The following is a 41,686-nucleotide window of genomic DNA, read 5'->3' as shown; positions in this document are numbered from 1 at the left end:
TGTGGCCCTGTGTGGCCCTGTGTGGCCCTGTGCGGCCGGAATTGGCTTCTACGGGTCTACGCGTCTATGCGGGACCGCGCAGCGCGGGCACTTCGTCGAGCCCGATCCCGAACCGCTCCCGGTAGACCCCGAGCACCTCCTCGTCCGTCTCCAGCTCCCGCACCTCGCGCGTTCCGTCGGCCGCCGTCGCCGTGAGCGTGCACCCGCTGAGCGTGATCCTTCCTCCGTCCTGCGTCACCCGCGAACAGACCAGCGAGCGCGTGAAATGCGACACCGGTGACGTGCTGTGCCACCACGCGCCGGCCACGAAGTCGCCCAGCGCCCGCGGCCGCACCTCCAGCCGGTACTGCGGTGTGCCATCCCGGAACACGTCCAGGTCCGCCGCCTCCACCGTGTCGTGCCCGCCACGCACCCCGGCCGCGTCCGGCTCCGCCTCGACGATCCGGAACGTGCCACCCGGATCCTCCTGTTCTCCCCGGTCCCCGAACGCCAGCGGAAGGTGGCTGTGCGCTCCGAACCCCACATCGGCCAGCCAGTCGCCCCCGTCCACCGTCCGCACCCGCAGCGCGAGATGGTCGTAGGGGATCCCGAGCCGCCCCTCGTCCCCGTACACCCGCGCCGCCAGCAGCGCCACGTCGTACCCCAGCGCGGCGAGCAACGCCCCGAAGGAGCCGTTGAGTTCGTAACAGAACCCGCCCCGCCGCGCACCCACCACCTTGTCCAGCAGCCGCTTCTCCTCCAGCACGATCTCCTCGCCCAGGTGGATCGAAAGGTTCTCGAACGGCACGGTCTGCAGATGACGCAGGTGCAGCTCGCGCAACGCGTCGACCGTGGGCCACGCCGGGTGCTCGACACCCAGTCGGTGAAGGTAGGCATCAACCTGTGCTGAGTTCATGCCTTCAGTCTCGCGCCACGCTCAGCCTCCCGTCCCCTCCCACGACCGCGAGCGCGCCGTCCCGGTCCGTCCGCAGCACCGCCGCGCCCCCGTCACGCAGCGCCGCGACCGTGCCGGGCGCCGGGTGCCCGTAGGAGTTGTCCGCACCGCAGGAGATGAGGGCCAGCCTCGGGGCCACCCGGCCCATCAGACCCGGGTCCTGGTAGGCCGAGCCGTGATGGGCGACTTTCAGCACGTCCACGCCCTCCAGCGCCTCGGCCGCCGGCGACCGGGCCAGTGCCCGCTGCGCCGGGGGCTCCAGGTCCCCGAGGAGGAGCAGGCGCAGTCCGCCGGAGCGGACCAGCATGGCGACACTGGCGTCGTTCGGCCCTTCCGGCACCGGATGAGCCGGAAGCAGCCCCGGGCCCACCCCAGGGAGCGAGACGGGCGGCGAGCCCGGCGGCGGGCTCGGAGGCGGGCCCCGGGGCGGGCTCGGAGGCGGCCACACCACCTCCCAGGCCAACTGCCCCGTACGCCGCTGCTCCCCGGCCGCTGCCCGCGTCAGGGGGATCCGCCGTGCCGCCGCCAGTCTCCGTACGAACGCGGCCTGGTCCGCGGGCTCTTCGAACCCCGTCGTCTCGATCGCGCCCACCTCCCGCCCGCGCAGCACCCCGGGCAGGCCCGCCACGTGATCGGCGTGGAAGTGGGTGAGTACGACCAGCGGGATCCTGCTGATGCCCAGTGAGCGCAGGCAGTGGTCGACGAGCTGCGGGTCGGGCCCCGCGTCCACCACCACGCCGCTCCCCTCGCCCGCCGCGAGCACCAGGGCGTCGCCCTGCCCCACGTCACACATCACCAGCCGCCAGCCGGGCGGCGGCCAGCCCGTGACCACCCGGGTCAGCGGCGGCGGCTGCACCACCGCCAGCACCAGCAGCGCTCCGCAGACCCCGCACCACCAGGGGTGTCCGAGCAGCCGCCGTCCGACAAGCACCACCACGACGGTCACGGCCAGGAGCAGCGCTGCGCCCGTCCACCGGCCCGGCCAGTCCACGCCCGCACCCGGCAGCGCCGACCCGGTCCGGGCGATCTGCGCGATCCACTCGGCGGGCCAGTGCGCGCACCAGGCCAGCGCCTCGGCCACCGGCATCGCCACCGGCGCCGTGGCCAGCGCCGCGAACCCCAGCACCGTCGCCGGCGCGATCGCGAACTCCGCGAGCAGATTGCAGGGCACCGCCACCAGACTCACCCGCGCCGACAGCACGGCGACGATCGGCGCGCACAGGGCCTGCGCGGCCGCGGCGGCACCCAGGGCCTCGGCCGGCCTCGGGGGCACCCCGCGCCGCCGCAGCCCGGCGCTCCAGCGCGGCGCGAGCGTGAGCAGGGCACCGGTCGCCACGACGGACAGCAGGAACCCGTAACTGCGCGCGAGCCAGGGGTCGTACAGCACCAGCAGCAGAACCGCCGTCGCCAGTGCGGGGATCATCGATCTGCGGCGGCCGGTCGCCAGGGCGAGCAGCGCCACGGCCCCGCAGGCCGCGGCCCGCACCACGCTCGGGTCCGGTCTGCACACGACGACGAACCCGAGCGAGAGGGCACCCCCGAGCACCGCCGTCCCACGCAGGGAGATACCGAGCCGGGGAGCGAGCCCCCGCCGCTCGACGTGCTGCGCCAGTCCCGGCGGCCCGAGCAGCAGCGCGAGGAGGATCGTGAAGTTCGCCCCGGACACGGCCAAAGTGTGGGTGAGGTCCGTCTCCTTGAACGCCTCCTCCAGCTCCGGAGTGATCCGCGAGGTGTCCCCCACGACCAGCCCCGGCAGCAGCGCCCGGGCGTCCGCGGGCAGACCGTCGGTCGCCTCGCGCAGCCCGGCACGCAGCCGCCCGGCGAGCCGCTGCGGCCCCGAGGGCTCTCCCACCACGTCCGGTCCGCCCAGGTCACGCACGCGCAGCACTGCCGCGATCCGGTCGCCGCCCGTCATCGCGGGCGCCGACCGCGCACTGACCCGCAGCCGCGTCGACGGCAGCAGGCCGAGCCACGCCGACCGCCCCTGCCCGCCGGCCGCCCGGCCGGGAGGTGCCGCGTCCACGTCGACGATCAGCAGCACCGGCGCCCGCGTCGTCACCTCCGTGCCTCCCGCCTCCTGGACACGCCGCACGTCGGCGTCGATCAGCACCGCCGTCGGAGCCACGTGATCGCCCCGGACCCTCGGCCGGGTGAGCCGCGGGTCCGACGTGAGCTCGACCTCGGCGGTCACCGTCGCGTACTCCCGCGCCAGGCCGGGCACGGGTCCCCGGCGCAGATCCGCCCCGTGCAGCCCGGCCGAGGCGGCAGCCGCGGCCACGCACAGCAACAGGGCCGCGGCCGAGGCTCGAGGCCATGACGCCGTGCGGCGCCGCCGGATCAGCGGCAGCAGCCCGACGGCCACCAGACAGCCGATCACGATGCCGAGGACCCGTTCCGGAGCCGCGTCGAGCATGAGCGCGGCCGTGGCCCAGGCCGCGAGGGCGGGCGGCACGAGCCGCAGGTCCGTCGGGCCCTCCTGGCGTGGACGGGCGGTGCCGAGGCGTGTGCCGGAGGAAGCGTGCACGGACGAGCGGGCGGGCCGGAGCCCGGAGGCGGCCTCGCCCCGCCGGGACGGCGGGGAGGGGAGGCTCCTCATGGCCGCACGAGGTTCCGCAGGTCGGCGAAGCGGCGGTCGCCGATGCCGGTCACCTCACGCAGTTCGTCCACGGAACGGAAACCACCGTGCTGCGTGCGGTAGTCGATGATGTGCTGGGCCAGCACCGGGCCGACACCCGGCAAGGTGTCGAGCTGGTCCGCGGTGGCCGTGTTGAGCGGGACGGGAGCCGACGGGGCAGCCGCGCCGCCCGCAGCCGCACCTGTCGTGCCGGCCGGGCCGCCAGGGGCCGTACCGCCCGTCCCGGGTCCCGTGACGGGAGCAGGCCCCCCGACGATCACCTGCTCGCCGTCCACGAGGAATCGGGCGCGGTTGAGCCCGTCGGTGTTCGTGCCCGGTTTCACCCCACCCGCCGCGTGCAGCGCGTCCGCCACCCGCGATCCGGCCGGCAGCCGGTGGATCCCCGGTTCACGGACCTTGCCGCTGACGTCCACGACGATCGCTGCCGCCCCCGCCTTCGCGGGCCCCGGGGAAGCTCCGGAAGGAGCACCGGCAGTACCCGGGCCCCGCTCTGCCGCGGCCTGCCCGCTCTCCTGCCGCTCCCCGAACGGCACCGCCGCCCGTACCACCTCCGGCGGCCGCACGGTCTGCGAGCGGCCTGCCCAGAAGTGCTGCACGGCGAACGCCGCCGCGACGACGAGCACCACCGCCAGAGCCAGCACACTCCGCCGCTCCAGACCGCACCTGGCCTGGAGCCACAGCGGCATCCGCTCCCGCAGCGCGAGCCCGGCCCGCTCCCGCCAGGCTCCCTCCGCCACGCCACCGTCCACGACCTCCGGCTCGGCGAAAGCACCCACGGCAGCCGGCCCTCGCCGGGTCTCTTCGACACCGACGGAACCCGATGGCCCCGATGGCCCCGATGGCCCCGATGGCCCCGATGGCCATGGTGACTCAGGTGAACCAGGTGGCCCAGATGGCCCCGATGGCCAAGGTGGCCCCGGCGGCCCTTGCCCCGACTCCCGCCGCTCCCCTGCCCGTTCGACCGGTTCCGCCCGCCCCGGAGGCCCAGCGGACCGGGCGGACCCGGCAGACCCCGCAAGCTCGACCGAGCCGGCAAGGCCGGCATACGCGACCGGCCCCGCAAGCCCGGCCGGCCCCGCGCGGTCGGCAGGTGCGGCCGGCACCGCAAGCTCACCCGACCCGGCAGACACCGCCGACTCAACGGACTCAACGGACTCAACGGACTCAACGGACTCAACTACCGCCTCAGCCGTCTCACCGAACAAAACCCCCGCCCGCCGCCGGAGTTCCTCCCCCGACGCATGGTCCCGGCGGGCCCGCCCGCGTGCGACAGGCCTGGGCCGGCGATGACGAACGCGCCCGTCGGACGCCGGCCCACGGCCCGGCCCACTCGTCGCGGTCGCTGTACGTGAACGTGATCGAAGTGCCATGCGACGAGGATCGGCCACCTCGGCCCGCTCGCGATGATCCTGCTCAATTCCCGGGGACAACGCCCCGGTTGTGGAAAACTCCGTCCCTCACACGGGCGACCCGAGCCCCGACCCGAGCCTCACAGCAACGTTCACCGGGGCGAAACCACAACTCCCAGCAGTCCGGGCCCGGTGTGCGCCCCGATCACCGCCCCGACCTCGCTGACATGCAGATCGGCCAGCCCTGACACCCGCGTCCGCAGCCGGTCGGCGAGGGCCGACGCCCGGTCCGGGGCGGCGAGATGGTGTACGGCGACATCCACCTGGGCGCTGCCCGCACGGTCGGCCGCGATCTCCTCAAGGCGGGCGATCGCCTTGGACGCGGTCCGCACCTTCTCCAGCGGTTCGATACGGCCGTCGGCCAGTTGCAGCAGCGGCTTCACCGCGAGCGCCGACCCCAGCAGGGCCTGCGCGGCACCGATACGGCCGCCGCGCCGCAGGTAGTCGAGGGTGTCGACGTAGAAGTAGGCAGAGGTGCCCGCGGCCTTCTTCTCCGCGGCCGCGACGGCCTCGTCCACCGTCCCGCCCGACTCCGCGACCTCCGCGGCGGCGAGCGCACAGAACCCGAGCGCCATCGCGATCACACCGGTGTCCACCACACGCACCGGCACCGGCGACTGCCGTGCGGCCACGACGGCGGCGTCGTACGTACCGGAGAGTTCGGCGGAGAGGTGGAGGGAGACGATGCCGGTGGCGCCGGACTCGGCGACCTTGCGGTACGTCTCCTCGAAGACCGCGGGAGCGGGCCGCGAGGTGGTCACGGGGCGCCGCTTCTGCAAAGCCTGGGCGAGGGCGCGGGTCGAGATCTCGGTGCCCTCTTCCAGCGCCCGGTCGCCGAGGACCACGGTCAGAGGTACCGCCGTGATGCCGTGACGCTCCATCGTCCGGGTCGGCAGGTAGGCCGTTGAATCGGTGACGATCGCGACATGGCGGGACATGAGCTGGAGGTTACCTGCCGTAGCGCCCGTGCGGCAGTCCGGCCCCTGCGCCCCGCGGCACGCGTGGCCGGATCAAGTGGTGCTCTCGGGGCGGGGCTTCTTCTGCCAGGGGTAGGCCGGGCGCGCTGCCGGCGGCGTGATGGCGGGCCGTGCCGGCTCCTGCGCCGCGCCGGACTGCGCGGTGTCCGGCCAGGTCTGCCCGGCCGTGGCGGCATCTGCGGCGGGCGCCTCCGGCCACGGCGGCGGCGCGGACTGCGACGGCGAGGTCTGCTGCCGGGCGGACGCGGGCTTCGCCGAGGACGGGGGCTGCTGCCTGGTGGAAGAGGACTGCGCCGAGGACGCGGGGTGCGGCTCCGGAGCCGTCCAGTGCCGCAGCGCCCCGGACTCCAGGTCGATCTGGGCGCTGAGCGAGTCCAGGTCGTCGTCCGCGAAGCGGCCGGCCCGGTCGCGGGCTGCCCAGCGCAGTGAGTCGGCCGAGTGCGTGATGCGTTCGGTGCGCTCGCGCAGACCGGGCAGCCGCTCGGTGAGCGTGGCGCGGTCCGGCTCGGACTCCAGGCGCTTGAGCTCTTCGTCCAGCTCGTAGCCGTGCGCGCTGAGCCGTTCGAAGAGGCCGACGGACTCCTTGAGGGACTCGTCCTCGGCGACGGCCGCGTGCAGGGCGTCCTGCGTGGCACGCATCGAGGTGCGCAGCTTCAGCCGGAGCTGGGCGAGTTCGCCCGCGGCGCCGGGCTGGACGAAGGACTTGGCACGCAGTGTGTGGTCCTCGACCGTGCGACGGGCCTGGGTGATGCCGCGGTCCACGCCGCGCTTGGCGGCGCCGACCGCTTTCACGGTGGCGTACGCCCCGAGCCCGAACAGGAGCACGAAGAGCAGGGCGAAAACGACGATCACTGCTTCCACAAGGGCTCCTCCTCGGACGTCACGGCGCTTCGCGTCGCTCTTCAACGGTAAACGCAACAGGCAGGCCCGGAGTTCCAGAAAAACCCCGAACCTGCCCGTAGGGGACCACCCCGAGAGGGGTCCGCACACTCCGGCGGCTACGCCGGAACGATGTTCACCAGCTTCGGCGCGCGCACGATCACCTTCCGGATCCCGGCACCGCCCAGCGCGGCGACGACCTTCTCGTCCGCCAGCGCGGCCTTCTCCAGCTCCTCGTCGGAGATCGACGGCGCGACCTCCAGCCGCGCCTTGACCTTGCCCTTGATCTGCACGACGCAGGTCACGGTCTCGTCGACGACGTACGCCGGGTCGGCCACCGGGAAGTCCTGGTGCACCACCGAGTCGGCGTGTCCCAGCCGGCGCCACAGCTCCTCGGCGATGTGCGGGGCCAGCGGCGCGACCATCAGCACCAGGGCCTCGGCGACCGGGCGGGACACCGCCCCGCCCACCTTGGTCAGGTGGTTGTTCAGCTCGGTGACCTTGGCGATGGCGGTGTTGAACCGCATGCCCTCCAGGTCACCGCCGACGCCGTCGATCGCCTTGTGCAGGGCGCGCAGCGTGTCCTCGTCGGGCTCGGCGTCCACCACCGTCAGCTCGCCGGTCGCCTCGTCGACGATGTTGCGCCACAGCCGCTGCAGCAGCCGGAACTGGCCGACCACCGCGCGCGTGTCCCACGGCCGGGAGACGTCCAGCGGGCCCATGGCCATCTCGTACAGGCGCAGCGTGTCGGCTCCGTACTCGGCGCAGATCTCGTCCGGAGTGACCGCGTTCTTCAGGGACTTGCCCATCTTGCCCAGCAGCCGGGAGACCTTTTCGCCCTGGTACCAGTAAGCGCCGTCGCGCTCCTCCACCTCGGCGGCCGGCACCGCGATGCCGCGGCTGTCGCGGTACACGTAGGCCTGGATCATGCCCTGGTTGAACAGCTTGTGGAACGGCTCGGCGGAGGAGACGTGACCCAGGTCGTACAGGACCTTGGACCAGAAGCGCGCGTACAGCAGGTGCAGCACGGCGTGCTCGGCGCCGCCGACGTACAGGTCGACACCGCCGTGCGGCCGGCCCTCGCGCGGGCCCATCCAGTACTGCTCGATCTCGGGGTCGACCAGCTGGTCGGAGTTGTGCGGGTCCAGGTAGCGCAGCTCGTACCAGCAGGAACCGGCCCAGTTGGGCATGGTGTTGGTCTCACGCCGGTACGGGCGCGGGCCACGTCCGTCACCCAGGTCCAGCGTGACGTTCACCCAGTCCTCGTTGCGGGACAGCGGCGTCTCGGGCTGGGTGTCGGCGTCGTCCGGGTCGAAGGTGCGCGGAGAGTAGTCCTCGACCTCCGGCAGCTCCAGGGGCAGCATCGACTCGGGCAGCGGGTGGGCGATGCCGTCCTCGTCGTAGACGATCGGGAAGGGCTCGCCCCAGTAGCGCTGGCGGCTGAACAGCCAGTCGCGCAGCCGGAAGTTGACGGTGCCCTCGCCGACGCCCCGGGCCTCCAGCCACTCGGTGATGCGCGCCTTGGCCTCGACCACACCCAGGCCGTCCAGGGAGACGCCGGTACCGGAGGAGTTCACGATCTTCGCGTCGTAGGAGGCGAAGGCGTCGTCCCACGTGGACGGGTCGGTGCCGCGGCCGTCGGCCGGCTCGACCACGCAGCGGATGGGCAGATCGAAGGCACGGGCGAAGGCGAAGTCGCGCGTGTCGTGGGCGGGGACGGCCATGATCGCGCCGGTGCCGTAGCCCATCAGGACGTAGTCGGCGATGAAGACCGGGACCTGCTCGCCGTTGACCGGGTTGGTGGCGTACGCGCCGATGAAGACGCCGGTCTTGTCCTTGGCCTCGGCCTGGCGCTCCACGTCGGACTTCGAGGCGGCCTGGGCGCGGTAGGCGGCGACGGCCTCGCCCGGGGTCGCGTGACCGCCGGTCCAGACGTCGTGTGTGCCCTCGGGCCAGGCGGCCGGGGTGAACTTCTCCACCAGCGGGTGCTCGGGCGCCAGCACCATGTAGGTGGCGCCGAACAGGGTGTCGGGGCGCGTGGTGAAGACGGTGATGCGCTCGCCGTCGATGGGGAAGTCGACGCGGGCACCCTCGCTGCGGCCGATCCAGTTGCGCTGCTGCAGCTTGATGGCCTCGGGCCAGTCCAGCTCCTCCAGGTCCTCCAGCAGCCGGTCGGCGTAGGCCGTGATGCGCATGTTCCACTGACGCAGCTTGGCCTTGAAGACCGGGTAGTTGCCGCGCTCGGAGCGGCCCTCGGCGGTGACCTCCTCGTTGGCCAGCACGGTGCCCAGCCCGGGGCACCAGTTGACCGGCGCGTCGGAGGCGTAGGCCAGCCGGAACTCGCCCAGGACGTCGGCCTTCTCGGCAGGGCTCAGCTCGCCCCACGCGCGCGCGTGCCCCGGTACGGGCCGCTCACCGGACTCGAACTGCGCGACCAGTTCGGCGATCGGACGGGCCCGGCGGGCGTCCTGGTCGTACCAGGAGTTGAAGATCTGCAGGAAGATCCACTGGGTCCACTTGTAGTAGTCCGGGTCGATCGTGGCGAACGACCGGCGCTTGTCGTGGCCCAGGCCCAGCCGGCGCAGCTGGGACTTCATGTTCTCCATGTTGGCTTCGGTGGACACGCGCGGGTGCGTGCCGGTCTGCACCGCGTACTGCTCGGCGGGCAGGCCGAAGGCGTCGAAGCCCAGGGTGTGCAGGACGTTGTGGCCGGTCATCCGCTGGAAGCGGGCGAAGACGTCCGTGGCGATGTAGCCCAGGGGGTGGCCGACGTGCAGGCCCGCACCGGAGGGATACGGGAACATGTCCATGATGAACTTCTTGGGGCGGGCGACGTCCTCCGGGGCGCCGGCCAGGTCACCCTTGGGGTTGGGTGCGGCGTAGGTGCCGTCGGCGTCCCAGAAGTCCTGCCAGCGTGCCTCGATCTCGGCAGCCATGGCGGCCGTGTAGCGGTGCGGCGCCGCCACCTCGGAGGTGGCGGCGGGGTTCGTCTCGCTCATGATCCTCAAAGCTCCATCGATCGTCTCTGCCTGCGGCTGTCTGGTTCGAGAAACGAAAAATCCCCTCGCACAGGAGGGGACGCCGCGCCGATGCCGGCCACTCGGTTCGTCCGGTGGCCGGGACTGATCAGCGCGGCCCGCTAAGCAGAAGGCGTACGGCACGCATGGCGCTAGGGTACCGCAGGCCCCCAGCGCGTCGCGACGCGCTTCCGAGGGCCGTCCCGGTGCCCCAACAAGCTGAACCAAGGTCAATAGTTACTTCGCGTAACAGCCGCTAAAGGACATCACAGCAGCCAGATCGTCCTTTGATAACAACGCAATAACTCAAACCTCGTACCCACCGGTATCACTCCGCTTAGAGTTCGGCAGCGGGACCGCTGCTTTCCCGAACCGCTCGGAGTTGCCCCCATGAACCCTCATCGCAGTAACACCTCCCTACACCCGGCCGCCGGGACGTGGGGAGGCCTGTCGTGAACCCCCACGACTCCACGGCAGACGACTCGTTCGCCGAGTTCCTCAACTTCGGTGCGGGCGTGCTGTCCCTCGTGTGCCTGACGTGCTCGGTCATCTGGGGCCTGGTCGCCCAGGACCGGATCCTCCTGGACGCGCGCCGCCGCATCCTGGCGCAGGCCGTGCACCGGACCACGGCCGTCGCCTCGATCGTCTTCCTGCTGGTGCACATCGGGGTGAAGCTGGCGCTGTCCCACACCTCATGGGTCGCCGCGGTGATCCCCTTCGGACTGGTGTTCACCGACGAGGAGCTGGTCGGGGGCAGGTCGTTCCTGATCGGGCTGGGCACCCTGGCGGGCATGCTCATGATCTTCGTGGGCGTCACCGGCGTGCTGCGCAACCGCTTCGCGTCCCCCGCGCCCGTCGCGGCCCGCTGGCGGGCCATGCACATGCTGGCCTATCCGGCCTGGTGCGCCGCCCTGGTCCACGGCCTCTACGCGGGTCGCTCGGCCAAACCGATCTTCGTCATCCTGTACTGCCTGTCCCTGGCCGGAGTGGCCGGCGCCCTCGCCCTGCGCGCGGCCCCGCGCCAGGTCAAGCGCCGGGTCGCCGACAAGGTCGCCTCGCTGATCGGGCCCGGTGAGGGCCTGGGCCGCAGGGATCTGGAGGAGAGCCGGGCCCGGGCCGGCGGCGGTTCCGCGCTGCCCGGCTACGGCGGCCGTGAGGCACCCGCACGCCCCGCGGCGTCCCCGTCGGGGCCGCTGTACGAGAGGGCCGAACGCCCCGCGGCCAGGGAGCCGGCGAACGGCTTCGCCGCCGCCTACCGGGCCGTCTCGGGCCCGCCCCAGGGCCAGCAACCCTTCGCGCCCGGGCCGACCACCAGCATGCAGCTGCCGCTCGACCTTCAGGCCACCGAGACCATCCCGACCGTGGACGGCCCCTCCAGCACCTCGGGCAACTGGCCGATCCCGTCCCCGCCGCCGGTCGGCGAGGCCCCGCCGTCGGCCTACGACCCGCTCCAGGACACGGGCTTCAACATCCCGCCCTACGACCCCCTCCAGGACACGGGACAAAGCATCCCGGCCTACGGCAATCCAGGCGCCTCCGGCACGGGATCGAGTGACGTGTACGACACGGGTGAGACGAATGCCGTCTACGACACGTACTACCCGAACGACACGTACAACAGCGGTCCCGCCACTGAAACAACGCCCGGTGCGTCCTACGACTTCGACGCTCCGGGATCGGGCGAACCTTGGAACACGCCTTCCGGAGGCTTTAAGTGAACGAGGCCCTGCCCGACGTACCCGAAGTCCGCGTCGTCGGCCTTCCTCAGCTCACGTCGGGCTTCGACCTTGTCGATCGGCTCGATCTGCCCATGCACCTCAAGGTGCACGGGCCGCTCGAACCGATGGGCGGCGAGCAGCTCGCTCAACTCGCCGAACGCATCAACCTGAAGGGCCGCGGCGGCGCGGGCTTCCCCTTCCACAAGAAGCTGCGCTCGGTCGCCGAGGCGGCGATCAAGCGCGGCGTCCGGCCGGTCGTCGTCGTGAACGGCAGCGAGGACGAGCCGGCCTGCCGCAAGGACACGGTGCTGATCAACCGCGCTCCTCATCTGATCCTGGACGGCGCGCTGCTGTGCGCCGAAGCCCTGGGTGCCCGCACGCTCGTGGTGGGGGTCACCCGTGAGTCGACCCAGCGCTCCATGGAGGCCGCGCTCGCCGAACGCGGCCTCAACAACGGCCGCCGCTCGGCGCTGCGCGCGCGGGTCCAGCGCAATCCGGTCCGCATGGTCACCGGCGCCGCCGCGTCGCTGATCCGCTCGATCGACGGCGGGCCGGCCATCCCGCCCGGCCGCAAGGTCAGCGCCTCGCAGAACGGCGTCGGCGGCGCACCCACCCTGCTGTCCAACGCCGAGACCTTCGCCCAGCTGGCGATCGCCGCCCGCATCGGCCCGGAGCGCTACGGCAACACCGGCCTGTACGACGAGCCGGGCACCGTCATGCTCACGGTCTCCGGCGCGGTCGCCCGCCCCATGGTGATCGAGGTCCCGACGGGCGTGCCCCTGCGGTACGTCCTGCAACTCGCCGGCGCGCCGCCGGTGCCGCAGGGCGTGCTCACCGGCGGCTACCACGGCAAGTGGATCGACGCGGCGACGGTCAACGAGGCGATCGTCTCCCGCAACTCCCTGGACGCCGTGGGCGGCGCGCTCGGCGCCGGCGCGATTCTGCCGATCACTCAGGACACCTGCCCGCTGGGCGAGTCGCTGCGGGTGGCGCAGTGGCTGGCCGAGGAGAGCGCGGGCCAGTGCGGGCCCTGCTACCTCGGCCTGCCCGCCGCCGCGCGCGGCCTGGAGGACATCCTCAACGGCGGCGGTCCGGCCGCCCTGGAGGCGCTCAAGCAGGTCGCCAAGAACGTGAAGCGGCGCGGCGCGTGCTCGCACCCGGACGGCTCCGCGATGTTCCTGGAGTCGACCATCAAGGCGTTCACGGACGACCTGGCGGCCCACGTCCTCGGCAACGGCTGCGGACGGCCCGTGGAGGGCGTTCTGCCGCTCTTCGAGGGCGGCAGGGCCCCGACGGGCATCCCGGGCGGCGGCGAGTCCGAGGAGAACGGCCCCAGCCGCCAGAAGATCTACGTCGACTGGACGCTGTGCCGGGGCCACGGGCTGTGCGCGGACATCCTCCCGGAGGTGTTCCAGCTGGGCGCCGACGGCTTCCCGACCGTGGCGCAGGCGCAGGTGCCGCGCTACGCCGAGGCGAAGGCTCTACGCGCGGTGCGCCGCTGCCCGGCGCTGGCGCTGCGGATCGAGGAGTCGGGCGCATCGGGCGCGCCGTCCCGCAACCTCCCGGTCCTCTCCCAGGGCCGCGGCCGCCGCGCTCTCGGCCGCTGAGCACACGTACGGCGGGCTCCCTCCCCGGGGGCCCGCCGTACGCATACCCACGACAAGAAGGCGGGTCATCCGATCGGATGACCCGCCTTCTCAACTTCTGTGGAGCTAAGGAGAATTGAACTCCTGACCTCCTGCATGCCATGCAGGCGCTCTACCAACTGAGCTATAGCCCCTTGCCAGTGCTCCTCCGGGTTTCCCCGGCGGCGAAGCCAACATTACTGGCCCACCAGCCCCAACACCAAATCGGTTTCGCTTCGCCCGAAATGCCCGTTATGCCGTGACGAACGAGTAGAACCGCTTGAGCGTGCAGTGCTCCTCCAGAAGCCGTCCGTAGATCGGCTCGCCCTCCAACTCGCGGTACGTCTCGATCGGGTCGCCTTTTATGATCAGCGCCCGCGCGCATTCCTCGCACCAGTACTGGTAGTCGGGATTGATCGGTTCCATGTCGCGGACGATCGGAGTCCCGCTGCCGCACCAGTCGCACTTCCGCCTGTGTGCACCCATCGATCAGCTCCAGCTGTGGCCGCAGGCCGTGCACACGTAGGAAACCCCGCCGTTGTCGCCGAGCATCTGGGCCACGTGCGCGGAACCGCAGGAAGGGCAGCTGAGGCGGGTGGACATGTCCCGTGTGAACGCTGCTTCGAGGAGGTGGTCGACCTCCTCGCGGATGCTCGCAGGCATCGCTACTCCTCCCGTCGGGCCGCGCCCCCTTCCGGCCGTTTGATTCTGCCACGGCCGGACCAATACGGTCAGCGACGCCTCAGTACCAGTCCGGACACGGCACCCGGCGGGGCCGTAGAGGTATACGCCTCAGCCATGCTGAGTGACTCAAGCCGGAGCACGAAAAATCCCGCCCCCTGAGCGGGAACGGGATCTTGACGTGGAGCTAAGGAGAATTGAACTCCTGACCTCCTGCATGCCATGCAGGCGCTCTACCAACTGAGCTATAGCCCCTCTGCTCGTCCCCGCCGGGCGGGGCGAACAAGAAGAACTTTAGCCTGCGACCTGCCGGAAAGTGAAATCCGGGGTCAGTCGTCGTCGCCGAGTACCGGTTCCGGGAGGGTGCCGGCGTTGTGCTCCAGCAGGCGCCAGCCGCGGGCACCTTCGCCGAGCACGGACCAGCAGCAGTTGGAGAGTCCGCCGAGGCTCTCCCAGTTGCGGGGATCGAGTCCCAGCAGGCGGCCGATCGTGGTGCGGATCGTGCCGCCGTGGCTGACCACGACGAGCGTGCCGTTCTCGGGGAGCTTCTCGGCGTGCCGGAGCACCACGGGGGCTGCGCGGTCGGCGACCTCGGTCTCCAGTTCGCCACCACCGCGGCGTACGGGCTCGCCGCGCTTCCACGCGGCGTACTCGTCGCCGTACCGGGCGATGATCTCCTCGTGCGTCAGGCCCTGCCAGACGCCCGCGTAGGTCTCGCGCAGCGCCTCGTCGTGGGTGACGTGGAGGCCGGTGAGCGTGGCGAGCTCGGCGGCCGTGGCCGCGGCGCGCCGGAGGTCGGAGGCGACCATCGCGTCCGGCTTCAGGGAGGTGAGCAGCCGGGCGGCGCGGCGGGCCTGGGCGAGACCGGTCTCGGTCAGCTCCACGTCCGTGCTGCCCTGGAAGCGGCGCTCCACGTTCCACGAGGTCTGGCCGTGCCGCCACAGGATGATGCGGCGGCCCCGGCCCTTTCCGGCGGACGCCTCACTGAAGGAGGTCACCGCCAGTCACCGTCCAGCTCCGCCGCCTCCTCGGCCGCGCGCAGCTTGGCGTGCTCCTCGGCCTTGCCGCGGGTGGCCTTGGCCTCCTCGGGCAGGTCGAGCTCGGGGCAGTCCTTCCACAGCCGCTCCAGGGCGTAGAAGACGCGCTCCTCGCTGTGCTGCACGTGGACGACGATGTCGACGTAGTCCAGGAGCACCCAGCGGGCCTCGCGGTCGCCCTCGCGGCGCACCGGCTTCGCGCCGAGGTCCTTCGAGAGGCGCTCCTCGATCTCGTCGACGATCGCCTTGACCTGGCGGTCGTTGGGCGCGGAGGCCAGCAGGAAGGCGTCCGTGATGGACAGCACGTCACTGACGTCGTAGGCGACGATGTCGTGGGCCAGCTTGTCGGCGGCCGCCTGGGCGGCGGTGTTGATCAGCTCGTGAGAGCGGTCGGTCACGGTCACTGCATGGCTTTCGGTCGGCGGACACTTGCCACCAAGGGTCTCACGGACCGCCGTGCGCCCCCTACGCGATAACGGGGATCACGTGGGGGCGCTCCTTACGCCCTCTAGCCGGACGACGGCTTGTAGTCCTGGCCGAGGACGACGGAGACGTCGGCGCTCCCGGAGACCTTCCCCTTGGTCACGGAGCCCGCGGGCAGGCCCAGGGTCTTGGCGACCTCGGTGGCGTTCGCCTTGGCGGCGGCGTCGGCGTAGACGACCTCGGAGGTGGCCCGGGCGGCGCCGGTGCCGCCCTCCAGGAAGGTGAAGCCGCCGTTGAGGAGCACGACGCGGGCCTTCTCGGTGTTGTCCTTGACGCCGGTGGCGTTCTGGACGGAGACGCTGACGGCGGCGTCCTTGTCGGGGCTCTTGGCGGTGCCGCCGAGGACGTTCTTGACGATCCCCGCGCCGGTCCGGGCGCTGAGGGTGCCGTCGCTGCGGACGGGCAGCAGGTCCGTCTTGTAGTCGCCTCCCTTGGCGAGGTCGGAGAGCCCGGCGAGGAAGGTCCCGAGGTCCTTGTCGGTGAGGGACGGATCGAGGATCTGCTGGAGCGTCTGGATCGTGGTCGTCGCGGCCTGCGGGTCGGAGGACAGCTTGCGCAGGACGCTCTGGAGGACCTGCCCGAAGCGCTTCAGCTGGGCGTCCTGGGCCTCGCCGGGGGCGCGGTAGGTGGCGTAGGCGACAGCCATCTTGCCGCTGAGGGTCTGGTTCCGGCCCTTGTTGACCAGGGGGGCGGTGCCCTTCTTCTTGGCGGCGGGGTCGGGGACGTCGGTGTCGGTGTCGACGTCGATGTTGCCGACGAGGTCGACGAGGTTCTGCAGGTAGGGGGTGTCCAGGCGCCAGGTGCCCTCGATGTCGGTGCCGAGGACCGTGTCGAGCGCGTCGCGGGTGCCGTCGGAGCCGTCGTCCTCGACCGACTTGGCCAGGGTCGTCGTGGTGCCGTCGTCGCTGGTCAGTGCGAGCGAGTTGGGCAGCAGGACGGTGGTGCCCCGCTGGGTGGTGGTGTTGTCGACCAGGAGGGCCGTGGCGGTGCCGTCGCCCTTGATGTCGTGCAGGTGGACGACGATCACGTCCCGCTTCTGGGCGCCCGCGGCCGTCGCGGTGCCGGTCGCGGAGCCGTCGGAGGAGAGGCCGGGCAGCTTGCCCGCGTACCAGAGATAGCCGACGCCGCCGGCCGCGACGAGCGCGAACACGACCGCCAGGGCGACGATCCGGCTGCGGGACCGGCGCCGGGCCTCCTCGCGGCGCTCGGTGCGGTTCTCGGTGAACTTCAGCCAGTCGATGACGTCTTCGGAGTTGGCGTCCGGTTCCTCGACGAAGGCGAACTGCTCGGTGTGGTACTCCCGCGGTTCGGCGGGGGTGTCCTCGTCGTGCGCCGGGCCGGCCTGCTGCGGGATGTGGGCGGTCTGCTGCGCGGTCTGTTCGGCGCGGGGCTGCCGGCCGGTGGCTGCGGTGGCCTGGCCGTAGGGGTCGTGCGCGGTGCCCGGTGCGGGGCCACCGCCCTGCGCGCCGGTGGCGTACGGGTCGTAGGCGCCGTAGTCGTAGGCGGGCGGTTGCGTGCCCTGCTGCGCGTACGGGTCGTAGCCGTAGCCCTGGCCGTACTGCTGGGTCTGCTGGGCGTACGGGTCGTAGGTCTGCTGCTGGGTCTGCTGGGGCGGGACCTGCCGGTAGACAGGCCGGCCATACTCGTCGTAGCCGACGAGCTCGTACTGGTCGGCGCCGTGGCCCGCGGCCCCCGCGTCGTATCGGTCGTTCACCGGTGCCCCTCTCGGCTCACTCGCCGCGGTACAGCTCGCGCTTGTCGATATAGCGCACGACTCCGTCCGGCACCAGGTACCAGATGGGATCGCCCTTGGCGACTCTCGCCCGGCAGTCGGTGGAGGAGATGGCCAGAGCGGGAACCTCCACCAGCGAGACACCGCCCTCGGGGAGCCCGGAGTCGTCCAGGTGGTGGCCGGGCCGGGTGGCTCCGATGAAGTGCGCCAGGGAGAACAGTTCCTCGCTGTCCCGCCAGGTGAGGATCTGGGCGAGCGCGTCGGCGCCGGTGATGAAGAACAGGTCCGTGTCCGGGTTGAGCGCCCGGAGGTCGCGCAGGGTGTCCACGGTGTAGGTGGGGCCGCCGCGGTCGATGTCGATGCGGCTCACGGAGAACTGCGGGTTCTCGGCGGTCGCGATGACCGTCATCAGGTAGCGGTCCTCGGCCGGCGAGACGCTGCGGTGGCTCTTCTGCCAGGGCTGGCCGGTCGGGACGAAGACCACTTCGTCGAGGTGGAACGCCGCGGCGACCTCACTGGCCGCCACCAGGTGCCCGTGGTGGATCGGGTCGAAGGTGCCGCCCATGACGCCGAGGCGGCGCTTGCCCGGCTGGGACGGCCTCGTGCGGGGACCGTCGGTCCCGCCGGCCGCCGCGGAGGCACGGCGGGGCTCCGAGTGTCGCTCGGTACCGCTCGCCGTGTCCTGTGCCGGGTCGTGCGGCGTCTCGTTCGCCGGACCGGTAGGCATGTCCTGCTCTCCCATGCGTGCAGACCCTACCGGCCCTGCCTGAGGGCTCCGGCCGCCCCCGTGGTCCCCGGGCATCCTCGGCGGGATGCCCCGCGGGTCTCAGCGGTCGCGGTTGAAGCGGGTGGTGATCCACAGCAGGAGCAGCAGGATGAAGAGCGCGCCGCCGCCGGTGAGGTAGGGGTTGAGGCTCTCGTGGTTTCCGCCGTGCTCTCCGCCCTCGGCGGCGAGGGTGACCAACTGGGCAGCGGTGCTGTGGAAGCTCATCTTCGGCAGGACCTATCGCGTGTGGGCGGGATAAAGACGTCCGCTCATCGTAAGCGGGCGCCCGCCGCGCGATCACCCCGACTCCGCCTGTTCGTCCCGCGGGCGGTCACACGTGCCGCCGCCGGGGCCGGTCCCGGGACCCGGCGGGGAACCTTCGTGCGGCCTCAGTCGTCCTTCCGTCCGTAGCCACGCAGCAGGAACCACGCGGTCAGCACACAGCCCACGACCATCACGAGCAGTACGTACCGCAGCATCCCCGGCCCCCCTTGCCGCTCGGCGGCGCTCGCGGCCTCGGCGAGCCAGGCGGATACGGGGTGGTGCTCCATGGCGGTGGTCTCCTTCGCTGTACTGCCCGACCACCGTAACTCCGCCTAGGCTGGGCTTCGCCTCGGGGAAGCAAAAGGCCGCACAAGGGGCCGCAAAGGCCACAACAGACGCATGGGGGAAGACATGTCCGACGGCCACGAGCACAACGGGCACGAGCACGTGCCGAGCAGGCAGCGCAGGCGCTTCCCCGGGATCTCCTCGCGTACGTACGAACACCCCGCCGACCGCTCCGCCCTGGTGGCGCTGCGCAAGCTGAGCGGGTTCGACACGGTGTTCAAGGCGCTCAGCGGCCTGCTGCCCGAGCGCAGTCTGCGGCTGCTGTTCCTGTCCGACTCCGTACGGGTGTCGGACCAGCAGTTCGCCCATCTGAACGTGATGCTGCGGGACGCCTGCTACATCCTGGACCTGGAGAAGGTCCCGCCGATGTACGTGAACCAGGACCCGCAGCCCAACGCGATGTGCATCGGCCTGGACGAGCCGATCATCGTCGTCACCACCGGCCTCGTCGAGCTGCTCGACGAGGAGGAGATGCGGGCGGTCGTCGGACACGAGGTGGGGCACGCCCTGTCCGGGCACTCCGTCTACCGGACCATCCTGCTGTTCCTGACCAGCCTCGCCGTCCGGGTCGCCTGGATCCCCCTGGGCAACCTCGCGATCATGGCGATCGTGACCGGGCTGCGGGAGTGGTTCCGCAAGTCGGAGCTGAGCGCGGACCGCGCGGGACTGCTGGTCGGGCAGGATCTTCAGGCCTCCATGCGGGGGCTGATGAAGATCGCGGGCGGCAACCACCTGCACGAGATGAACGTGGACGCGTTCCTCGCCCAGGCCGAGGAGTACGAGGCCGGGGGCGACCTGCGCGACTCCGTACTGAAGATCCTGAACGTGCTGCCCCGCTCCCACCCCTTCACCACCGTGCGGGCGGCCGAGCTGAAGAAGTGGGCCGAGTCGCGGGACTACCAGCGGATCATGGACGGCCACTACCCGCGGCGTGACGAGGACAAGGACACCTCGGTCCGGGACTCCTGGCGCGAGTCGGCGAACCACTACAGCACCCATGTGAAGAGCTCGAAGGACCCGCTGATGAAGCTGGTCACGGACCTCGCGGGCGGCGCCGGCGACCTGGGCGACCGGGTCCGCCGCGGCTTCGGCGGCTTCACCGGCCCGTCCCCGAAGCCCCAGGGCCCGGAGTCGGGCCCGTCGGACCCCTCCGGGGAAGACCGGCCGCCGCGCGACGGGAGCTAGCCCCCTCCGGCCCTCCGGACCCCGTCAGAGCTTCGGCTGCGCGCCCGTCGCCAGGGTGCCGCACAGGGCCGTCGCGCTGCCCGTGGCGTAGGGGTCGGTGCCCGCGGGGCCGCCCTCCTTGGCCGTCTGGCCGGAGAGGAGGGGCCGCAGGTGGTTCGTGGAGTCCTCCGCGCAGGAGAGCGGGCCGGCCTGGACGTAGGAGACGACGAGCTGGGCCTGGTGCAGCCGCAGGTCGTCCCGGTCGAAGCGGAAGTGCAGCTCGCGCCGGAGGGTGAACAGGGACACCTTGTCCTCGCCTCCGGCCGGCCGCAGCGCGTACACGAAGGTGTGGTCGGCGGTGACCTCAAGGGTGGAGGAGTCGGCCTCGGCGGCCTGGAGCGTGCCCTGGACCCTGACCCTGCGGTCGGCGAGCTCGGCGCGCGAGGGGTCGAAGCGCACGAGCCAGCCGGTGGGCGCGTGGCGTCCGTCGGCGGTGGGACGGGCGAAGCTCTGGTCGAACTGCTCGAGCTGGTCGGGGTCGAGCAGCACGCGGACGGCACGGACCTCACCGCCCGTGAGCACCTCCGGGTCGAGGGCCGACCGGACGATGTAGTCCTTGGCGGTGGTCAGGGCACTCACGACCTGGCTGTCCGAGAAGTGCGCGGTGCGCCGCGAGGCGGGCAGTGGCACGCCCTCCGCGCCGGTCCTGAACTGCGCGGCGGGGCTGTGCTCGTACAGGTGGTCCAGGTCGGCCGTGCCGGGCACCTTGCCCTCGGGGGCGAGCGGGATGACGGTCATCCGCAGCGGCTCGACGGGCTCCCGGGCGGCAGGGGTCTGGTAGGGGTGCCGTACACCCATGTAGATCGCGGTGCCGAAGGCGACGGCGATCAGCAGGACCAGGACGAGAGCCTGCCGGGACAGGCCCCGGCGCAGGGGCGGGCGGCGCCGCACGGCGGGCGCGTGGTCGTCGATGCGCTCCTGCGCGGAGAACTCCTGGAGGCGCGCAGCACGGACGAACGACTCGTCGAAGACGACGGATCGGTACTCGTCCTCGCCACCTCCGGGGGCGCCCTCGGGAGTCCCCTCAGGTGGGTTTCCAGGCCCGCCCATATCTTCAGGGTAGGTCGCCGCACGCCCGGGTAAACGCCCCGCTCCACCACAAGTTCTGACAGGTTCTCACCAGGATGGGCGGGTTCCGGTCAGGGGCTGCGGGGGATCACCGAGACGGCCGGCTGGGAGTAGTCGGCGGAAGCCGAGGGGGAGGCTCCGCCGCCCTGTTCCAGCCCGGTCGAGGCGGGCGGCGGCGCGGGCTCGTCGCGGTTGGAGGACGCTCCGCGGTAGACCGCCGTGAAGGCCAGCGCGACCATGCCGATGCCCATCACGAGGGCGAGCATCCAGGCGACGGGGCGGTGCCAGCGGACCTGTTTGGAGTACGGTCCTGTGCCGCCGTAGGAGTCCTCGATGACGTCGGGGTCGTCGAGCTCGTCGAGGTCGGGGTCACGGCCGAAGCCGCCACGGCCGTCCGAACCGAATCCGTCGTCGAACCGCTCGCCTCGGGTGTGGGCGCGGCGGGCCTCCGCCTCGGAGGCCTCGGCTCTCGCCTGGGCCGCTGCCAGGAGGCGCTCCACTGCGGTCGGCTCGTGCACCACGGCCGCGCGTACGAAGGCCTCGTCGAAGACCACGGAGGCGAACTCTTCGTCCGACACCCCGCGGTCGTGGTCGTCGTCGGGCTCCCGGCCGTCCGGAAACGGCGTGCCCCCCACGTCCTCCGGCACGCATCCAGAGTAGACCTGGGGGGTCAATTTGGGCAGACGGTATGGAAATTCATCCACCGGTCGAGACGGCTCCCGCGGGGTCCGTGAGGGCGCACGCCGGCCTGGTTCAACCCCGCCGCGCACCGACGCGCCCAGCACGCCGGGCCGGCACATCCATGTGCCGGCCCGCATACCGCCTTACGCCGAACGGGTCAGCGCCGGATGTGCCCGTCCCCGGTGACGATGTACTTCGTGCTGGTCAGCTCCGGCAGGCCCATGGGGCCGCGGGCGTGCAGCTTCTGCGTCGAGATGCCGATCTCCGCGCCGAAGCCGAACTGGCCGCCGTCGGTGAAGCGGGTCGAGGCGTTCACGGCGACCGTGGTCGAGTCGACCAGCTGGGTGAAGCGGCGGGCGGCCTGCTGGGAGGTCGTCACGATGGCCTCGGTGTGGCCGGAGGTCCACAGCCGGATGTGCTCGACGGCCTTGTCCAGGGAGTCCACGACCGCGGCGGCGATGTCGTAGGACAGGTACTCGGTCTCCCAGTCCTCGGCCGTCGCTTCGACCACGGTGGCCTTGGAATCCTTGCCGTACGCCTGCACGCGCTCGTCGGCGTGCACGGTGACCCCGGCCTCCGCGAGGGCGTCCAGGGCGCGCGGCAGGAACTGGGCCGCGATGTCCTGATGGACCAGGAGGGTCTCGGCGGCGTTGCAGACGCCGACCCGGTGGGCCTTGGAGTTGATCAGGATCTCGACGGCCATGTCGAGGTCGGCCTGGGCGTCGACGTAGACGTGGCAGTTGCCGGTGCCGGTCTCGATGACCGGGACGACGGACTCCTGGACGACCGTGTTGATCAGGGAGGCGCCGCCGCGCGGGATGAGCACGTCGACCAGGCCGCGGGCGCGCATCAGCTCGCGCACGCTGTCGCGGCTCTCGCCGGGAACGAGCTGGACGGCGTCGGCGGGCAGCCCGGCGCCGCCGACGGCGTCGCGCAGGACGCGCACGAGGGCGGTGTTCGACTGGTACGCCGAGGAGGAGCCGCGCAGCAGGACGGCGTTGCCGGACTTCAGGCAGAGGGCGGCGGCGTCGACGGTGACGTTCGGGCGGCCCTCGTAGATGATGCCGACGACGCCGAGCGGGACGCGGACCTGGCGCAGGTCGATGCCGTTGGGCAGCGTGGAGCCGCGGACGACCTCGCCGACCGGGTCGGGCAGCGCGGCGACGTCGCGCACGTCGGAGGCGATGGCGCGGATCCGCTCGGGGGTGAGCGTGAGCCGGTCGATCATGCCCTCGCTGATGCCGGCCTCGCGGGCCTTGGCGACGTCCTTGGCGTTGGCCTCGACCACCTCACTCGCACGGACCTCCAGAGCGTCCGCGATGGCGAGCAGCGCGTCGTCCTTCTCGGCCCGGGGCAGCGGCGCGAGGGTCGCTGCGGCGGCCTTGGCGCGGTAGGCGGCCTCGGTGACCGGTGACATGGAGTCGTACGGAGAGAGCGTGGTCATGAGGGAAGGGTAGTGCGCCGGGCGGCTCGGTTCATCGTTCGTTCCGAAGCGCGAGACACTTCGTGGAACGGGTCAAAACGGATGGACGCCGACCGGGGACGCCGGCGGCGGTCCGTACCCCTCCGCGATGCGCTGGTGGTAGGTCGCGCGGTCGATGACCTCCAGGCCGACGATCTCCCAGGGCGGCAGCCCGGCGGTCTGCCGGTGCTCGCCCCACAGGCGCAGGGCGACGGCGGCCGCGTCGTGCAGGTCGCGGGCCTCCTCCCAGTAGCGGATCTCCGCGTGGTCGACCGCGTACCGGCTGGTCAGGAAGAAGGGATGGTCGTGGGCGAGCTGCTCCAGGGCGCGCCGGACCTCCGGGAGCGGGGCCTCCTTGCCGGAGACGCTGAGGGTGACGTGCCACAGGCGCGGGGTGTCGCCGGGTTCCTCGCCCCGGAACCGGTCCCCGGCCGCCACGCTCGTCAGGGCGCGCTCCTCACCGGCCGCGCGGGAGCCGGCACCACCGCGGGACGCCTGAGTCCCAGGGCGCACTCGTCGCACGACGGCCTCCTTCTGCACGTGGCGCTGCTGCGGAACAGTTCCCCGAGACAAAGTTGAGCAGGCCGCAAGGGATCGCGTGGCGGTTTTGCGGAACGTCCACCACCGGGGGCGGACGTTTCGACCCATTACGGGTGCAGAACCACCAGGTCGTCCCTGTGTACGACTTCGCGTTCGTACGCGGGTCCGAGTTCGCGGGCCAGTTCCCGGGTCGAGCGGCCGATGAGCCGGGGGATCTCCTTGGCGTCGAAGTTGACGAGCCCGCGGGCCACCGCCTGCCCCGTGCCGTCCCGCAGCTCGACCGGGTCGCCGGCGCTGAACTCGCCCTCGACGGCGGCGATGCCTGCCGGCAGCAGCGACTTGCGGCGGTCCACGACGGCCTGGACGGCGCCGTCGTCCAGGGTGAGTGCGCCCTGCGGCGTGGAGGCGTGCTGGAGCCACAGCAGCCGGTCGGCGGAGCGCTTGCCGGTGGGGTGGAAATAGGTACCGGTGTCCTGGCCGGTCAGGGCGTCGGCCGCATGAATGGCGCTGGTCAGGACGACGGGGACACCGGCGGCTGCCGCGATCCGGGCGGCCTCGACCTTGGTGACCATGCCGCCGGTGCCGACGCCGGCCTTGCCGATGCTGCCGATCTCGACGTGAGCGAGGTCGGAGGGGTGGCGCACCTCGCCGATGCGGGAGGTGCCGGGCCTGGCGGGGTCACCGTCGTAGACGCCGTCCACGTCGGACAGCAGCACCAGCAGGTCGGCGTGGACGAGGTGGGCGACGAGGGCGGCGAGGCGGTCGTTGTCGCCGAAACGGATCTCGTCGGTGGCGACGGTGTCGTTCTCGTTGACGACCGGGAAGGCGCCCATCGCGAGCAGCTTGTCCAGGGTGCGCGAGGCGTTGCGGTGGTGCGAGCGGCGGCTCATGTCGTCGGAGGTCAGCAGGACCTGCCCGACGCGGACGCCGTAGCGGGCGAACGAGGCGGTGTAGCGGGCGACCAGCAGGCCCTGGCCGACGCTGGCGGCGGCCTGCTGCCGGGCGAGGTCCTTGGGGCGGCGGCGCAGCCCCAGCGGGGCGAGGCCGGCGGCGATGGCGCCCGAGGAGACCAGGACGATCTCGCGCTCGCCGCCGCTGCGCACCTTGGCGAGGACGTCGACCAGCGCGTCCACGCGGTCCGCGTCCAGGCCGCCCGAGGCGGTGGTCAGCGAGGAGGACCCGACCTTGACGACGATCCTGCGGGCCTCGCCCACGGCCTGCCTTGCCCCTGCCACGTCGCCGTCCGTCCCCTCGCGTCGATTCGCTCCCTCACCAGGAAATCTACGGGACGGCCGGGCAGGGTGTGGCTCCGGTCCACGTTACGGACGGTGCAGCCCGCGTCACGGGAAGGCGGTCGCGCCCGGCCGGTCCCGCAGGGCGCCGGGAATCCGGTCTTCTTCTCACGGCCCCACCCAAGACAGGAATGCCGCCTTCCGCTACGGTCCGACGACACGCGGCGGTGACCGCTCCCCACACCCTGACGACACGCGCGTGTCGTCAGGAGGCCGCCGCGCGTTAACCCGGACGGCCGACCTGCGCCGACCCGACGCTCCTGGAGTGACCGCAGTGCCCGTACCTCTCCCCCGCCCACAGGCCCTTCTCAAGGGGCTGGTCACCGTCGTCCTGGCCGCCGCGTTCGCCGCACAGGCGGTCGCGGCGCTGCGGCCCGACGTTCCGCTGCTGATCGCCGCGACGGTCCTCTCCCTGGCCACCGAGGGCGTCCTGTACCGCTGGCAGCGCGGGGTGCTGTCACTGTTCGCCAAGTCACACGCGGACATCACCGTGCGGCACGTCCTGCGTGACCTGCTGCTGGTCGTGGCCCTGCTGCGGCTGGGCGAGCAGGACCGGGAGACCGTGTATGCCCCGCTGGTGGCCGGGCTGCTCGTCTTCTACGTGCTGCACTGCGCGATCCAGGCGGTCTCCGTGCTGGTGCGCCGCACCCGCACCCTGCCGGTGGTCACCCGGAACATCGACGCCTCGGCGCTGCGGCTGTCGCCGGCCCCGTCCGTGCTGCTGCGCCGCCCCGGACACCGGCTGCTGGTGTTCGGCCTGCCGGCCACGGCCGGGCTGCTGGCCAGCGCGCCGGGCGACCGGCCGCTGTACGCGGCCTCGGGCATCGCCCTGTCCCTCGCCCTCGGGCTGACGGGCCTCGGCGTGCTGCTCCTGCGCCTGCTGCCGGGCCGTCGTCCGGTCGGCGAGCAGGAGGTGCTCGACTGGTTCGACGCGTGGCTGGCCGCCTACCGGCCGACCGTCGGGCTGTACTTCTCCGGCGGTGCCTCCTCGGCCTACCAGGCGAACATGTGGCTGGAGCCGCTCGCCGGTCTCGAGGGCCGGCCGGTCATCGTGCTGCGCGAGCGGTTCATGGTGCAGAAGATCGCCGCCACGGACATCCCGATCGTGTGCCTGCCGAAGGTGTCGACGCTGATGCGCCTGGAGCACTCCACGCTCCAGGTCCTCATCCACCCGTCGAACTCCGGCAAGACCTCCCAGGTGCTGCGCATCCCCACCATCAAGCACACCTTCGTCAACCACGGCGAGAGCGACAAGCTCTCCTCCTGCAACCCCTACGCGAAGGCGTACGACGAGGTGTGGGTGGCCGGTCCCGCCGCGCGCGAGCGGTACGCCCTGGCCGAGGTCGGGGTCGAGGACAAGGACGTGGTGGAGACGGGCCGCCCGCAGCTGGACGGCGTGCTGCCCTACGCCGGGCCGCCGGCCGGGGCCGGGACGACCGTGCTGTACGCGCCGACCTGGGAGGGCTGGGACGGCAACCCCGGCAACACGTCGGTGATCGCGGCCGGCGAGAACCTGGTGCGGGCGCTGCTCGCGGACCCGGGCGTGCGGCTGCTGTACAAGCCGCATCCGCTGACGGGCTCGGTGGACCCGCGCGCGGGCGCGGCCGATCTGCGGATCCGGGAGCTGATCCGGGCGGCCAACCGGGAGCGGGCGGCGACGGGCCCCTCGGACACCGCGGAACTCGCCCGGTGCGCCGCCGAGCTGGACCGGCTCACGACGTCGGTCTTCCGGGCCGGGGCCGACACCGTGGAGCGGATGCTGGTGCAGTCGGCGCCGGAGCCGGGCCGGGCGGCGGCGGTGGCGCGCGCGACGGCCGCGTGGGAGGAGGCGTACTGGGCCTCGCTGCCGGAGGGCGAGCACCAGATCATCACGGACGCCCGGCCCACGCTGTACTCCTGCTTCAACGTGGCCGACCTGCTGATCAGTGATGTGTCGAGCGTGATCAGCGACTTCCTGGCGAGCGAGAAGCCGTACGCGGTGGCCAACACCAGCGGTCTGTCCGAGGACGCCTTCCGTGCGGCGTTCCCGACGGTGGTGGCGGCGACGGTGCTGACGCCCGACGCCGCCGGGGTGCCGGGCCTGCTGGAGACGGTCCGGCACCCGGAGGACGACGAACTGGCCGAGGCGCGCGCGGAGTTGAAGCTGCGCCTGCTGGGTCCGGCGGAGCCGTCGTCTCAGGAACGCTTCAACGACGCCGTCCGGGCGCTGTGCGGGGAGGCCCGGGACCACCGGGCCCGGGTGGCGGAGCGGCTGGCCGCGGTGCCCGGCCAGCGCACGGCGGCGGAGGTTCCGACCGCGCCGCGCTGAGCGGCGGCAGGCGCGGTCAGGCCGCGTGCCGCACCTCCCGTGAGGTGATGACCCGCCGCGCCTTGCGCACCGCCCGGCGTACGAACGTGTCGACGCCGCCCTCGCGGTAGCCGGGGAAGGCCCGGGCCTCCCGGGGCTCGGCGAGGTAGGCGGAGTCGGGGACGCCCGCGGCGCGGTCCCGGAAGTGCGGGTAGGCCAGGTACACCCGGCGGCCCTTCCTCTCCAGGAGGGCCGCCGCCTGCTTCTTGGCCTTGACGAACTTCACCACGTCCAGGAGCAGTTCCGGGCGCTGCTCGGCGACCAGGTGCAGCCGCAGCCGCTCGTGCACCTTGAGCCGGTGGGCGACGCCCTCGGTCCAGTGGGCGTCCATCAGCGGCTTGGCCAGCTCGAACTTGTGCCGGCGTATCTCCTCGCTGTCCGTCAGGTACTTGGGTCCGAACTGCGGCAGCAGCGTCACGAGGAAGGGCCGGATCATCAGCTGGTCGCGCCGGCCGCCCGCGGGAACGAGCTCGGCGATGAGCTCCATCAGGGCCCGCGCGGAGTCGAAGCGCAGCGTGTAACTGCCGCTCTTCGTCACGTGCTTGCCGTCATCGCGGCCGACCAGGTAGTAGCAGGTGTGGTCGGCGACCACGGAGACGCCGTCCGCCCGGAGATACGCCTCCATGGTGAACAGCGCGTCCTCGCCGGTGAACAGCGACTCGTCGAAGCGCATGCCGTGCCGGTCCAGCAGTTCGCGGCGGAACAGCTTCTGCGCGCTGAGCGTGAACTTGATGTTGGAGGAGAAGACGTCCGTCCGCTCCACCGTCCTGCCCCACATGGACTTCGGCGCCGAGCGGTTGACGCCCTCGACCTTGCCGAGCACCACGTCGGTGCCCGCCCGGTCGGCCATGTCGACCATGCGCTCCAGGGCCTCGGGACCCAGCCGGTCGTCGGCGTCGAGGAAGAAGACGTAGCGCCCGCCGGCCTTGCCCAGGCCGACGTTGCGCGGGCCGCTGGGTCCGCCGGAGTTCTCCTGACGGATCACCAGCACGCGCATGGGAGCGCGCTCGGCGAACTCCTCCAGGTACTCCCCCGTTCCGTCCGTCGAACCGTCGTCCACCGCGATGACCTCGACGCGCGTCGGATCGATGGTCTGTGCCTCGACGGACGAGAGGCACTCGATCAGATACGGCATCGCTTCGTACGCCCCGATGATCACACTCACATCAGGCTGCGTCACGGTCACGTTTCCCCCTAGTCAATGGGATATTCCCCCCGTATCGCCTCATTCGCTACTTGGTAGACGGGTGATCGAGGCAAGCGGTTGCCTCGCACGCGGGTGTTAGTGGGACAGGTCACACAGTGAGCGGACAGGGTCCGGGAAACAGAAAGAGTTCGGCCCCGAGGAGAAGCTCCTCGGGGCCGAACTCTCCAGTCAGCGGCGGCAGTTCAGCCCGTGCCGACCCCGTCCGTGTCACCGGCCGTGGGCACCCGCTGCCCCGGCACGGCGTTCGCCAGCTCGGCCTCGCTCTCCGCGAGGGCGGCCGCGTCCCGTGACTGCTGGCCGACGTTGCGCGTCTCGGCCTTGAGGGCGAGGTCCGCGACGGCGGTGTTGAACTGCTCCAGCGAGGTCGGCTCGTCCGGGCCCAGCAGGTACCGCTTGAGCTCCTTGCGGTCCTCGGCCAGCGGGTCGGCGTCCGGGGCGCGGACCGCGCCGAGCAGCTCGCCCAGCTCGGACGCGCTGTTGGACAGGATCACCGCGGCCCGCACCGCGGTGTTGTTCCGCTTGAACTCCTCGACGCCCACCGCGGCGGAGTCGGTGACCGCGTACGGCTTGCCGCTCGCGATGAAGTCGGAGACCACGCTGGAGATGTCGGAGACCATCGCGTCGGAGACGTTGAAGCAGTCGTACAGCCGGGGCTCGGCGCCGGTGATGACGCGGTGCTCCCAGGACGGGAAGGAACGCCAGTAGGCGTCGTTCCACTCGGCGCGCAGCCGGGCGGCCTCCTCGTGCCGGGCGACGTCGATCAGCCCGTCACGGGTGGCCACGGCCTCGTCGCCGCGGTCGCCGCCGGAGCCGGACAGCTGCGCGAGCCGGGCCTCGATGCGGCTCAGCTCGGCCTTGGCCTGGGCCTGGGCGGCGGTGTCGGCGACGAACCGCGTGTTGATGGCCCGCTCCGCGGCGGCCTTCTGCACCAGGGCGGTGATCCGCCGGTGCGCGGCGCCCGCCTCCTTGCTGACATTGCCGGTGAACGGGTGCGGCTTGTACAGGACGCGGACCGGCGGGTCGGCCTGCACGAGCTGCTTCACGATGTTCTCGCCGGCCAGCACGACCGAGGTGTTGCCCGGGTTGCCGTCCCAGCCCTCCCAGGTGGGGGCGTACAGCACGGTCGGGATGCGGCCCTCGGGCACGCCCTGCCAGGTCTGGATCGGGGCGAGCTGGGGGCGGCCGACCTCGACGATGTCGTCGTCGCGGACGCCGACGTCGGCGATGGCGTAGCGGTCGCGGCCCGCGCGGCCGGCCGTCCACACCTCGTCGTAGACCTTGCTGTACGGGTTGACGCTGGCGAGCTTGTCGCTGTCGCCGTGGCCGATGAAGACGTGCTTGATGGTGGGCACGCGCAGCATGTGGATGTTCTTGCCGACGTTGGCCGCGTAGAGCGCGACGCGCACCGTGGACAGGTCCATGTTCATCAGGTGCACCCCTCCGGGCACGCAGATGACGGGGACCGTGGTGGGCGCCAGGTTGTTCAGGATGGCCCGCTCACGCAGGATGATCAGCGGCTTGGAGTCCAGCTTCTCCATGGTGTCGAGCCACATGTTGACCTGGTAGGCGGAGTCCTTCGAACCGGAGAAGTACAGGACCGTCTCCGGCTTGTACTCGCCCAGCCAGTCGTCGACGGCGGCCAGGACCCTCTCGGCGTTCGGCGGGATCTTCCGGCCGCGCACGAAGGGCACGAGCGCCAGGACGTACAGGGTGGCCAGGGCCACGGTGACGCCGATGCCGATGAAGCCGATCAGGGCCGACTTGGCCTGCGCGGCGACCAGGATGCCGACGACCGCGAAGAGGTCGAGGTGGAGCATCTTCTCGGCGGAGCGGTGCAGCAGCCTGCGGGGCGGGGCGTCCGGGATGCGGATGCGGGAGGCCAGGTCGACGTTGCGGGTGGCGACCGGCATGCGGCGGCGGTTGCGTATCAGCTGCACCAGCGCACCGTGCGGGGCCTGAAGACCGTAGAAGGCGATGAAGCAGGCGATCGCCCCGTAGTAGATCAGGTTGTCCGCGAGGGACAGCCGGGCCAGCAGCAGCACGAGCAGCAGCTGCCGGATCAGGAAGCGGATCGGCAGTCCGGCCCGCACCTTGCCGAGGCGGTTGATCAGGTAGCTGCCCTTGCGGTGCAGATAGTGGTCCGCCAGGTACGTCACGGCGGCCGCTGCCGCGAAGGCGGGAACGCTCGGGACGAGCGCGGCCAGCATGAGGGCGGGGAAGCCCGCCACCATGAGGACCGCCGCGGCCAGCTCGGCCGCGCTGCCCACCCGGGCGACGCGAATAGCGGTGGATATCACGGAGAAACCTGCTCTTGGGAGGGGTGTGCCGGTCTTGGTTCGAGAATGCGGCTGGTCTGTGAATATTCGCGAGACGGTATGGATTCAGGCCCCTGCGAACACTCCTGTCGACGGAAAACCGTTAACAGGAGGGCGCAGAGGCCTGAATTACCGAAGTCTATTTGGCGCCAATTATTACACGCCGTCCTGCCGGTCCAGCACCGTGGCCAGCGCCTGCTCGAAGCCGGAGGCCCGGGCCGCACCGGCCGTCGGGTCCTGCTGGCGGACGTCGATGACGTGGCCGGTGAGCTCGGAGAGCAGCACGTCGAGGGAGGTGCGGGCCACGGCCTCGGAGGACAGCAGGGAGCCCGACGGCTCCTGGCCGAACGCCTTGGTGCGCATGGGGGTGGCGGTGCGCTCGGGGTTGATGCAGTTGACGCGGACGCCGTCGCCGGCCCACTCGTCGGACAGCGCCTGGGTGAGGTTCACCATGGCGGCCTTGGTGGAGGAGTACAGGCTGTACTCGGCCCGGCCCCGGGTGTAGCTGCTGGAGGTGTAGAGCAGCAACTGGCCCTTGGTCTCGGACAGGTACTTGTACGACGACCGGGCGATCTGCACCGGGGCCAGGTAGTTGACCTTCAGCGCCTCCTCGATGGTGGCGTTGTCGGTCTCGGCGAGCTTGCCTATGCGCAGCACGCCGGCGGTGTTGACCACGTAGTCGATGCGGCCCGTCTCGGCGTAGGCCTTGGACAGCGCGTCGTCGACCTCCTCCGGGTTCTCCACGTGGGTGCCGGTGGTGGAGCGGCCCAGCGCGTAGACCTTGGCGCCGTAGGACTCGGCGAGCTCGGCGATGTCCTTGCCGATGCCGTAGCTGCCGCCGAAGACGACCATGGTCTTGCCGGTGAGCAGCTCGCGGTAGGCCTCCTCGGAGACCTGCTCGGGCGCGGCCGTGGAGGCGAGCTGGAAGAGCTTGTCGGCGATGAAGACGTCGACGGGCTGGGTGACCTTCATGTTGTACTCGTCACCCGCGACGACGTGGATCGGCACGTCGGGCAGGTACTTGAGCACGACGGAGCAGTCGTCGGTCGCCTGGAAGTTGGGGTCACCGGCGGCGACCTCGTAGGCCCGCTTGATCGTGGACAGCTTGAACGCCTGCGGCGTCTGGCCGCGGCGCAGCCGGGAGCGGTCCGGGATCTCGGTGATGAACTCGCCGTCCTCGCCGTGCGTGCGCGTGACGATGATGGTGTCCGCGGACGGGATGGCCACGTCGACGGCCTGGTAGCGCTCCAGGGCGACGACGCAGTCGTCGATGACGCGCTGCGAGAGCAGGGGGCGCACGGCGTCGTGGAAGAGGACGTTGGCGTCCTCGCCCTCGGCCAGGCCCTCACCCAGCGCGGCGATGGCGCGCTCGGTGGTCTCGTTCCGCGTGGAGCCGCCCTCGATGACCTTCGAGACCTTCTTGAATCCGGCCTTCGCGACGATCTTCTCGATGTCGGGCACATAACCCGGAGCCATCAGCACGATGACGTCGTCGATCGAGTCGGTGTTCTCGAAGGTGGTCAGCGTGTGCTCGATGACTGCCTTGCCGGCGATCTTCAGCAGCTGCTTGGGGATCGACAGACCCACGCGCTGGCCGGTGCCACCGGCCAGGATCACTGCGGTGGTACGGGGCTTGGCTATGTGCTGGGACACAGGTGACCTACCTTGGGGCGACAGGGAACTCGGAAATGGTCCCACTTGTGGTTACCGCAATGCAAGGTGAGCGACCTCCACCGCATATGTGCGCGCAACCCCTCATTCACCTGGTGACGCCGGTGATTGGCGAGACGGTTCCGCCGGCGATGCAGGCGCCCCGGGAATTGCTGTGAGTAACTCCACAGGAGCGCAGCGGTGCCGGAGACGCCCTGCGCCGACGGCGGCCGAGGACCCGTCCGAGTTCCTTGGACGATGTCCGGTGCACGGTACGCGCTTTGCGGGTGTGCCCGGCGCCACGGCGACGGCGGCGCCCGCGGAATTCCTGGTCAAGATTCCGCAGCATTTCGGTCTCGGCCGGAGCAATACGGCGTGAGCCCGGGACTCCTCGGAGTCCCGGGCTCACGCGCGACGCGGGCCGGTCAGACGACCTCGACGCCCGGACGGCCCGCCCGGACCCTCAGCCGGGCCAGCGTGCTCGGGGTCGCCGTGGTCTGCCGGACCGTGTCGACCACCCGGACCTGGGCGTCGATGCGGTCGCGGTGGACGTCGAAGAGGTGGTAGCCGCGGTGGGCGTCGAGCAGCTTCCAGTGCGGGTTGTCCGGGCGCCGCGGGTCCCACTCCCTGCGGAAGGCCTCCTGGTCCTGGTCGCCGTTGCTGGAGATGGAGGTGCCGACGAACTCGGCTCCGACGACGTCCGAATCCGGGTCGGCGTAGTCCGCCTTGAGGTCGCTGATCATCGTCAGGTGCCGGTCGCCGGAGAGCACGACCGGGTTGCGGACCTGCCGGAACTCCTGGAGGAACCGGTTGCGTTCGGCCTGGTAGCCGTCCCAGGCGTCGTAGAACCAGAGTTTGCCCTCGCCGACCTTGAGGTCCGTCTCGGCCATCATGATCTGGGAGGCGATGAGGTTCCAGCGGGCGGGCGAGTTCTTGAGCCCGTTCAGCAGCCACCCCTTCTGCTGCGCGCCCAGCATGGTCAGCGACGGGTCCTGGGCGCCTTCCTGGCTGGTGGCCTGGTCGCTGCGGTACTGACGGGTGTCCAGGACGTTGAGCCGGGCCAGGCGGCCGAACTCCAGGCGGCGGTACATCCGGATGTGCGGGCCGTCCGGGACGGCGGTGGCACGGACCGGCATGTGCTCGTAGAACGCCTGGTAGGCGGCGGTGAGCCGGGCCACGAACGCGTCGTGCGGCTGCTTGTCGGGGTCCTGGGGGATCTCGCCGGCGAAGTCGTTGTCCACCTCGTGGTCGTCGAAGGTCACCACGAACGGCGCGTTCGCGTGCATCGCCGCGAGGTCGGGGTCCGTCCGGTACTGGGCGTACCGGTTGCGGTACTGGACGAGGCTGAACGGCTCGCCGGTGCCCTCGTGGCGCCGCAGGGCCGTCGCCGAGGGCGTGGACTCGTAGATGTAGTCGCCGACGAACACCACGACGTCCGGGTCCTGGTCGAGCATGTCCGCGTATGGCGTGAAGTAGCCGTGCTGCCAGTTCTGGCAGGAGGCGAGGGCCATGCGCAGGGAGCCACCGGAGCTGTAGGGGTGGGGGGCGGTGCGGGTGCGGCCCACGGGCGAGAGCTGCCCGCTGGTGCGGAAGCGGTACCAGTAGGTACGGCCCGCGCGCAGTCCGCGTACGTCCACGTGAACGCTGTGCCCGTACTCGGGCCGGGCCTGGGCGGTGCCCCGCCGGACGAGCTTTCTGAACCGGTGGTCCTCCGCGAGCTGCCACTCGACCGGCACGACCCGGTCGGGCATGCCGCCGCCGTTCAGCGGGTCAGGGGCGAGCCTGGTCCACAGCACGATGCCGTCCGGGAGCGGGTCGCCCGAGGAGACGCCGAGGCTGAACACACCGTCCGGCAGCGGGGTTTCGGCCGCACGGGCGGCGGCCGGAAGCCACAGCTGGGCGGAGGCGGCGGCGCCGAGCACCGCGGCACCCGCGGTCAGAAAGCGGCGTCGGTCGGGGGATACTGCTCCGGTCATCGGCTGACTCCCTTACCTCGCTGGCCACTTGGACACGGGGAAGCTTCACGCTCGCGGGCGGTCCGCCCGCTGAACGCCGGGGTTCACGTACATGACAACTAAGCAGACAAAGAGAGACTCGCCGCCAGCATCGGAACAAGCCGTTGCCGGGGCGAGTCTGACAGGTGATCAGTACCGGGTCAGCGAGCGAAACCCCTGCCGAGGGAGGAGCCGCTCCTGACCGTGCCGAGGGTGCCCGCGCCGAAGCCGACCGAGCCGGTCGCGGTGGGAGTGTTCACGGGATTGGGGAACGCCCAGACCCCGCCGTCCCGGTTCTCGCCGGTGGCGCCGGTGAACAGCTCGGCCCGGCCATCGCCGTTGACGTCGAGCAGGTTGGTGTCGGCACCGAAGAAATCGTTCCGCTCCGCGGTGCCAGGAACGTTCCTGGTGTTCTGGCTGATGCTGTAGGCGCCGTTCCCGGTGAGCCCGGACCTGCCGCCGCGCAGGACGGTCACCTGGCCGGCCGCGTACACCTCGCCGAGGTCCTCGCTCGCGCTGCCGGTGGAGACGTCCGCGTGGCCGTCGGCGTTGACGTCACCGACGGAGATGCCCCCGCCGAAGCCGTCGGACCACTCCGAGCTTCCGGGCACACCCGGGGTTTCCTGCGTGATGATCGCCGTACGGGAGGTGTCGGGGCCGTCGGCCGAGCCGTGCACCACGCCGATCTGGCCGCCCTTCAGCAGCGGGTCGTCGAGGTCGGCTTCGCCGAAGCCGTCGTTCGGGCGGCCGATGACGAGGTCGGCGTACCCGTCCTTGTCCACGTCGCCGACGCCGAGGCTCTCGCCGCCGCGCATGCGCGTGCCGTCGGGGTTGTTCACCGGGACGGGGGCGCTCAGGCCGTCATGGGTGCCCCGCAGGAAGACCGCGCGCCGGTGCCTGTAGTCGGGGTCGTGCATGTCGTCGTCGCTGACGTCGTGGATGAGCGCGACCAGGTCCGTGATGCCGTCGTGGTCGACGTCCCCGGCCGCCACGTCGTCCGTGACGTACGCGGGCTCGATGGCCAGGGTCCGGCTCTTCGCGGCACCCGTGGTGCGGTCGAACGGCCCGGACAGCAGGCGGGTGCCGGTGGCCAGATCCAGCCGGCCGTCGCCGTCGAAGTCGCCGAGCGCCGGGGTCTCGGCGTCGACCCGGTCCTGTTCGGTGCCGGTGGCCACGGCCGTACCGCCCGACAGGCCCCGCTTCCCGCCCCACAGCACGGCTAGCGTGCCGGCGCGGGTGACCTCCCCGACGCTCTCACCCGGGGCGCCCACGACCAGGTCGGCGTAGCCGTCGCCGTCCAGGTCGCCGGCGGCGAGGCCGTCGCCGTAGTCGTCGTTGGTCTCGGCGGCACCGGGTATGCCCGGGGTGTTCTGGCTGATGACCTGTTTGTGCGTCAGGTCGAGGCCCTTGGCCGAGCCGTAGACGACGGCCACGTACCCGGCCTGGGCCCGGCCGTCGACCTTGCCGCGCGGCGCGGCGACGGCCAGGTCCTGGTAACCGTCACCGTTGAAGTCGTCCCGGAGCTTCTTCTCGGTGACGGACGGGGCGGCGGAGACGGCGTGCGCGGCCACCGGGGTGGTCACGGCCGCGACGACGGCGACAGCTGCCGCGACCGCCCGGCCGACCCTGCGCTTGCTCATGGACTGTGGCACGTCGACTCCGTTGATCCGCTGGGCACCTGTGGTGCGGCGAGGAACAAGATCCTCACCGCACCGCCCTGTACGACTCACCGGAGAACGGCTTGGTTGCACCGAAGCCCGTTGCTCATGTGCCCTTTTGGACTAGAACGGCTCGAAGTCGTCGAACTCCTGCTGGGCCTCGTCCCGTTCGGCCTGCCGGTCCTTGCGGCGCTGCGCGGCCGGCCGCTCCCCCTCCAGCCGGTGGTCCTCACCGCGGCGGCCGAGCATCTCGGCGCCGGCCGTCACGGACGGCTCCCAGTCGAAGACGACCGCGTTGTCCTCGGGTCCGATGGCCACGCCGTCGCCGCCTCGGGCGCCGGCCTTCATCAGCTCCGCTTCGACACCGAGCCGGTTGAGCCGGTCCGCGAGGTATCCGACGGCTTCGTCGTTGTTGAAGTCGGTCTGGCGCACCCAGCGTTCGGGCTTCTCACCGCGCACCCGGAACAGCCCGTCGGCCTCCTGCGTCACGGTGAAGCCGGTGTCGTCCACGGCCTTCGGCCGGATCACGATCCGGGTGGCCTCTTCCTTCGGCTTCGCGGCCCGCGACTGCGCCACGACCTCCGCGAGCGCGTACGACAGCTCCTTCAGGCCCATGTGCGCCACGGCCGACACCTCGAACACGCGGTAGCCGCGCGCCTCCAGGTCGGGCCGCACCATCTCGGCCAGGTCCTTGCCGTCCGGTACGTCGATCTTGTTCAGGACGACGATCCGCGGCCGGTTGTCCAGCCCGCCGTACTGGCGCAGCTCCTCCTCGATGATGTCGAGGTCGGAGACGGGGTCGCGCTCGGACTCCAGCGTCGCGGTGTCCAGGACGTGCACGAGCACACTGCACCGCTCCACGTGCCGCAGGAACTCAAGGCCCAGGCCCTTGCCCTGGCTGGCCCCGGGGATCAGCCCGGGCACGTCGGCGATCGTGTAGACCGTCGAACCGGCGGTGACGACACCGAGGTTGGGCACGAGCGTGGTGAAGGGGTAGTCGGCGATCTTCGGCTTGGCCGCGCTCAGCACCGAGATCAGCGACGACTTGCCGGCGCTCGGGTACCCGACGAGCGCCACGTCGGCGACGGTCTTCAGCTCCAGGACGACGTCCCGCAGATCTCCCGGCTCACCGAGCAGCGCGAATCCGGGCGCCTTGCGCCGCGCGGAGGCCAGCGCCGCGTTGCCGAGCCCGCCCCGGCCGCCCTGCGCGGCGACGTACGACGTGCCGTGCCCGACCAGGTCGGCGAGGACGTTGCCCGCCTTGTCCAGCACGACCGTGCCGTCCGGCACCGGCAGGACGAGGTCCTGGCCGTCCTTGCCGGAGCGGTTGCCGCCCTCGCCGGGCTTGCCGTTGGTGGCCTTGCGGTGCGGGGAGTGGTGGTAGTCGAGCAGCGTGGTGACCGACTGGTCGACGGTGAGGATCACGTCCCCGCCGCGCCCGCCGTTGCCGCCGTCCGGCCCGCCGAGGGGCTTGAACTTCTCACGGTGGACGGAGGCACAGCCGTGGCCTCCGCTACCCGCGGCGACATGCAGCTCGACGCGGTCCACGAAGGTGGTCATGGGATGTGCCTCCAGTTACTGCGGGAATGTCTAGGGGTAACACGCGAAAGGCGGACCCGCTTCCCGTGAGGGAAGTGAGGTCCGCCTCGCGAAAGTTTCCGATCAGGCGACCGGAACGATGTTCACGACCTTGCGGCCACGGTGGGTGCCGAACTGCACCGAACCGGCCTCGAGGGCGAACAGCGTGTCGTCGCCACCACGGCCGACGCCGGAGCCCGGGTGGAAGTGGGTGCCACGCTGACGGACCAGGATCTCACCCGCGTTGACGACCTGACCGCCGAAGCGCTTCACGCCGAGCCGCTGGGCATTGGAGTCGCGACCGTTCCGGGTGGACGATGCGCCCTTCTTGTGTGCCATTTCTCCTCAGTCCCTTACTTCGCAGCCGTGGGGATCTCAGTGACCTTGATCGCCGTGTACTGCTGGCGGTGGCCCTGGCGACGGCGGTAACCCGTCTTGTTCTTGTAGCGCAGAATGTCGATCTTCTGGCCCTTGTGGTGGTCCACGACCTCGGCCTGGACCTTGATGCCGGCCAGCACCCACGGGTCGCTGGTCACGGCGTCGCCGTCGACAACGAGCAGGGTCGAGAGCTCGACCGAGTCGCCAACCTTGGCAGTGGAAATCTTGTCAACCTCAACGATGTCGCCGACAGCAACCTTGTGCTGGCGACCACCGCTGCGCACGATGGCGTACACGCGGAACTCACTCTCTAGCTCGGGAAACGGCACCCCCGCAGGCCAGCCGCCCGACTCAGCGAGCAGCCTCTCCTGGCGCCCGGCGCCCGGAGGATGAGGTTTACGGGGATGTGACGTGTCAGTCGACACGCCGACGGTCAAGGTTACGGGGCCGCGGCCGAAGGGGTCAAACCGAGCCGGGCCCGCCGCCTGTGCGACCGGTCACGCCGGTCGCACAGGCGGTGGATCTCAGCCTTCGTCGGTGGAAGCCGAGACGGAAGACGCGGACGACGCCGACTGCTCCGCCGCCACGGTCTTCTTCGACGCGGTCTTCTTGGCGGCCGTCTTGGTGGTCTTCGCCGCCTTCTTGGCCGTCGTCTTCTTGGCGGCGGTCTTCTTCGCCGCGGTCTTCTTGGTGGTGGCGGCCTTCTTCGCCGTGGCCTTCTTCGCCGTCTTGCGGGCCGTCTTCTTGGCGGGCGCCGACTCCTCGGCGGCCTCCTCCGTGACGGCACCGTCGGACGCGGGCACCTGCGGGGCCTCCGCGGACACCAGGTCCTCGGACGCGGCCGACGGGACGACCACGACGGCCGTCTCCTCGGACGCCGTCGACACCGTCGGCTTGCGCACGGCACGGCGCCGCGGACGGGCCGGGGCGGCGCTCTCGGCGGGCGCCTCGGGCTGTCCGGCCGGCTCGGGCACCTCGGTGGCCTCGGCCTCGGACACCGCCGGTGCGGTCTCGGCGACCGTCACCACGGCCGCCTCGGCCCCCGCCGGAGAACCCGCCGGAGCGGACACCTTGCGGGTGGCCCGCCGCCGGGTACGGCCCTTGGGCGCGGCGTCCTCGGCCGGAGCGGCCTGCGCGGCCTCGACCACCGGGTCCTCCACGGCCATCGGCTCGGCCTGCGCCTCGGCGGCCGGCTCCGGCTGCACCGGACGGGCGACCTCCTGCTCGGCGGTCACGTCCTGAGCCGTCGGCACCTCGGCCTCGGCCTGCTCGGCCCTGCCCCGGCCGCGCCGGGTCCCGTCCCTGCCCTGCTCGGCCCTGGGCTCCGCCGTCTCGCCCCGCGGGGCACCCGCCGGAGCCGACACCCGCCGGCTCGCCCGGCGTCGCGACCGGCCACGGCCCGCTGCGGCCTCCGCCTCGGCGGCGCTGCTGTACAGCTCCTCGTCGGGCTCGAAGGACGGCTCGGGCAGCGCGATCGGCTCGGCGACCTCGGCCACGACCTCCGCCTCCGTCTCGGCCTCCTGCTCGGCGGTCTCGACGGCGGCCTCGTGCACGTGCGGCTGCTCGGCGGCACCGGCACGGGCGCGCTTCTTGCGCTTGCCGCCGCCTCCGGGGGCCGTCGGCTGCTCCATGTGCACGATGACACCGCGGCCGTTGCAGTGGACACACGTCTCGGAGAAGGACTCCAGCAGGCCCTGCCCGACCCGCTTGCGGGTCATCTGCACGAGCCCCAGCGAGGTCACCTCGGCGACCTGGTGCTTCGTACGGTCGCGGCCCAGGCACTCCAGCAGGCGCCGCAGCACCAGGTCCCGGTTGGACTCCAGCACCATGTCGATGAAGTCGATGACGATGATGCCGCCGAGGTCGCGCAGCCGCAGCTGACGCACGATCTCCTCGGCCGCCTCCAGGTTGTTCCTGGTGACCGTCTCCTCCAGGTTGCCGCCCTGGCCGGTGAACTTGCCGGTGTTGACGTCGACGACGACCATCGCCTCGGTCCGGTCGATCACCAGCGAACCACCGCTGGGCAGCCAGACCTTGCGGTCGAGGGCCTTGGCGAGCTGCTCGTCGATCCGGTACGTGGCGAAGACGTCGACCTCGGAGGTCCACTTCGACAGCCGCTCGGCGAGGTCCGGCGCGACGTGCGAGACGTACCCGTGGATGGTCGACCACGCCTCGTCACCGCTGACGACGACCTTGGAGAAGTCCTCGTTGAAGATGTCGCGCACGACCCGGACGGTCATGTCCGGCTCGCCGTACAGCAGCGTCGGTGCGTTGCCGTTCTTGGCCTTCTTCTGGATGTCCTCCCACTGCTGCTGAAGCCGCTCGACGTCCCGGCGCAGCTCGTCCTCGCTCGCGCCCTCGGCGGCGGTGCGCACGATGACACCCGCGTCCTCGGGGACGATCTTCTTGAGGATCGTCTTCAGCCGGGCCCGCTCGGTGTCGGGCAGCTTGCGGCTGATGCCGGTCATGGAGCCCTCGGGCACGTACACGAGGTAGCGGCCCGGCAGGGAGACCTGGCTGGTCAGACGCGCGCCCTTGTGGCCGATCGGGTCCTTCGTCACCTGGACGAGCACCGACTGGCCGGACTTCAGGGCGGACTCGATGCGCCGCGGCCCGTTGGCCATGCCCAGCGCCTCGAAGTTGACCTCACCGGCGTACAGCACCGCGTTGCGGCCCTTGCCGATGTCGATGAAGGCGGCCTCCATCGACGGCAGCACGTTCTGCACCTTGCCGAGGTAGACGTTGCCGACGTACGAGGTCGACTGCTCCTTGTTGACGTAGTGCTCGACGAGCACGTTGTCCTCGAGGACGCCGATCTGCGTGCGGTCGCCGTGCTGGCGGACGACCATCACGCGCTCCACGGCCTCGCGGCGGGCCAGGAACTCGGCCTCGGTGATGATCGGCACCCGGCGGCGGCCCTGCTCGCGGCCTTCGCGGCGGCGCTGCTTCTTGGCCTCCAGACGGGTCGAGCCCTTGATGGACTGCACCTCGTCGGACGGCTCGGCCTTGGGGCGGGGCTCGCGGACCTTGACGACCGTGCGCTCGGGGTCGTCGTCGGAGGGCTCGGCCTCGGTGCCGGAGTCACCGGCACGGCGACGGCGGCGACGGCGACGGCGGCTGCTGCTGGAACCGCCTGCGCCGGACTCGTCGCGGTCGGTGGCGTCCTCGGAGTCCTCGTCGTCCTCCTCGGCGCCGTCCTCGGTGTCCTGCGCGGCGCTCTGCTCGGACTCGGCGTCCTCACCGCCCTCACCGTCGGCGTCGGCGTCGGCGGACTCACCGCGCCTGCGGCGGCGGCCGCCCCGGCGACGGCGGCGGCGCGAGCCGGTGCCCTCGGACTCCTCCTGGTCGTCACCGTCGGCCTGGTCCTCGGCGGTGTCGTCGGCCTCCTCCGCGTCGTCGGCGGTGGTGTCGACGGCGGTGGTCTCGGGGGCCGGAGCCTGTGCCTCGGCGTCGTCACCGGCACCCCGGCGCCGGCGCCGGCGACGCGAACCGCCGGCCGGCTCCTCGCGCCGGTCCTCGGCCGGTGCGGGCTCCTCGCTCTCCTCGGGCTCCGCCGCCCCGGCCGCTTCGGCGGCGGCAGCGGCGGCCGCCCGCTCCGGCGTCTGGAACTGGGGCTCGGTGAAGACGGGTGCCTGGAACAGCGCGACGGCGGGCCGCCTCGGACGAGAGGGCGACTCGATCTCGCCGTCGGCAGCCTCCGCGGACGCCCGGGCGGCGGCCTTCGAGGCCCGGGCGCCCTTGGCGGGCTGGGCGGGCTCGGCGAAGCCGCCGGCGGCCCGGCGCACGACCC

The 41,686-nt window shown here is 71.6% G+C and carries 32 protein-coding genes and 2 tRNA genes; 4 read left to right on the top strand and 30 right to left on the bottom strand.

Annotated elements, in window-relative coordinates; translation table 11 throughout:
• Positions 1 to 64: 64 nt before the first annotated feature.
• The 6 genes from GTY56_RS24180 to leuS form a co-directional block, all read right to left on the bottom strand.
• Positions 65 to 895 (bottom strand): arylamine N-acetyltransferase family protein, encoded by an 831-nt coding sequence (locus GTY56_RS24180; protein ID WP_161367424.1) that lies wholly within the window; start codon positions 893 to 895, stop codon positions 65 to 67.
• Positions 896 to 899: 4 nt separating this feature from the next.
• Complete coding sequence (locus GTY56_RS24175; RefSeq protein ID WP_161367423.1) at positions 900 to 3,530, bottom strand: ComEC/Rec2 family competence protein; 2,631 nt, start codon at positions 3,528 to 3,530, stop codon at positions 900 to 902.
• Positions 3,527 to 4,345, bottom strand: coding sequence for a ComEA family DNA-binding protein (locus GTY56_RS24170; protein ID WP_524540138.1), 819 nt, complete (start codon positions 4,343 to 4,345; stop codon positions 3,527 to 3,529). Before GTY56_RS24170 ends, GTY56_RS24175 begins: the two co-directional genes overlap by 4 nt.
• A gap of 725 nt (positions 4,346 to 5,070) precedes the next feature.
• Positions 5,071 to 5,916 (bottom strand): DegV family protein, encoded by an 846-nt coding sequence (locus GTY56_RS24165; RefSeq protein ID WP_161367422.1) that lies wholly within the window; start codon positions 5,914 to 5,916, stop codon positions 5,071 to 5,073.
• A gap of 72 nt (positions 5,917 to 5,988) precedes the next feature.
• On the bottom strand, positions 5,989 to 6,816 hold the full coding sequence (locus GTY56_RS24160) for a hypothetical protein (RefSeq protein WP_161367421.1): 828 nt from the start codon (positions 6,814 to 6,816) through the stop codon (positions 5,989 to 5,991).
• 137 nt (positions 6,817 to 6,953) lie between these two features.
• Complete coding sequence (leuS, locus tag GTY56_RS24155; RefSeq protein WP_161367420.1) at positions 6,954 to 9,833, bottom strand: leucine--tRNA ligase; 2,880 nt, start codon at positions 9,831 to 9,833, stop codon at positions 6,954 to 6,956.
• Between the two features lie 470 nt (positions 9,834 to 10,303).
• On the opposite strand from leuS, the gene GTY56_RS24150 reads away from it, so the two are divergent.
• Together GTY56_RS24150 and GTY56_RS24145 are read left to right on the top strand one after the other, a co-directional pair.
• Positions 10,304 to 11,569, top strand: a complete 1,266-nt coding sequence (locus GTY56_RS24150) for a ferric reductase-like transmembrane domain-containing protein (RefSeq protein ID WP_161367419.1) — start codon at positions 10,304 to 10,306, stop codon at positions 11,567 to 11,569.
• Positions 11,566 to 13,176, top strand: coding sequence for an NADH-ubiquinone oxidoreductase-F iron-sulfur binding region domain-containing protein (locus GTY56_RS24145; protein WP_161367418.1), 1,611 nt, complete (start codon positions 11,566 to 11,568; stop codon positions 13,174 to 13,176). The genes GTY56_RS24150 and GTY56_RS24145 overlap by 4 nt, the downstream gene beginning before the upstream one ends.
• Positions 13,177 to 13,276: 100 nt before the next feature.
• Here the strand turns inward: GTY56_RS24145 and GTY56_RS24140 are convergent.
• From GTY56_RS24140 to GTY56_RS40035, 10 genes are all read right to left on the bottom strand, one after another.
• A tRNA-Ala gene (locus tag GTY56_RS24140) sits at positions 13,277 to 13,349 on the bottom strand.
• A 97-nt stretch (positions 13,350 to 13,446) separates the two neighbouring features.
• Positions 13,447 to 13,680: a hypothetical protein gene (locus GTY56_RS24135; protein WP_006136074.1), complete on the bottom strand. Its 234-nt coding sequence runs from the start codon at positions 13,678 to 13,680 to the stop codon at positions 13,447 to 13,449.
• A 3-nt stretch (positions 13,681 to 13,683) separates the two neighbouring features.
• Positions 13,684 to 13,857: a hypothetical protein gene (locus GTY56_RS40045; RefSeq protein WP_107454917.1), complete on the bottom strand. Its 174-nt coding sequence runs from the start codon at positions 13,855 to 13,857 to the stop codon at positions 13,684 to 13,686.
• 200 nt (positions 13,858 to 14,057) lie between these two features.
• Positions 14,058 to 14,130, bottom strand: a tRNA-Ala gene (locus GTY56_RS24130).
• Positions 14,131 to 14,204: 74 nt separating this feature from the next.
• Complete coding sequence (locus GTY56_RS24125) at positions 14,205 to 14,879, bottom strand: histidine phosphatase family protein (protein ID WP_161367431.1); 675 nt, start codon at positions 14,877 to 14,879, stop codon at positions 14,205 to 14,207.
• Positions 14,870 to 15,316 (bottom strand): ribosome silencing factor, encoded by a 447-nt coding sequence (gene rsfS / locus GTY56_RS24120; protein ID WP_033306367.1) that lies wholly within the window; start codon positions 15,314 to 15,316, stop codon positions 14,870 to 14,872. The genes GTY56_RS24125 and rsfS overlap by 10 nt, the downstream gene beginning before the upstream one ends.
• Positions 15,317 to 15,420: 104 nt before the next feature.
• Positions 15,421 to 17,109, bottom strand: a complete 1,689-nt coding sequence (locus GTY56_RS24115; RefSeq protein WP_161367417.1) for a LytR C-terminal domain-containing protein — start codon at positions 17,107 to 17,109, stop codon at positions 15,421 to 15,423.
• A 16-nt stretch (positions 17,110 to 17,125) separates the two neighbouring features.
• Positions 17,126 to 17,869, bottom strand: a complete 744-nt coding sequence (nadD, locus tag GTY56_RS24110) for a nicotinate-nucleotide adenylyltransferase (protein WP_161367416.1) — start codon at positions 17,867 to 17,869, stop codon at positions 17,126 to 17,128.
• Positions 17,870 to 17,953: 84 nt separating this feature from the next.
• Complete coding sequence (locus GTY56_RS40040; RefSeq protein ID WP_202510651.1) at positions 17,954 to 18,118, bottom strand: hypothetical protein; 165 nt, start codon at positions 18,116 to 18,118, stop codon at positions 17,954 to 17,956.
• Between the two features lie 164 nt (positions 18,119 to 18,282).
• Positions 18,283 to 18,444 (bottom strand): hypothetical protein, encoded by a 162-nt coding sequence (locus GTY56_RS40035; protein ID WP_202510650.1) that lies wholly within the window; start codon positions 18,442 to 18,444, stop codon positions 18,283 to 18,285.
• 112 nt (positions 18,445 to 18,556) lie between these two features.
• On the opposite strand from GTY56_RS40035, the gene GTY56_RS24105 reads away from it, so the two are divergent.
• Positions 18,557 to 19,687, top strand: coding sequence for a M48 family metallopeptidase (locus GTY56_RS24105; RefSeq protein ID WP_524540137.1), 1,131 nt, complete (start codon positions 18,557 to 18,559; stop codon positions 19,685 to 19,687).
• 24 nt (positions 19,688 to 19,711) lie between these two features.
• Here GTY56_RS24105 and GTY56_RS24100 read toward each other — a convergent pair whose 3' ends face one another.
• The 5 genes from GTY56_RS24100 to proB form a co-directional block, all read right to left on the bottom strand.
• Positions 19,712 to 20,776 carry an SCO2583 family membrane protein gene (locus GTY56_RS24100; RefSeq protein WP_161367415.1) on the bottom strand — a complete coding sequence of 355 codons (1,065 nt, stop codon included), beginning with the start codon at positions 20,774 to 20,776 and terminating at the stop codon, positions 19,712 to 19,714.
• A gap of 89 nt (positions 20,777 to 20,865) precedes the next feature.
• A complete protein-coding gene (locus GTY56_RS24095) occupies positions 20,866 to 21,441 on the bottom strand; it encodes an SCO2584 family spore wall biosynthesis protein (protein WP_524540136.1) in 576 nt (191 codons plus the stop codon).
• 191 nt (positions 21,442 to 21,632) lie between these two features.
• Positions 21,633 to 22,919: a glutamate-5-semialdehyde dehydrogenase gene (locus tag GTY56_RS24090; protein WP_161367413.1), complete on the bottom strand. Its 1,287-nt coding sequence runs from the start codon at positions 22,917 to 22,919 to the stop codon at positions 21,633 to 21,635.
• A gap of 72 nt (positions 22,920 to 22,991) precedes the next feature.
• Positions 22,992 to 23,459 (bottom strand): DUF8830 family protein, encoded by a 468-nt coding sequence (locus tag GTY56_RS24085; protein ID WP_524540135.1) that lies wholly within the window; start codon positions 23,457 to 23,459, stop codon positions 22,992 to 22,994.
• A 125-nt stretch (positions 23,460 to 23,584) separates the two neighbouring features.
• Complete coding sequence (gene proB, locus GTY56_RS24080; protein WP_161367428.1) at positions 23,585 to 24,691, bottom strand: glutamate 5-kinase; 1,107 nt, start codon at positions 24,689 to 24,691, stop codon at positions 23,585 to 23,587.
• 352 nt (positions 24,692 to 25,043) lie between these two features.
• On the opposite strand from proB, the gene GTY56_RS24075 reads away from it, so the two are divergent.
• Complete coding sequence (locus GTY56_RS24075; RefSeq protein WP_161367412.1) at positions 25,044 to 27,077, top strand: CDP-glycerol glycerophosphotransferase family protein; 2,034 nt, start codon at positions 25,044 to 25,046, stop codon at positions 27,075 to 27,077.
• A 16-nt stretch (positions 27,078 to 27,093) separates the two neighbouring features.
• Here the strand turns inward: GTY56_RS24075 and GTY56_RS24070 are convergent, their stop codons facing one another.
• The 9 genes from GTY56_RS24070 to GTY56_RS24030 form a co-directional block, all read right to left on the bottom strand.
• Positions 27,094 to 28,302, bottom strand: coding sequence for a glycosyltransferase (locus GTY56_RS24070; RefSeq protein WP_161367411.1), 1,209 nt, complete (start codon positions 28,300 to 28,302; stop codon positions 27,094 to 27,096).
• Between the two features lie 203 nt (positions 28,303 to 28,505).
• Complete coding sequence (locus GTY56_RS24065) at positions 28,506 to 30,620, bottom strand: CDP-glycerol glycerophosphotransferase family protein (RefSeq protein ID WP_346345556.1); 2,115 nt, start codon at positions 30,618 to 30,620, stop codon at positions 28,506 to 28,508.
• 174 nt (positions 30,621 to 30,794) lie between these two features.
• The gene (locus GTY56_RS24060) at positions 30,795 to 32,291 is read right to left on the bottom strand and encodes a D-ribitol-5-phosphate cytidylyltransferase (RefSeq protein WP_161367410.1); all 1,497 of its coding nucleotides are present in this window, start codon (positions 32,289 to 32,291) and stop codon (positions 30,795 to 30,797) included.
• A 422-nt stretch (positions 32,292 to 32,713) separates the two neighbouring features.
• The gene (locus tag GTY56_RS24055) at positions 32,714 to 34,264 is read right to left on the bottom strand and encodes an alkaline phosphatase D family protein (RefSeq protein WP_161367409.1); all 1,551 of its coding nucleotides are present in this window, start codon (positions 34,262 to 34,264) and stop codon (positions 32,714 to 32,716) included.
• A gap of 179 nt (positions 34,265 to 34,443) precedes the next feature.
• Positions 34,444 to 35,934: an FG-GAP-like repeat-containing protein gene (locus GTY56_RS24050; protein WP_346345555.1), complete on the bottom strand. Its 1,491-nt coding sequence runs from the start codon at positions 35,932 to 35,934 to the stop codon at positions 34,444 to 34,446.
• A 129-nt stretch (positions 35,935 to 36,063) separates the two neighbouring features.
• Positions 36,064 to 37,500, bottom strand: coding sequence for a GTPase ObgE (obgE, locus tag GTY56_RS24045; protein WP_161367408.1), 1,437 nt, complete (start codon positions 37,498 to 37,500; stop codon positions 36,064 to 36,066).
• A gap of 102 nt (positions 37,501 to 37,602) precedes the next feature.
• Positions 37,603 to 37,857, bottom strand: a complete 255-nt coding sequence (gene rpmA / locus GTY56_RS24040; protein WP_031107501.1) for a 50S ribosomal protein L27 — start codon at positions 37,855 to 37,857, stop codon at positions 37,603 to 37,605.
• A gap of 14 nt (positions 37,858 to 37,871) precedes the next feature.
• A complete protein-coding gene (rplU, locus tag GTY56_RS24035) occupies positions 37,872 to 38,192 on the bottom strand; it encodes a 50S ribosomal protein L21 (protein WP_030836278.1) in 321 nt (106 codons plus the stop codon).
• Positions 38,193 to 38,420: 228 nt separating this feature from the next.
• Positions 38,421 to 41,686 (bottom strand): Rne/Rng family ribonuclease (locus tag GTY56_RS24030; RefSeq protein ID WP_237524998.1); only part of this gene is annotated, 3,266 nt, incomplete at its 5' end.

The organism is Streptomyces sp. SID5643, from assembly GCF_009872555.1.
GTDB classification, from domain to species: domain Bacteria; phylum Actinomycetota; class Actinomycetes; order Streptomycetales; family Streptomycetaceae; genus Streptomyces; species Streptomyces iakyrus.
Note: the sequence above shows the minus strand (reverse complement) of the source record. Positions and strands in the feature narration are given on the sequence as shown.

What these genes read in the sequence shown, in the direction of transcription:
- GTY56_RS24180 (WP_161367424.1), bottom strand. Translation starts at nt 895, where the DNA reads ATGAACTCAGCACAGGTTGATGCCTACCTTCACCGACTGGGTGTCGAG.
- GTY56_RS24175 (WP_161367423.1), bottom strand. Translation starts at nt 3,530, where the DNA reads ATGAGGAGCCTCCCCTCCCCGCCGTCCCGGCGGGGCGAGGCCGCCTCC.
- GTY56_RS24165 (WP_161367422.1), bottom strand. Translation starts at nt 5,916, where the DNA reads ATGTCCCGCCATGTCGCGATCGTCACCGATTCAACGGCCTACCTGCCG.
- leuS (WP_161367420.1), bottom strand. Translation starts at nt 9,833, where the DNA reads ATGAGCGAGACGAACCCCGCCGCCACCTCCGAGGTGGCGGCGCCGCAC.
- GTY56_RS24135 (WP_006136074.1), bottom strand. Translation starts at nt 13,680, where the DNA reads ATGGGTGCACACAGGCGGAAGTGCGACTGGTGCGGCAGCGGGACTCCG.
- GTY56_RS40045 (WP_107454917.1), bottom strand. Translation starts at nt 13,857, where the DNA reads ATGCCTGCGAGCATCCGCGAGGAGGTCGACCACCTCCTCGAAGCAGCG.
- nadD (WP_161367416.1), bottom strand. Translation starts at nt 17,869, where the DNA reads ATGGGAGAGCAGGACATGCCTACCGGTCCGGCGAACGAGACGCCGCAC.
- GTY56_RS40040 (WP_202510651.1), bottom strand. Translation starts at nt 18,118, where the DNA reads ATGAGCTTCCACAGCACCGCTGCCCAGTTGGTCACCCTCGCCGCCGAG.
- GTY56_RS40035 (WP_202510650.1), bottom strand. Translation starts at nt 18,444, where the DNA reads ATGGAGCACCACCCCGTATCCGCCTGGCTCGCCGAGGCCGCGAGCGCC.
- GTY56_RS24105 (WP_524540137.1), top strand. Translation starts at nt 18,557, where the DNA reads ATGGGGGAAGACATGTCCGACGGCCACGAGCACAACGGGCACGAGCAC.
- GTY56_RS24100 (WP_161367415.1), bottom strand. Translation starts at nt 20,776, where the DNA reads ATGGGCGGGCCTGGAAACCCACCTGAGGGGACTCCCGAGGGCGCCCCC.
- GTY56_RS24090 (WP_161367413.1), bottom strand. Translation starts at nt 22,919, where the DNA reads ATGACCACGCTCTCTCCGTACGACTCCATGTCACCGGTCACCGAGGCC.
- GTY56_RS24055 (WP_161367409.1), bottom strand. Translation starts at nt 34,264, where the DNA reads ATGACCGGAGCAGTATCCCCCGACCGACGCCGCTTTCTGACCGCGGGT.
- obgE (WP_161367408.1), bottom strand. Translation starts at nt 37,500, where the DNA reads ATGACCACCTTCGTGGACCGCGTCGAGCTGCATGTCGCCGCGGGTAGC.
- rpmA (WP_031107501.1), bottom strand. Translation starts at nt 37,857, where the DNA reads ATGGCACACAAGAAGGGCGCATCGTCCACCCGGAACGGTCGCGACTCC.